Below are 46941 nucleotides of genomic sequence, written 5' to 3'. Positions count from 1 at the left end.
CCGTGCCCACAGCGCCGTGGACCCACCCCATCCCATGCCGAACTGGGTCGTGAAACATGGCCGCGCCTATGATACTCGGACCGCAGGGTCCCGGAAAAGTCGGTCAGCGCGGGGGTTTTTCTTTTGCTCCACAGCACCGCGGGAGTAGCTCAGCTGGTAGAGCACTACCTTGCCAAGGTAGATGTCGCGAGTTCGAATCTCGTCTCCCGCTCCACCCCCACCCCACCCGCTCCGGTGGGGCTTTTTGCGTGGTCCAGTAGAATTTGGGGCTGCTTCCACCCTCCAGCATCAACCTTCAGGCAGAATGCCCGGATGTTCGAGTTCGAGGTTCAGCATCGAGATGGACGGGCAAGGGCGGCCACATTCAGCACACCACGCGCAACGGTGCAAACACCCATGTTCATGCCCGTGGGAACCCAGGGGACGGTCAAGGGCATCAGTCCACAGGAACTGCTTGATGTGGGCTCTCAAATGATTCTGGCAAATACCTACCACCTGATGCTCAGGCCCGGCGAGCGCTTGGTCGAGGCGCATGGAGGGTTGGCGGGTTTTACGGCCTATCCCGGCCCTTTCCTGACAGACTCGGGAGGCTTTCAGGTCATGAGCCTGGGGCATCTGCGCAAGATTACCGAGGAAGGGGTGACCTTCAAAAGCCATGTGGACGGGAGTCTTGTAAATCTGACACCGGAGCGCAGCATCGGCGTGCAGGAGGCATTGGGCGCGGACGTGATCATGGCCTTCGACGAGTGCCCCCCCTATCCGGCCGAGCGGGACTACATCCGCCGCAGTCTGGAGCGCACCGTGCGGTGGTTGGAGCGATGTCAGGCTGTGAAGAGTCGCGGTGATCAGGCGCTGTTTGCCATCGTGCAAGGTGGAGTTCACGAGGACCTTCGGGCCCTGAGCCTGGACCTGACGCTGCCGTTCGAAACACCGGGATTTGCCATCGGGGGTCTGGCCGTGGGGGAGCCCAAGGAAGAGATGTACCCGGCCGTCGCCTCGACGGCGGCGCAGCTGCCCGAGCACAAGCCTCGTTATCTGATGGGCGTCGGGCACCCCGAAGACCTCGTGGCCGCTATCGCCCTCGGTGTCGATATGTTCGACTGTGTATATCCCACGCGCACAGGACGGTTTGGGTACGCCCTGACGGATGACGGCCGCCTGAACATGAATTCCAGCGCGCCACGAACCCAGCTCCAACCCCTCGATGCCGACTGCGACTGCTACGCCTGCCTCCACTTCACGCGCGCTTACCTGGCCCACCTTGTCCGGGCCGAGGAACTGCTCGCTCCCCGAATGCTCTCGCTGCACAATGTCCGCTACCTCCACCGCCTCGTGACGCGCGCGCGAACGGCCATCGTCCGGGGTCAATTCCAGCAGTGGGCGACTGGTTGGGCAAGGCGCTATTTCAGGGAGGCCGTGCCCCTATGGTTCCAACAAGCCCTGGACACGTCTGCTCAGGCTTTGAATCCAGTGCATCACCGCTGACTTCCAGGCCGTTGAACGCTGGTCAGCCACGATGTGATGCCTCGTCCACTGATGACAGGTAGATCAGGCTACATGCCAGACCCGAAACCCCATGATTTCGTCTCGTGCCGGCAGCTCCTTTTTGACAGCGGCACTCTTCATCGTCTCGTCAGATAGGTCTTCATCAAGCCCAGAGGGACGAATTCACCCTGCTCTCAGGGTTGACCCTCTGTTCTTCACGCTTGTATCATCCGTCTGATCTGACTTTCCGAAGCCACAGGCGGCGGAGGGCAGATTGCGCGAAAGGGTGCGGAAGGCGAACTGCTCCGGGAGAGGAAACTCGGCAACTCGCCCCACCATCTGCTCCAGTGCCCGATGTGCCTCGGACGCGCGATGCTTTGGGGGTTGTATGAAAAAGAGTTTGTTCGTTCTCACGGCCGCGCTGTCGTTCGGCTTCGCCGCAGCGCAAACGGCCACCCCGGCTGCACCGGCCACGGCGACTCCGGCCGCGGCTCCCGCCGCGTCGCAGGTGCCGACGCTCTCCGACGTGCCCGCCGGCCACTGGGCGAAAGACGCCATCGACCGCCTGGTGAGCCAGGGAATCATCCTGGGCTACCCGGACGGCACCTACCGCGGCACGCAGAACCTGACCCGTTACGAGGCGGCCGTGATCATCGCCCGTCTCCTCGATCAGGTTCGCCAGGGGCAGGTCAACCCCGGTACCCTCGACCAGGGCACCCTGACCTCGCTCCAGAACGCCATTCAGGAGCTGGCCGCCGATTTGACGGCGCTCGGCGTGCGCGTGAGCGACCTCGAAGAGAACGCGGTGAACCGCGAGGACTTCGCCCGCCTGGAGGCGCGCGTGGAGCAGCTCGCCACCGCCAGCGGTGACGCGAACGCCATCGCGCAGCTTCAGTCGCAGATCGCCGACCTGACGGCGCGCGCCGACGACTACGACGCCCTGCGCGCCGACATCGACGACAACGCCAGCAGCATCGCGGCGCTGAACGACCTCACCGTGCTGCTCAACCAGGACATCCTGAACCTTCAGGACCGGGTGAGCGCCGTCGAGAGCGCCCAGGCCGACTTCGTGCAGCGCGCGGACTTCGACAACCTTGCGGGCCGCGTGGGCACCATCGACACCCGCGTGACCACCCTGGAGAACGCGCCGCGCTTTACTGTCTTCGGCACGATCAGCGCGGTGTACGGGCGGATCAACCTGACCAGCGGCACCACCAACTTCGACGTGGACCGCCTCACCCGCCAGACCTTCGCGGACGGCGTGTTCAGCACGGGCGTCAACTGCCCTGCTGTCAGATACGCTGGCCCTGACAATGTCTTAAATACGGCTGATGACATTGTGGGTGGGATCTACGCCGCTTCTGGCAACGCGGTGAGCTGCGTCGATACCAACAACAACTCGTACGTGGGCGACAGCGAGATCAGCTTTGGCGTGCGGGCCAGCAACCTCACGACGGCCAACGGCGCGATCACCGTCAACAACGCGCAGATCGTGTTGGCCGTTGACAACGATGTGCCTTTCCCCGGTGCCGGGGCCGCTAACATCGGCACCCCCGTGACCGTAGGCAGCGCCAGCGCCGACGGCACCATCGCCGGGCAGAAGTTCGACGTGCGCTACGAGTCGTACAACAGCAAATTCAAGTTCAACGACTACCTCTTTGCCAACGACAACGACACCGAGGAGGCCATCCAGCGCCGCGGCTTCGTGATCAACGTGACGGGCAACCCGGCGGACACGGCGCTCCAGCCCAAGGCGACTGTGGTGGTGGGTAATGCGCGTGTCAACCCCGACAAGTTGAACTCCGCATCGACGGCAGATGGTGTGCCAGCTCGTCAGGACCCCATCTTGGTTGGCAACTACTACGGCGTGCGCTTCAGCGTGAACCCGGCGAACTTCGGCACGGTGGGTCTGTCCTTCGCCCAGAACGACGGCAATCGCAGCGCGCTGGGCGTGGACTACAACCTGGGCTTTGGCGCTCGGAACGCGGAGGGCAACGCCCCGTTCAACGTGACCGGCGCGTACGTCGCCAGCATTCCCCAGACGGCTCCTTCGCTTGTGGGCGGTGGCGATGTCGGTGGGACCCTGGCGGCCCGTAATCAGGCGTTTTTCACCAATGCCACGGCTGACTTCGGCGTCGCCAAGATCGCGGGTAACTTCCGCGCCATCGACCCGGCGTTCGCCAACGGCGTTGCGGGCATGTCCGGTAACGACTCCAGCTATTACTACGGCGAAGGCGCTAACGGCTACAAGTCGAGCATGCCTTACACCGCCGGTCAGGGTGACTCCTCTACGCCGCTCGGCCAGGTTGGCTTCGGCGTGGGTGCTGGCACCAACCTGGGTCCGGTGGCGCTCGGCGCGTTCGTTGACTCCTACGTGCCCTACTTCGTGGACGTGAGCACCGACCGCAACACCAGCTTCGGTGTGAGCGCCGGGGCGCGTCTGGGTGCCCTGAGCCTGGTCGGTTTCTACAACCGGGCGACCCTGAACGACGCGGTGATTCATGCGGATCTGAACTACCGTGGTCCCGACGGCAACGGCTTCCTGTACAACAGCAGCACCCCTTACATGGACGTGGCGGACGTGCCGTTCGCGTTCTCCAGCACGTTCGGTGCGCGTCTCCAGCACAACGGCGCGGCTCCCAACGCGCTGATCCGGGGCCTGAGCTTCACCGGTGCGTACGCCCGCTTCTACGGCGACGACATCAACGACTTCCAGGTGTACGGCAACTACACCGGCACGCTCTTCGGGGTGCGGGTTGAGCCGTTCGCGCGCTACCACCTGTTCACCACGCCGAACGACGCGGCCGTGGACTTCAACGGTACGGCGGCCACGACGGATGACGCCCGCACCTACAACACCGTCAAGTACGGTGTGAAGCTCAGCACCCAGCCGCTGACCGCCGTGCCCCTCCAGCCCAGCCTGTTCGTGAACTTCGCCAACCGCATCAGCAACGTGGGCCGTCAGGTTCAGGTGGCGAACGGGACGACGACGGAGCTGTTTGGACAGGCCGGCGTCACCTTCAACCGCTTCCTGGCCCCTAACCTGAGCGCGAGCCTCGGCTACGCCTACTACCAGGGCTTCGGTGTGGGCAGCACGCTCACCGCCAGCAGCGCGAGCGCGGCGACGGCGACCTACAGCGCGACGTCGGACCGCTTCTACCGCAGCCCCCTCGGCGGCGCGAGCGATCCCTACACTGGCGGCAACTTCGGCGCCAACAGTGGCCGTGCGCAGGGCCTCTTTGCTCAGGTGAGCTGGAACGGCCTGTCCGCGAACTACGGCGTGTTCTACCACGACGACTTCCGCCCGACCACGACCGGCACGAACGCGTACACCAACACCGGCCGGAGCATCGCGCAGGGCTTCAAGGTCGCCTACACCTTCCGTTTCTAAACCACTCCGTTCGCGAGGAGGCCCTTCGGGGCCTCTTCTTTTTGCCCACGCCTTTGCCCTGGGCCTTACAATTTCGCCATGCTGGCTGTTTTTGGACACACCAACCCGGACACCGACGCGATCACCTCGGCCCTCGTGTACGCCCGATTGCTCAGCCGTCAGGGGGGAGAGGCGAGGGCCTACCGGCTGGGGGAGCTGAACTTCGAGACGCCTTTCGTGCTGCGGGGGGCGGGGGTGGAGGCGCCCGAACTCCTGCCCGAGCTGGAGGCGGGCGCGGAGGTGGCCCTCGTCGACCACAACGAGAGCGCCCAGTCGGTGCCCAACCTCTCCGAGCTGAGGGTGACGCGGGTGGTGGACCACCACAAGCTGGGCGACCTGACGACCGCGCAACCGCCTTACCTGCGCTTCGAGCCGGTCGGCAGCACGGCGACCATTCTGCTCAAGCTTCACCGTGAGGCCGGGCTGACGGTGGAACGGACCGACGCGCGGCTGATGCTCAGCGCGATCCTGAGTGACACGCTGCACTTCCGCAGCCCCACGACCACGCCGGACGACCGCGCGGCGGTGGAGTTCCTGGCGCCGGTCGCGCAGATCGGGGATGTGGAAGCCTACGCGCTCGCCATGTTCGCCGCCAAGAGCGACCTGGGGGACACGCCCGCCGACACCCTGCTGCGGATGGACTACAAGCTCTTTCCCTTCGGTGACCCGGCGCAGCCCCAGACCCTGCAACAGTGGGGCATCGGCGTGATCGAGACCACCAACCCCGCCTATGTCCTGGGTCGCAGCGCCGAACTCCTCGGCGCGATGGACCGGGCCCGCGCGGAGGACGGTCTCAACGGCGTGCTCCTCTCGGTCGTGGACATCCTCAACGAGACGAACAAGACCCTGGTGCTGTCGGCGACCGAGGAGAAGGTGCTGCGCGAGGCGTTCGGGGTGGAGCCCCGGGAGGGCCTCGCCGATCTGGGCCGGCGCATCAGCCGCAAGAAGCAGATCGTGCCGACGCTCGAAGCCTACTTCACACCGAGTGCCTGACCAGGGAGGGGAGACTCCCCCCGGCGCCCTATCCTGCCCGCATGACCCCCACGGCTGACCTGGAGTGGCTCTTCGCGCGGCAACGCTTCGGCGTTCATCCGGGCCTCTCCCGGGTGCGCGCCCTGCTCGCCCGCCTGGGTGACCCTCAGGAAAACTTCCGCGCCGTGCTCGTCGGCGGCACGAACGGCAAGGGGAGTACCGCCGCGACCCTGGCCTCCATCCTGACGGCGGCGGGAGAGCGGGCGGGTCTTTTCACCAGCCCGCACCTGACGCGCTTTTCCGAACGGTTCGTGGTCGCGGGCCGCGAGTGCTCGCCGGAAGCGGTGCGGGAAGCCCTCGGGCGTGTCCGGCCCCAGGCCGAGGCGGAGGGGGCCTCCTTCTTCGAGATCGTGACGGCCCTGGGCTGCCTGCTCTTCGCCGAGGCTGGAGGAAGGGTGGCCGTGATGGAGGTGGGCCTCGGCGGGCGGCTCGACGCCACCAATGTCCTCGACCCGGTTCTGAGCGTGGTCACAGGGGTTGCCCTCGACCACACCGCCATCCTGGGCGACACGCGGGAGGCCATCGCGGGCGAGAAGGCGGGCATCCTCCGCGCCGGGCGCCCCGCCGTGACGGGGGTGGACGCCGACCTCCTGCCCCTGCTGGAGACGCGGGGGGCCGACCTGTGGGCCCTCGGGCGGGAGGTGGCGCTGGAGACAGCTCCACTCGGCTGGGACGGCTGGGACGTGCGCCTGAGGCTGCCGGGGACGGCCCTGTCCTTCCACACCCCACTGCTCGGCGAACACGGGGCACGCAACGCCTCGCTCGCCGCCGCCGCCGCCCACCGCCTCGGGGTGGGGGAGGGGGCGATCCGGGCGGGCACGGCGGGGGTGCGCTGGCCGGGCCGCCTGGAGGCGTTGCCGTGGCGGGGGGGGCGGGTGCTCCTCGACGGGGCGCACAACCCGGACGGGGCTCGGGCGCTCGTGGCGGCCCTGCGGGGGCTGGGGCTGGATCGTCTTCCCGTCGTCTTCGGCTCGGCGGCGGACAAGGACGTGGCAGGGGTGGCGGCGGCCCTGCGTGAGGTGGCGTCCGAGGTGATCCTGACCCGCGCCGTCCTCAGCCCGCGCGCCGCCGATCCCGCCGACCTCGCCCCACACTTCGAGGGACTGAATGTTCACCTGACGGATTCGCCGGAGGCCGCGCTCGACCTCCTCCCGCCCGGTGGGCTCGCGGCACTGTGCGGGAGCCTGTACCTGATCGGCGAGGTGCGCCCGCTGCTCCTCGGTGAGGCGGGAGAGGAGTGGGAACGCTGGCAGTGAGCTGAGCCCCCCGCCAAATGACGTAGCGCCGCCGCCGGGCGCTAGGCTGCGGGCATGAGCATGGACGAACTGAAGCGTCGTCTCGGGCAGGTCAGCGACCTGGAGGCCGCCGCCGGGCTGATGTCGTGGGACCAGGAGACGCAGATGCCCCCCGAGGGAGCCCGGGTGCGGGGCCTCCAGATGGCGACCCTGGAGGGGCTGGCGCACGAACTCTTCACCTCCCCGCGCACCGCCGAGTTGCTGGACGCCGTGGGCACCCCCGCCGACGAGACGGACGCCGCCGTCGTGCGGGTGACCCGCCGCGACCTCGACAAGGCGGTCCGGCTGCCCACCGGGTTTGTCGAGGAGGCGGCCCGTGCCCGCAACGAGGCGCACCACGCCTGGCTCCACGCCCGCGAGCACAGCGAGTTTGCCACCTTCGCGCCCCACCTCGAAAAGATGCTCGACCTCGCCCGGCGCCAGGCCGATCTCCTGGGGTACGAGGACCACCCCTACGACGCCCTCCTCGACGAGTACGAGCCGGGGATGCGGGCCCGGCAGGTGCGGGAGGTTTTCGCCGACCTGCGCGACCGCACCCTCCCCCTGCTGCGGCGCATCACGGCGGCGGGGGACGCGGCGGACTACGGCGTGCTCACCCGCCCCTTTCCGTTCGGGGCGCAGAAGGCCTTCGCGTGGCGGGTGGCGGGCGAGGCGTTCGGGCTGGGGCCGGACTTCTCGCGGCAGGACGAGAGCGCCCACCCCTTCCAGACGAACTTCAGCCGCGAGGACGTGCGGATCACGACCCGGGTGGAGGAGTACTGGCCCGCCTGCCTGTTCGGCACCTGGCACGAGACCGGGCACGCGATGTACGAGCGGGGGGTGGCGCCGCGCTGGGAACGCACGCCCGTGTCGGCGGGGGCCAGCCTGGGCGTCCACGAGAGCCAGTCGCGGATGTTCGAGAATCTCCTCGCCCGCTCCCGTCCCTTCTGGGAACGCTACCTCTCGGCCCTCGCGGAGGTGGCACCCGAGGTCACGGCGGGCCTCGACGCGGGGACGCTCTACCGGGCCGTCAACCGCGTCCGGCCCAGCCTGATCCGGGTGGAGGCCGACGAGGTGACCTACAACTTCCACATCATGCTGCGCTTCGAACTCGAACTCGCCCTGCTGGGCGGCGAGCTGCGGGTGGCCGACCTGCCGGAGGCGTGGAACGCGAAGATGAGGGAGTACCTGGGCCTGACGCCGCCCGACGACGCGCAGGGGGTCTTGCAGGACATCCACTGGTCGGCGGGATTGATCGGCTACTTCCCGACCTACACCCTCGGCAACCTCCTCAGCGTGCAGCTCCTGGAGGCGGCGAGGCGGGACGCGGAGGTCGCAGCGGGGGTCGGGCGCGCCGAGTACGGTTCCCTCCTCGCGTGGCTCGCCCGGCACGTCCACGGGCACGGCCGCAGCCTCACGCCCGCCGAACTCACCGAACGGGCCACCGGGCGCCCCCTCACCGCCGATCCCTACGTCGCCTACCTGCACGCGAAGTACGAGGACATCTACGGGTTGAAGGCGGAGGGCTGAAGAGAAAAGGCAGAGGACCGGGGCAGCTTGACCCCGGCCCTCTGCCCTGCCCGTACCTACACCGCCTGCCTACGCTCCGCTTGGGTGACGAGGTAGGCGCGGGTCGCCCCCAGCCAAAGCTGGGCGAGCTCCTGGTGGGGGTGACCGCGCTCGCGCAGGGCGAGGTTCCCGACTGTGAGATGGCGCTCGACCCGGCGCACGGCCCCCAGCCCGCCCTCGTTCTCGGTCTCGATCAGGGTGTTGAGGACGGTGGTGGGGTGAACGTACCCGACCCGGATACTCTCGGCAATCATGTCCAGTGCGCGCATAGGCCGCCCTCCTCCTCGAATGCTCAGCCACAACCGGGCGTTGCGGCTGAGCTGCAAATTCATCCTTTGATTACGATAATAGCAGACTGTCTAAGGGGAGGCAAGAAGAAGAGGACCTGATTCTGTATTGACCGTACCGGGGGCCGGTGTTACACTCCGATCAAGGGTGGCCCATTCTGCCCACAGGCAACTGCCTTTGGCGGGTCGGCTCCGCCCCCAGGCGGCACACCTTCCCGTCCTGCCCGGCAGGAACCGGGGAGGCGAGGCGACGCCGCAGCCAAGGAGGTGAAAGATGAAACTGCACGAAAGACTCCGCGAACTGCGCAGCGAACGCGGGCTGCGGCTCAAGGACGTGGCCGAGACCGCCGGGATCAGCGTTCCGTACCTCAGCGACCTGGAGCGCGGGCGCACCAACCCCAGCCTGGAGACCCTCCAGACGCTGGCGGGGGCCTACACCATCACGGTGCACGACCTGCTCGAAGGCGTCGAGTTCTATGGCGACTCGACCGAGGGGGCGCTGCCCAAGGGGCTCGCCGACCTCGTGGCGGACCCCACGCTCGGCGGTCAGCTCACGCCCGACTGGGTTCGCACCCTGTCGCGTATCGAGCTGCGCGGCAAGCGTCCCCGCGACAAGCAGGACTGGTACGAGATCTACCTGCACCTCAAGCGCATCCTGAACTGAGCCCTTCAGGAGCGCGGAGTCGGAAGGGCCGGAGTGTGAATGCTCCGGCCCTGTCCCTTTTGTCCGCTACGCCCGCGCGCCTCTTCCCGCCTCCTGCCCCTGGCGGGTGAGGAGCAGGGTGCCCGCGCCCCACGCGCCGCCCACGAGCATTAGGGTGAGGGCCAGCGGCGGCACGCTCAGGGAGGCGGCGACGGTGCACAGCCCCAGCAGCGCGCCCACCGCGTCGGGGAGGGGCAGGCGCAGGCGGTAAGCGAGGGCGCGGCCCGCGTCGTAGGCGGTGACGCTCAGGCCGGTGGCGACGGTGAGCAGCGCGAAGGCGGTGGCGAGCAGCGCGGGCACGAGCAGCCCGACGAGCGCGAGCCCCAGCGCCGGGCCGATCAACACGGCGAGGGCGAGCACCCCGAGCGCGAGGGTCCGCAGCGGCGCGTGACGCTGGCGGCGGGCGAGCATGGGGGCGACCCCCGCCACGAACAGCAGCAGCAGCATGGCGCCCGTGAGCACCACGAAGACCCGGCTCCACGCCGCGCCCCCCAGCCAGCCCAGCAGGGGCCGGAAGGCGGTGGCGGTGGCGAGGCTCAGCCCGGGGGGCGGCGCCGTCTCCAGGGCGGTCGCGTCCCCCGGCGCGTGCCCCAGCAGGGCGTTCACCCGGCCCGACACCCGCGCGCCGGGCTCGCGCCGCACGTCGCCGAGGAGGGTGATCACCTCGCCGTCCACCCGGGCCCCGGGGGCGAGCGTCACGTGGCCGCCGACGGCGATGACGTTGCCGCTCACGGGACCGCGCACCGTCACGTCGTGCCCCACCGTCACGCCGCTGCGCCCGAAAGCCTCGTACAGGGGCGGCAGCGTCAGCACGGCGCACAGCACGAAGGCCCCCGCCCCGAACCGCTGCACGGCGGGCGTGGGCCGCCACGCGACGAGGACGCTCACGGCGAGCAGCAGGGCGAGCCCCACCCCCGCCAGCGGCGAGACCTGCGCCACCAGCGTCTGGAGGACCGTTGCCCCCGCCGCCAGATTCGGCCACGCGGTCGTGACCGCGAGCAGCGTCAGCCCCGCGAGCAGCCCCGACACCAGCAGCAGCGGCGCGGGGTTGTAAACGGGGGCCGGGGCGGCGTCCGGCACCGGGACCTGCGGCGCCGCCTCCCGGGCGATCCGCGAGGCCAGCGGCCCCGCCAACCCCACGGGCAGGGCCGGGGCAGGCCGGTCCAGCCGCGCCGCCCACGCGATCTCCGGGGCGACCCGTGGGGCCACGCCCGGCACCAGCGGGGGAGGGGCGAGGAGGGCCGCCATCCGCACCCGTTCCGCCACCTCCCCCGCCACGCTGCGGGCCGGACCGGGCGGGGGCGAGGCGGCCAGGCGCGCGTCCAGGGTCACCTCCGCCGCCACGAGCGCGGCCACCCGCCCGGGAAGACCGGGTGTGGCGGGGGCGTGCAGCCGCGCGCTCCACGAGATCTCCCCGGCGACCTCCGCCGCGCAAGGGTGCCGGGGCAGGGGACGTTCCAGGGCGCTCAGCGCGGCCGTCGTCCGGGCGAGACGGCGGCGGAGGTCCTCGACCTCCGGACGGTGACCGAGCTGAACGAGCCGCTCGCGCTCGGCGGGGGTGAGGTCTCCCTCCGCCTCGCAGTGCAGCAACTCCAACAGGTCGTGGTCCAGGGCCATACGATCCCTCTACGCGCGCTCGCCCGGCCGGGTTCCCGGCTCCTGCCTAGACGCCGGGCGCCCGGTAGTCGCCGCTCTTCCCGCCCGTCTTGGCGAGCAGGCGAATCCCCGTCACCTCGATGGCCTTGCTCGCCGCCTTGAGCATGTCGTAGACGTTGAGCGCCGCGACCGTGACGGCGGTGAGGGCCTCCATCTCCACCCCCGTGGGCGCGGTCGTGCGGACGGTGGCGACGACATGCACGCCCTGTTCCTCCAGCGTGACCTGCACGTCGGCGCCCGTGACGGGAATGGGGTGACACAGCAGCACGAGGTCGGCGGTGCGCTTGCTGCCCGCCAGCCCCGCCAGCCGGGCGACGGTCAGGGGGTCTCCCTTGGGGCCTGCGCCCGCCTCCAGCGCTGCCCGCGCCTCGGGGGGCAGGCGCACCCAGCCCTCGGCGGTCGCGGTGCGCGGGGTACTCGCCTTGCCGCTCACGTCCACCATGCGGGGCAGGCCGTCCCGGAAGTGGGTGAGTTCCGGCGCCTCTTGCCCGGCCACCCTCAGTCCTCCGGGAGCTTGAGGTCGCGCAGGGCGGCGAAGGGGTTCTGGGTGGCGTGCACCGACCCCTCCGGCGAGCCCAGCAGGTCGTCGATTTCCTCGACCGGGACCTGGGCCATGTGTTCGCAGGGCCCCTCGTTGAGGTCGTGGCCGCAGACCTGGCACAGGCCCTTGCAGTCGGGGGCGTGCAGGACGGTGAGGGGGGCTTGCAGCAGCGCCGTCTCCGCGAGGTAGGCGCTCAGGTCGAGGTCGGGGTCGCCGAAGACGAGGACCTCCTCGCCCGTCTCGGCCTCCTCCAGGTGCGGCTCGGCCACCGACGGGTCGTAGCGCAGCAGGGTGCCCAGCCGCAGGTCGAGGGGCACCTCCACGTCGCGCAGGCAGCGGGCGCACTCCATCACGAGGGTGGGGGCGAAGGTGCCCTGGAGGTACATCTCGTTTCCGCCGAGCGGGTTGACATCGACCCGGAAGGGCGCGGGCCGCACGAAGCGCAGGGTCTGGGTCTCGCTGCCCTGCTCGTAGCTGAGGTGACCCAGGCTCCCCGCCGCGTGAGCGTCCGAAGACGTCCGCAGCAGCGAACCCAGGTGAAGACGGGGCGTATCGGTCATCCCCCCATGATAGGCCCGCCGCCCCCCCGTCACCGCGTTCCCGGCACGCTCCGGCCGCGCCTCAGGCGGGGTGCGCCTCCAGCCACGCGAGCACATCCGCCGCGTTCCGGTCGGGCGGGAAGACGGGGGAAAAGACGTGCTCGACCCCCCCATCCCGCACGATCAGCGTCACCCGCCGCAGCAGGGTCATCCCGTCCGCCGTGAAGGTGGGGAGCCCCAGCGCCCGGGTGAAGTCCAGCCCCGCGTCCGAGAGCAGGGGGAAGGGGAGGTGCAGCCGCCCCGCCGCCTCCCGCTGGTACGCCGAATCCTGGGTGCTCAGCCCGAAGACGCGGGCCCCCGCCGCCCGCAGCTCGGCGTGGTGGTCGCGGAAGGCGCAGGACTGCGGCGTGCAGCCGCGCGCGCCCGGGATCACGTCCCAGCTCGTCGGCAGGGGTTCTCCGGGGCGCCCGGTGCGCGGGTAGGCGTAGAGCACGGTTCGCCCCGGCAGGGCGGACACGTCCACCACACTCCCGTCCGTCGCGGTCAGGGAGACGGGCGGCAGCCGCCTGCCCGGCAGGTGGTCGCAGGCGCCGTCGTCCACCGGGGCCACCAACCCTTCGGGAAGGCGCCTAAGGTCGGTCACGCCAGTTCGACCACGCTGGCGTCCGAGAGGGTGAGCTTGTGGGTGCTCGGCACCTTGCGCCCGCCGCGCACCTGGGCGCGCACGCCGATCAGGCAGTCCTGGAGGCGGGTGCTCAGGCACTCGATCCGCGCCTCGGCGTCGATGACGCTGTGCTCGACCTCGGCGTTGCGGATCACGCTGTCACGCCCGATGCTCGTGAAGGGGCCGATGTAGGCGTCCTCGATGATCACGCCCTCGCCGAGCATCACCGGCCCGACGATCTTGCTGCGGATCACCTGGGCCGAGGCGGGGACGACCACCCGGCCCGTGAGGCGCGAGTCGGTGACGGTGCCCTGCACGTCGAGTTCGATGCGCTCGAGTAGCAGCCGGTTGGCGTCGAGGAGGTCGAGGGGGCGGCCCGTGTCCTTCCACCAGCCCTCCACCCGCTGCCCGAGGACCGCCCCGCCCCGGTCGATCAGCCCCTGGATCGCGTCGGTGATCTCGTACTCGCCGCGCGCCGAGGGGGGCAGGTGTTCGAGAATCCCGAAGACCTCGGGCGTGAAGCAGTACAGCCCCGCCACCGCGAGGTTGCTCGGCGGATTCTTGGGCTTCTCCACGAGGCGGGTGATGCGCTCGCCGTCGAGCTCGGCCACCCCGAACGCGGTGGGGTCGGGCACCTCCACCAGGGCGATCAGGGCGGTGGGCCGCTCCCGGCGAAACCGGTCCACGAAGGGCCGCGCGCCGAACTCGAAGAGGTTGTCGCCCAGGTACACGCAGAAATCGTCCCCGCCCACCCACTCGCGCGCCATCATGACGGCGTGGCCCAGGCCGAGCTGCTCGTGCTGGTCGATCAGGGTGACCTCGATCCCCTCGACCTTGCGCAGGGCGTCCCCGATCTCCTCACGGGTGACTTCCGAGACGATCACGCCGATCTGGGTGATTCCGGCGTCGGCGAGCGTGCGGGTGGCGTGCCGGATGATGGGCTGGCCCGCGACACGCAGCACGGGCTTGGGACGGGTAAAGGTCAACGGGCGGAGCCGGGTGCCCAGGCCCGCAGCGGGGATGATCGCCTTCATATGCTGGGCAGTGTAGGCCCTCACCCCTTCACCGGGTCGTGAGGGAAGGCTCACCCCCGGCCCCCACCCCCTCACGGGCGGCCGCCCTTCACGGCTTGAGCGCCAAGCTGACCGGAGGCTGAGTACGGGGTGAGGGCGGCCCTGCTCGGCATTCCCCAAGGGTTGGCTCTCTTGCTATAACGTTCAGGTGATGGCCCCGCTGGGGCAGCTTCTTCAGGAGACGCGATGAGAAATTCTAGACGGGGTCTGGCGGCACGACGTGCAGGTCGCGGACCGATGCGAAATGTCGAGACGTCCCGGGCCGGGCCACAGGGCGGCCGGGAACAGGGTCTCTGGGTCTGGGGCGCCCGGGTATGACGGCGTTCGTCCCGGTCATTCTGGCGGGCGGCAGCGGCGAGCGGTTCTGGCCGCTCTCGCGCCGCAACCGCCCCAAACAATTCCTGACCCTCGACGAGACGGGGCGCAGCCTGCTTCAGGCGACGAGCGACCGCCTGTGCCGGGTGAGCGGGGAACCCGAGAGTGTGATGGTCGTGACGGGCGGCGACGACCGCACCCAGGTCCTCGACCACCTGCCAGACATGCCCGTCGAGAATCTGCTCGTGGAGCCCGTGGCGCGTGACACCGCTCCCGCCGTGCTCTACGCCGCGCTGCGGCTGGCGCAGGAGCACCCGCAGGCGGTGATGGGAGTCTTTCCGGCGGACCACCGCGTGACCGACGCCGAGGCCTTCGACCGGGTGATGCGCCGGGCCATCGAGGTCGCCGACGCGACTGGGCGGCTCGTCACCATCGGGATCACCCCCACCTACCCGGCCACGGGCTACGGCTACATCCAGGCGGGTGAGGAACTGCTGGGCGGCGACCTGCCCGCCTACGCGGTGAGCCGCTTCACGGAAAAACCCGACGCGGAGAGGGCCCAGGCCTTCCTCGCCGACGGCCGCTACACCTGGAACAGCGGCATGTTCCTCTGGCGGGTGGATTCGGTCCTCGCCGCCTTCGAGCGGCACCAGCCCGAGATGTACACGCGCCTGAGGGAGGCGGTGGGCCAGGGCCGCTCGCTCGCGGGCGTGCGTGCCGTTTTCCCGACGCTGGAGAAGATCAGCATCGACTACGCCATTCTGGAGAAGTCCGACCAGGTGGTCGTGATCCCGGCCGAGTTCGGCTGGGACGACCTGGGCGACTGGAATGCGCTGGAGCGGCTTCTCAAGACCGAGAACGCGAACGTGGCGGTCGGGCGGCATGTGGGCCTGGACACCGGGGGAGCCATCCTCTACACCACCCAGGGCGACGACCTGATCGCCACCATCGGGCTGGAGGACGTGGTGGTCGTGCGCACCGCCGAGGTGACGCTGGTCGTGCGCAAGGACCGCACCCAGGACATCAAGAAGGTCGTGCAGCAGCTCAAGGCGCACCCGGAACTGGAGCGCTTCGCGTGATCATGCAACGGGACCCGGAGGTCTACCCGGCGGGCCGCTCCGGACGCGAGGCGGAAAACGAGGTCGATCTCGGAACGCTGTGGCACGGCGTCCGGCGGCGCTTCCCCGCGATCCTGCTCACGGCGCTGGCGCTGGCACTCGCGGTGTACCTCTGGTCGCGGGCCCAGCCCGACGTGTACGAGGCCTCGTCCAGCCTGATCACCACCGGCAACGGTGACGTGGGTACCCTGCGCGACTCGCAGGTGACCGCCCCGCCCCTTCCGGAGGGGGCCCTTCAGGAGGCGTTGCAGGGCCCCATCGTGCTCGGCGAGGTGATCCGGCGGGTGCGGGCCGAGCTCCAACTGGCGCCCGCCGTGCGCAGCGAGATTGCGGGCGACTTGCAAGAGGAGCTGCAAAAGCGCGACGTGCGCACGGTCGAGCTGCTCAGCCGCCTCGATCCGGGCGGCAACGGCATCTACACCGTGACGGCCCAGGGGCCGAGCGCCCAGGCGGCCACCCTGCTCGCCGACATCACCGCGCAGGCGCTGCTGAACTGGGACCAGGGCCGGGCCCTGCGGGGCGTCCAGCGCGCCGAGGCGAGCCTGCGCGCCCAGCTCGCGGAGGTCGACCGTCAGCTCGCGGCGGGCACCCTGAGTGACCTGGAGCGCCAGACCCTGGTGGCGGCCCGCGCCAGCGCCCAGCGCAACCTCGCCCAGGCGACGATCCAGGCCGAGGGCGCGACCGGCTCGCTCGAACTCGTCGCACCCGCCGTGCCCCCGCTCGAACCCGTCGCCCCCAAGCCGCTGCGCAACGCCGTCCTGACCGGGCTGCTCGTGCTGCTGCTGGGGGCCGGGATCGCGGCGCTGCGCACCGTCCTCGACCGCACCGTCCGCAGCGAGGAGGACCTGCTGAACTTCGGGCTGCCCACGCTGGGCTCGATTCCCCGGCTGCGCCGCCGCGACGTGGTCTTCAGCGGCATCGTGCGGGCGGCGCGGCAGGCCGGGCTCTACGAGGCGGTGGGGTTCCTGCGGGTCAACCTCTTGGGCCGTCTGGGCAACCAGCCCGGCAGACGGGTGATGATCTCCTCCACCGTGCCCGGCGAGGGCAAGAGCAGCCTCACCGCCACCCTGGCGGACGGTCTGGCGGAGAGCGGCAAGCGGGTGTTGATCATCGACGCGGACCTGCGCCGGGGCACCCAGCAGGAGGTGTGGGACAAGTACGAGCGCGAGCACGTCTGGCACCAGCTCAGCGGGACGGGCGGGGCACGGACCTTTCAAGACGCCCTGCGCGCCCCCGAGAACGTTCAGGTGATGGAGGCGGAGCAGGGGGTCCACGTGCTGCCCGCCGGTCCGGGACTGCACGACAGCCTGACCCTGCTCAACCGCCCCGACCTCGGGAGTCTGCTGGGTCGCTGGGGTCAGCACTACGACCTCGTGCTCATCGACAGCCCGCCTCTGCTGGCCATCGCCGACGCGCTTGTCATCGGCAAGCACGCCGACGCGGTGCTGCTCGTCACCGAGGAGGGCAAGACGAGCCTCCAGGCGGTGCGGCAGGTGCTGCGGCGGGCGCAGGGCGCGGGGCTGGCGGTGATGGGCTTTATCATCAACAAGGTGGACGCCTCCAACCAGGAGGTCCGGACCTACGGCTACGGCTACGCTCCCCGCACCAAGGAAGCCCGTTGATCATGAGCGTTCAACGCTCCGCCCCCGCGCCGCTCGCCCGCGCCGGCCAGCGCGCCGCGCCGGCCTGGCTGCGAAGTCTGTTTCAATCGCTGGCGCTGATCCTGGGGGACGCGGCGAGCGTGCTGCTGGCCCACGCCCTGACCAATGCCCTGCTCAGCTTCACGGATCAAGGCCGGGTCAGCCTGAAAACCACGTTGATCTGGCTGGGGGTCTGGCTGCTGTGGCGAACCTACCAGGGACTGTATCCGGGGTATGGCCGTTCGCCCCAGACGGAACTGCGCCTGCATACCACCGGCACGCTGCAAATCGCGGTCGTGCAGGTCGCCGCCGCCTTCGCCCTGCCCCGTTTTGCGCCCAGCGCCATCGGCGTGGTGATGGAATGGGCCCTCGCGCTACCCCTGGCCCTGCTCGTGCGGTACGCGGTGCGCGGCCTGCTGGTCGGGGCGGGCCGGTATGGCCGGGCCGTCAGCGTGATCGGGGCCGGGCACACCGCCGCGCTGACCATTGCCCACCTTCAGACCCACCCCTCCTACGGCCTGAAGCCGGTCGCCGCGTATGACGACAATCCCGCGCTGCACGGCCGCCGGGTTCACGGGGTTCCGGTGATCGGACCGATTGACCTCGCGCTCGCCGAGCCCCGCACCGAGCAGGCGATCATCTCGATTCCCAGCGCCCGCGCCGAGACCCAGAAGCGGATCGTCAACAGCGTGTACAGCGCGTTTCCCATCACCTGGGTGATTCCCGACCTGTTCGGGGTGCCCAACCAGGCCCTCCAGCCGCACAACATCGGCAGCCTCGCCAGCGTGGAGATTCGCAACAACCTGCGCAGCCTCCAGGCGCGCGGCATCAAGCGGACCCTGGACCTCGTTGGCGCCGGGGTGGGGGGACTGTTGATCCTCCCCGCGCTGGTGCTGATCGCGCTCGCCATCCGGCTCGACAGCCCCGGCCCCATCGTCTACCGGGCCCGCCGTCTGGGCCGTGACGGGCGGTCCTTCGACTGCTTCAAGTTCCGCTCGATGCATCAGGACGCCGAGGCCCGGCTGGGGGAGATGCTCGACGCCGACGCGGACCTTCGCGCCGAATTCGAGGCGACCCACAAGCTCAAGGACGACCCGCGCGTGACCCGGGCGGGTGCTTTCCTGCGCAAGACCAGCCTCGACGAGCTCCCGCAGCTCGCCAACGTGCTGCTGGGGACCATGAGTCTGGTCGGACCGCGCCCCATCGTGCAGGCCGAGGTCTGCAAGTACGGGGATATCTACGCCGTGTACAAGCAGGTGCGGCCCGGCATGACCGGCTACTGGCAGGCCAACGGCCGCAGCGACACGAGCTACGAGGAACGGGTGGGGATGGACCACTTCTACATCACCAACTGGAGCCCGTGGCTGGATATGGTGATCCTGCTCCAGACGGTGCGGGTGGTCATTCGGGGGAAGGGTGCATATTGAGAGCCAAACCCAGAAGCGCTGACGTTGCTCGCAATGCCGGTGCCCTCTACATCGTCCAGATTGCCAATTATGTCATACCGCTTTTTCTCCTTCCCTTCCTGGCCAACACCCTGGGTGTCGTTGGTTATGGGCGGCTGGCGACCCTTCAGACGATTGCCACCTACGGGCTGGTCCTGACTGACTATGGGTTTCAACTGTCGGCGACGCGTAAGGTAGCGGCGATGTTGGAGCAGGGTCAGGAGGTGCAGGACGTGTACGTGAATGTGATGTCCTCCCGGATAATCCTGGCGCTCCTCGCCACCGTGGGGATGTGTCTGGCCGTGAGCTTTATTCCCTATCTGAAGCTGACGCCCTCGATAGCCCTGGCTCTCGGGATCCTGGTTCTGGGGAATGCTTTGACTCCGCTGTGGCTCTTTCAGGGCTACCAACGCATGACGCTGGTAAGTGTGGTGGTGCTGTCGGCGAGGGTGAGTGCGGCTGCCCTGACGTTGGCGCTGGTGCGCTCGGCTCAGGACGTAGGTGTGGCCCTCTGGGCGCAGACACTCGGGACCGCTTTGCCTGTTGGCCTCGCGCTGTGGAGGGCGGGGCAACTGACTCCCCGCCGAGGTGCCCGCCCTTCCCTGGCCGGTATGCGGACCGAATTGTCGGACGGCTGGCCTATTTTCCAGACCGCGATTTTCAGCACCCTCCTGACCAACTCGGGGATTCTGGTGCTCGGCGCCACGGCGGGAGCCCAAGTCGCCGGAGGTTATGCGGCAGTGGAGCGTGTAGGCAAAGGGGTCGCCAGCATGCTCACGCCTGTGACTCAGACTATCTACCCGCGTGTGAGCGCCAGCTTCACGGCCTCGTACCAAGAAGGCCTGTCTGTTCTCCGGCGGTTTGGTCTTCCTCTCCTGACATTATCAATCGTGTTGGCCGCCCTGATGATCGTAACGACAGAGCTGGGCGGTGTGGAGTGGTTATTTGGTGCCGATTACAGGCGATTTGCCAATGTTCTTTTCGTGCTCAGTCCCTGGGTGGTCTTTGGCGTGTTAAACAATCTGTTGGGAATCCAGTATCTCACCAATGTCGGGGAAGCGTCCTGGTACGCGACCGCCTTCACAATCAGCAGCCTGTTCGCCTTTGCGATGTTCTTGGTTCTGTCCCACCGTCTATCTTTCTGGGGCGTAGCCTGTGGATTGGTGATTGGCGAATTGACGCTTGCTGTCCTCCTGGGGTGGCGGGTTTGGTCTCATTGGAAACAAAGGCGACAGGTAGGTGTTCCAGGGATTTTATGATGAAAGTTTTATTTATAACCCGGCCCGACGCCCTTACGCGTCCTGGGGGAGACACTATTCAGTTGCAAAAGACGGCGGCTGCTCTGGAAGCGTTGGGCGTCCAGGTCCGGCTTGGTCAACCGACCGCCGAGAGTCTGAAGTGGTCGGATATCGTGCATGTCTTTAACGCCCAGACGCCCAGAAGTTCCCTGCCGGCTTTGCGTGCGGCCCGTCATGCCGGTAAGCCCACAGTTTTCTCCACGATATGGTGGGATTTGAGTCACGCACAACAGAGCAGCCTGCTCTCCAGCTTCTTCGGTGTTCCCAACCCACTCTGGGCGTTGAGTCATCCGTTTTTCCGGGTAGCTGTGAAGACCTTCCGCTCGGGGTGGTTGTCGGAGATACGAGACACCATCAGGGCGGCCGATCTCCTGTTGCCTAATTCGGAGGAAGAGATGAGGTGCCTGCGGCGGGACTTCGGCATTAACCTGCCTCCTCACCGTGTTGTGATGAATGCGGTGGACACCGGCATCTTCAGGCCGGAGCCCTCAGCCAGAAGAGCAGGGGTCATCTGCTGTGCGCGCATAGAGCCAACCAAAAACCAGCTTGCCCTGATACGCGCGGTGGCAAAGATGCCCGACGTGAAGTTGACCCTGATTGGCCGGGCAGGTCATCATCTAAGATATAACCAACGCGTGAGGGCCGAGGCGGCCAGACACAACGTCACTTTGATAGAAGATCATCTGCCACAGGAGGAGATGGTCAAGCTTATGCACGAGCATACAGTCCATGCCTTACCCTCTTTTCGGGAATCTCCCGGGCTGAGTAGCTTGGAAGCCCTGGCTTCCGGGCTCAAGATCGTCGTGTCATCCCGGGAATTCTGCCCGGTCGATACCTATTTCGGCAACTGGTTAGAGGAACATGTTTTCGTGTGCACGCCGTACAGCGTAGTGAGCTTGAGGGCAGCCTTAATAAAAGCCCTCTCCCAGAACCTTCCCGCTCCACCCTTCCCACCTTCTCTGACCTGGCCTGACGTAGGGCAAAAAACTTTGGAAGCGTATAATGAGTTATAAGAAGCCCTTCGCGCTGGTATTCAATCCCATCTGGATCATCAGCCTTCAGACTGTGCTCGCCCTTGTTCTGATCTGGGGGAAATCGTCATTCACCTTTGCATATGTTGTTTTCGTTTCGATTCCAGCAATCGTATATTTAGTCTATGCGCTCCTGTGGGAGCGCCTGGCTAGTAGGCTCAAGGTACCCGCTTCTACTGTCTTTGGTCCGTTGGTATGGAAAGCATCCGTTGTCTTGATAGTAATGGTCTCCCTGGGAAATATACTTCTTATAGGGCAACTTGTGGAGTTGTACGGCGGTTTGACCAACGCCATTGCAAATTTCGGCCGTACCCAATTTATCATCGATGTGCAGTATAATGCTCCCAGGACGGTCAGTTATCTCATCAGTTTAAATTACATTCTGCCTGTGGCTGTTGTGCCGTTAGTACTGCATAAAGGCATCCGCTCGTCACTTCTTATGCTGGCGCTACCTGTAATGCTTCTGTTCGCTGCCTCCAACCTATATGGAGCTCGGATCCTCTTCTTGGATACCCTTGTCTCCATTATGCTAACATCGGCCCTACTTTCGAGGTTGCGTGTCAGACTACTTATGGGTTTGCTTATCTCTGGTGTGCTCCTTATTGTTGGGGTGGCCGGGTTACAGGCGGCACGGTATGGAGATAACCTTGGGCGTGGCTTCGAGGAAATGGGAAAGTACTACTCTGTATCGCTCAGTCATGGCTCGACGATTGTCTCGCAGAATAGAACCGGTCAGCCCCTATATTGGACCTTGAGGTCCACGTTTGGTGTTCCTCTTCTTAGTGAGGCCTTTGGTACGCAGGCGGTCTATGAGGGTGTATTTGGTCATGTTCCTATCAAAAGCAGGGAGGATGATTTCGCGTATGCCGCACGCCTAGGCGTGGACCCGCGTTATAATACATTCAGCATTTACGGATATTCCTTCCTAGACCTTGGTGTATGGGGGTTATTTGTAATCCTATTTTCGTACCTATTCATACATTATTTGTACAGTCTTTACATTTCACTAAACCCCTGGGGAGTCCTATTGTACCCAGCGCTGTATGCACTACTGCTCGATCAACTCAGAACAAACAGCATCTTTTCAACGAGAGTGGTGTATTTTATCATTACAACCATCATACTTATATTTATCCATAAATTATCAACAGCTTACAGAAGCAGGGTCGGTAGGGGAGTTTTTTCACTTAGGAAGGCACAATGAGATCACAGATTGACAGACAGATAGTCCTTGCTACCTACAATGGTGAACGGTTTTTGGAACAGCAACTCGAAAGTATTTTGTCTCAGATGGGTGAACGTGATGAGCTGCTGGTGCACGATGACGGGTCCACGGATGGAACCCAGGAGCTGCTCAGAAGGATCGCGGGACGGGAGAGCATGGTCCGCCTATTGGTCCATCCTCCTGCTGGAGGACCCAAGGAGAACTTCGCGTTCCTGCTGGGCCAGACCTCGGCACGTTATGTCTACTGTGCGGACCAGGACGACGTGTGGATGCCGGGTAAACTCGACCGGTTCGAACAGGTTATCCAATTCTATGAAAGCGTCTATGGTGTGGATACTCCTCTGCTTGTTCACAGTGATTTGAGTCTTATAGATGAGGCAGGCAGTCCCATATCTGATTCACTCTGGTCCTACCAGGCAATAGATCCACGCTGGGGAGACCATTTTAACTTGATCGTGACCCAGAACGCTGTGACTGGCTGCGCAATGATGGTTAATCGGGCGCTCTTGAAGGTAGCTCTGCCGATCCCCTATCGAGCCGTGATGCATGATTGGTGGCTGGCGATGGTTGCTTGTGCGTTCGGTAAGGTCGTCTGGCTTCCCGAGGTGACGGTATTGTATAGGCAGCACCGTGACAATAATGTAGGGGCCAAACGTTTTGCAATCAATCCGGTAAAACAGTCTCAGTACAGAGAACAGATCAGGACTTCTTTGCTGGAGAGTACGGCACAGGCAGGTGCCTTCGCCCAGCGTTATGTCGACAGTTCCTGGGTAGAATTGGCGAGAATCTACTCCGAGTTGCCGAATTTATCTTACCCTTCACGCCGTTATTCTCTCGTCAGGCACAAGTTTTTCAAGTCCGGTCTTCTGAAAAATCTTGCCTGGGTGCTTTTTGTATGAGTAACGTTAGTCGAAGTAGACAGTCTATTATGGTCGTTGTGCCTACCCTTAATGCCACTCCTCATATACTTAATTTGACTTCTGCACTTTCTATACAGACCTATCTTCCGGAACGAGTTCTTTTTATCGACTCTGAGTCAAGCGACGGGAGTGCGGCGATGCTGGAAGGGATCGGTTACACTGTTGTGCGCATCCCCAAAGCGTTCTTCAATCATGGTGGGACCCGTAACCTCGGTGCTCGCCTTGCGGTCGGCTCCGATATTCTGGTTTTTCTGACCCAGGACGCCCATGCGGTTGACGAAAGATGGCTTGAGAAGTTGGTCGGCCCCATCGTGTCCGGGGAAGCGGTGGCGACCTTCGCCCGTCAGCTCCCCAGGCCGGAGGCGTCTTTGCTGGAGAAGTTCTCGCGTTATTTCAACTACCCAGATACCAGCCGGACTCGCGATGAGGCAGATATCACCCGTATGGGCATTAAGGCCTTCTTCTTTTCCAACGTCTGCTCAGCCGTTCGGGTGGACACCTTCTGGAGCGTGGGCGGTTTTCCGGAACACGTGATCATGAATGAGGACATGACACTGGCCGCTAGACTTCTACGGGCTGGACACCGTATCAGGTACGTCGCGGAGGCCGAAGTCATCCATTCACATGACTACACCCTCAAGCAGCAGTTCCGTCGCAACTTCGATGTGGGAGCTTTTCTGGCTGATGCCGGACCAGAGCTGGCGGGAGCTAGAGTGAGTGGTGAAGGACTCCGATTTGTATATGAGCAGGTTCGGTACGTCCTGAGACATGGGCGGGTTGAGCTGCTACCGCGGGTGGTTGCCGAAGCCGCAGCCAAGTTCACAGGCTTCCAGGTGGGTAAGCGTCACCGGATGCTTTCTCTGTCCATCAAGAAAAAGCTGAGTATGCACAGCTACCACTGGGACCAGCAGAAGACAAAGGAGAAGTTGTGAAGAACCTGCTCGTGACGGGAGGCTGCGGTTTTATTGGCAGCAACTTCGTGCGTTACTGGCTGGGCCAGCATCCGGAAAGCCGCGTCGTCGTGTACGACAAGCTAACCTACGCGGGCCGGAAGGAAAACCTGCATGACCTGTGGGACCACCCGAACCTCTCGCTGGTGGTGGGCGACATCGCAGACCTGGGCAGCGTGCGCGCCGCCTGCCGGGAGAACGCCACCGACCTGATCGTCAATTTCGCCGCCGAGACGCATGTGGATCAGAGCATTCTGGGGCCGCTCGTCTTCACAGACACGAACGTGCGCGGCACCCACGTCCTGCTGGAGGTGGCCCGCGAGCTGGGTCTCCGGCTGCACCACATCAGCACCGACGAGGTGTACGGCCACATCCCCGACGGCCACCAGAGCGTCGAGACCGATCCCCTCGCCCCTCGCAGCCCCTACGCGGCGAGCAAGGCGGCGGCAGATCAGCTCGTGCAGGCGTACCACATTACCTACGGCCTGCCCGTGACGATCACGCGCGGCGCGAACAACGTGGGGCCGTACCAGTACCCGGAGAAGGCGGTGCCGCTGTTCAGCACGAACGCCATCCTCGGCGAGCCGCTGCCCGTCTACGGCGACGGGCGGCAGATGCGCGACTACGCTCACGTGTACGACCACTGCACCGGGATCGAGACGGTCCTGCTCCACGGCGAAATCGGCGAGGTCTACAACGTCGGCACGGGCCGCGAGATGACCAACCTGGAGATGGTGGACATCGTGCTGGAGACGCTGGGCGCCAGTCGTGATCTTGTGCGCCACGTCACCGACCGCCCGGGGCACGACCGCCGCTACTCCATGAACGTGGACAGACTGAGGGCGCTGGGCTGGGCGCCGAGGTACGACCCCCGGCAGGCCGTGGCCGAGGCGGCACGCTGGTACGCCCAGAACCGCCCTTGGTGGGAAAAGGTCCGCAGCGGCGAGTTCCGCGAGTACTACGACCGGCAGTACGCCGAGCGTCTGGCGGGGAACACGGGCCGATGACGGGTGAACCTGTGGGCGGCGCCTCTTCTCGCCGGGGCATCATCCTGGCGGGGGGCAGCGGCACGCGGCTCTACCCGGCGACCCTGGCGGTCTCCAAACAACTCCTCCCCATCTACGACAAGCCGATGATCTATTACCCGCTCACCACCCTGATGCTGGGCGGCATCCGCGACATCCTCGTCATCTCAACGCCCGAGGACACGCCGCGCTTCCGGCAACTCCTGGGGGACGGATCGCAGTGGGGCCTGCGGCTGGAGTACGCCGTGCAGCCCGAGCCGGGGGGGCTGGCGCAGGCCTTCCTGATCGGCGAGGACTTCGTGGCGGGGCAGGGGAGTGCCCTGATCCTGGGGGACAACATCTTTTACGGCAACGAGCTCTCGGACCTGATGCAGGCGGCCAGCCGCAGGCCCCTGGGCGCGACCGTCTTCGCCTATCAGGTCAGGGACCCCGAACGCTACGGGGTGGTGGAGTTCGACGAGGCGGGCCGGGCGCTGTCCATCGAGGAGAAACCCGCCGTCCCGAAGTCGGACTTCGCGGTGACCGGGCTGTACTACTACGACCACAACGTGGTGGAGATCGTCAGGGGGCTGCGGCCCTCACCGCGCGGGGAACTGGAGATCACCGACGTGAACACGGCGTACCTGCGAGAAGGGCTGCTCGACGTGCAGGTGATGAGCCGGGGCTTCGCGTGGCTCGACACCGGCACCCACGAGAGTATGTTGGAGGCCAGCCACTTCATCCAGACCATCGAGCACCGCCAGGGCCTCAAGATCGCCTCGCCCGAGGAGGTCGCGTGGCGGCACGGCTGGATCAGCACCGAGGCCCTGTGCGAGCAGGGGCAGCGCCTCGCCAAGAACCAGTACGGGCGCTACCTCCTCAAGCTCGCCCGGGAAGGCAGGACGCACCCATGAAGATCGAGCTGGCCCCCGAATTCACAGACATCCTCAAGTTCGAGACCTACCCGCCCGCGCCCCAGATCGGGGGCGTCTGGACGCACGCCCTCCGCAAGAACCGGAGCGAGAACGGCGCCTTCATGGAGTACCTGCGGCTGGGGGAGGAAGGGGTGCAGGGCCTCCCCGGAGCCCTGGTGCCCCGCCAGATCAGCGTGTCGTGGGCGGCGCCGGGACGGGTGAACGCCTTTCATATTCACGTCAAAGAAGAGCAGAACGAGGTCTGGTGTGTGATCGGCGGGCAACTGACCGTCTGGCTGGTGGACTGCCGGGCCGGGAGCCCCACCCTCGGCGTGCGGCGCAAGCTGGTCCTCAGCGGCGAGCAGCCCACGCTGGTGCACATTCCCAGCGGCGTGGCGCACGGCTACCAGGCCGGAAACGACGGCGCCACCCTGCTCTACAGCATGGACGCCCAGTTCAACATCGAAGACCCCAACGAGGGCCGTCTCCCCTGGAATCACTTCGGGGAGGACCTGTGGGCCGAGGACCGGGGCTGATGAGAATTCTGCTGACGGGCGGAAGCGGGCGGTTGGGAACGGAACTGCGCACCCTCCTGCCGGACATCGTGGCCCCCACGAGCGCCGAGCTGGACGTGACGGACGCGGCGAGCGTCATGAGGGCCGTGGAGCGCGAGCGACCCGAGGTGATCGTCCACGCCGCCGCCTACACCAACGTGGGCGGGGCCGAGCGGGAGCGGGAGAGCTGCTGGCGGGTGAACGTGGTCGGCACCCGTCACGTGGCCGCCGCCGCCAACACGGTCGGGGCCAAGCTCGTCCACATCAGCACGGACTACGTGTTTCACGGCGAAACGGGAAACTACCGCGAGGACGACACGCCCGGCCCCGTGGTGAACTACTACTCGCTGACCAAGCTCGTTGCGGAGGAGGCGGCCCGCGCGGCGCGGCGGCACCTGATTCTGCGCACCAGCTTCCGCCCGCGCGAGTTCCAGTACCCGGTGGCCTTCAGCGACGTGTTCACGGGGCAGGACTACGTGGACGTGATCGCGCCGCAGGTCGCCTTGGCGGTCCGCCACGCCCCCGAGATCACCGACGAGGTGCTGCATATCGTCACCGAGCGTAAGAGCGTGTACGACCTCGCCAGGAGGAGGAAGCCTGACGTGCGGGAAGGCTCGCGGGCGCAGGCGGGCGTGACGCTGCCGGGGGACGTGAGTCTGAACACGGAACGGTGGGTGGCGTTGAGAGCGATGCTGAGTAGCCATGCCCACGGGTGAGCACAGGGCAGAAGACCTCAACACCAGTGTTCCGCAGGATTGGAGCCTGAGCGGGTTTTCAAGCCCACAACCTGAAGGCGACACCCACTACCGTCTCCCTCTCGCTACACAAACGGCCTTGACCTTTCCGACCTCGGAAATATTGTACGTTCAATACCGCTATCAAGTTCACGCGCCTGTCACCGAGGTGACAGGCCGAGTCTTCCTCAACGGTCGGTTGCTCGATACATACACCTTCCCGAAGGGGAGATATACGAACAGAGAGCTGGGCGCCTTCACCCACGCCGGTCGAAACGAGTTGACCATTGAATACCAGTGTGGCTCCACCATTTGTAAATATGGAACTGTCAAGCAATTCTGGACGCGGCTTACTCTGACTTCGCCTTTACGGAACGAGGCTCAGACTGACGTAGGGTTAGGTGTTGAACACTGGTGGCTGGATGCTCCGCAGAGTCTTCTGACCATTCAGGGCACTGGACCGCTGGTATCGGACGGCCTCAACTACTACCGTAACGTCGAGTCGAATAGTTTTTCCCTTGAATGGCCGAAGGATATAAAACCCGTAGACGCCTTTTTTGAGATCAACGCGAAAGAACCTTTCCGTGTGACGACCCGTGTGGACGATATGGTGGTGTCCATTAAAAGTGGAGACCAGCAAACAGGGGTCAGGCCCTCAGTTTCGTTGATGGCTTTTCCACAGGCGAGCCACATCAACGTGCAGGTCGATTGTCTTTCGGGAACACAGGGTTGTGGCTATCTGTATTTCACGCGAATCACTGTGATGCAGAAGCCTACGGCGATGGCCTCGTCTGGCTGGTTGCTGGCCGGAGGAATTCTGCTCCTTTTAATATCCGCGTTGTGGTGGGGGTTGAATCTGCCGCCCTTCGTCCGGAAGCGACCAGCGTGAGCCCCACCGCCGCCCACCACAGCTCCGCGAAGTGCGGGCTGGGCAGGGCAGCTACCACGTCCACCACGTTCATGGCCGTGAAGCCGAACAGCAGGGCGAGCGTCAGGGGATCACGGGTGAGCACGGCACACCACAGGGCGTAGCCCATGATGGTGATCAGCCCGAGTGTTCCGACGATTCCAGTCTCCAGCAGCCAGTGCAGCCAGACGTTATGGGCGATCAGCCACACGCTCGACCAGCGGCTGACCGACTCCGGACAGGAGATATCGTTGCGCTCCAGCGTGGGCGTGAGCTGGCACCCGTCTTTGAAGAGAAAGGTCAGGTACGGTCCTCCCTGGTAGGGGCCGACGCCGCCGACGGGACTGGTCTGCCAGCCCTGCACGGCCTCTCGCCAGACCTGCTCGCGCCCGCTGGTCTGGTCGTTGAGCAGCCGTTCCACAGGCTCCAGCGGGACCTTGAGGGTGCTCGTCAGGGCCGCCAGCGCGAGCACGAGAACGCCCGGCACCAGCACCCACCAGCGCCGTTGCCGTCCCGTCAGGCCCAGCGCCGCCAAGCTTCCCACCACCAGCGCCAGCAACGGCCCCCGGCTCCCGGCGGCGAGAAAGGTCACGACGGCGAGCGCGCCTGCGGGAACACGCCACCACAGCCGCCCTCCCCGCCAGAACACCGTGATCCACAGGGCCACGACCGCGACGAGCCCCAGCGACACGATGTAGTAGTAGGGGTGCCCCAGCCGCTCCTGCACTCCCGCGAAACCCTGGGTGGCGAGCGTATACCCCCAGGCCGTCACGAAGATGACGAGTTGGCCCCACAGCAGGGGCCGGAGATTGCGACTGTCGCGCAGGTACGCTCCCGCCGCGATCATGGCGAGGATCAGCAGGGTGCGCCCGGCGGCCAACCCCAGCGAGATCAGGGGCCGGGGGGTGAACAGGGCCGCGACGAGTTGAGTGCCCGCGAAGAAGAACAGCACCCACCGGGCGGCGAGCGGCAGGGTCCGCAGCCTGCCCAGGCAGCCCAGTGCGGCCAGGTACAGCGGTGGGAAGACCGGGACCAGCGCAATCAGCCAGCTCACCCACCCCGGCGGCGTGAAGGCGGGCTGCTCTGCCGGGGTCTGCGTCACGCGCGCTACTATAGCGGGGCCTCGACAGCAAAAACCCCCGCCGAGGCGGAGGCTTTTTCTGGTGACCCCAACGGGATTCGAACCCGTATCGCTACCTTGAAAGGGTAGTGTCCTAACCGTTAGACGATGGGGCCACACCCACAGCAGTTCGCTTGTCTCCGCGCGCCGCCGCCCTCTCAAGGGGTGCTTTTCAGCACGCCCGGAAGCATACCGGCCACCCCCCCGTTTCGTCAATGGTGACCGTCGCCGCGCTTGCTGGAGTCCGGGGAACGGAGTGCGCTGACCTACGCCCATCAAATTCGGAACCGACGGCTGGCGGGACATCATCGCCGAGGACTTCACCTACGGAAACGTGCGGGTCGTTGCCCGCGCCCACGCCCAGGCGCTGCGGGCCTCGGGGGGCTCCCTCGTCGTCGTTGGCTTCGACACGCGCTTTCAGGGACCCGGGTTCGCGCGCCTCGTCGCCGAGGTGATGGCGGGAGAGGGCCTGAACGTCCTTCTCGCCGCCGACTATCTGCCCACCCCGGCCCTGTCCTACGCGGTCGTCCACCACGGCGCGGCGGGCGGCGTGATGATCACCGCCTCGCACAACCCGCCCGCCTACAGCGGGTACAAGCTCAAGGGGAGCTATGGGGGCAGCGCCACCCCGGAGGTGGTCGCGGAGGTCGAGCGGGCGTTGGCACGTCCCGAGCCGTATGGCGGCCCGCCGGGCACCGTCCAGCCCCTCGACATCCGGGAGGCGTACTACGCCGCGCTCGACCGTCAGCTCGACCTCGGCACCCTGCGCGCGTACCGGGGCACCGTCGTCCACGACGCGATGGGGGGGGCCGGGTGCGGGTGGCTGACCGGCTACGCCCAGCACGCGGGCCTGGGTCTCGACCTGCGCGAGCTGCACGGCGAGCCCACCCCGCTGTTCTACGGGGTCAACCCCGAGCCCATTCCCCAGAACCTCGGAGAGCTGACGGGCCTCTTGAAAGGCGAGACGGGCACGGCCCTCGGCGTGGTCACCGACGGGGACGCCGACCGGGTGGGGGCGGTGACGGCGGGGGGGCGGTTTTTCAACAGCCACCAGATCTTCGCGGTGCTGCTGCGCCACCTCCACGGGCGCGGGCTGCGCGGGCGGGTGGTGAAGACGGTCTCGGGCAGCCGGGTGATCGAACTGCTCGCCCAGAGGCTGGGCCTGGAGCTGCTGGAGACGCCCGTGGGCTTCAAGTACATCACCGACGCGTTTCTGGAGGGGCAGGCGGACGAGAGCAAGGCGGTCCTGATGGGCGGCGAGGAGTCGGGCGGACTTTCCTCGCGCGGGCACATCCCCGAGCGCGACGGCCTGCTCAACAGCCTGCTCCTCGTCGAGGCGGTCGCGGCCACGGGCCGGAGTCTGGATGACCTCTTCGCCGGGATCGAGGCCGAGGTGGGGTTCCGGCATCACGACGACCGCGCCGACCTGCACCTCGGCGCCGGGTTCGACAAGGCCGCCCTGCTCGCCGAGGCGCGGGAGTACCAGGAGGTCGCCGGGCACCCCGTCGAGGGCCGCAAGACCGCCGACGGGGTGAAGCTCCTCCTGGCGGGCGGCGCCTCGGCCATGTTCCGCGCCTCGGGCACCGAACCCGTCGTGCGCGTGTACGTCGAGGCCCAGACGCCGGGGGACGTGCGAAACATCCTCGCCGAGGCGACGCGCCGGGTCCTCGCCCACGACCCGGCCCACCACGGCTGAGGGACCAAAAGGAGGGGGCGGGAAAGCCGCCCGGCCTCCCCACCCCCCTCTTTTGCTGACGGCTGATCGCTGAAAGCTGACCGCTCTCTACAGGTGCAGCGAGCGCTTGTCGGTCGCCAGCGCCGCCTCCTTGATCACTTCCGAGAGGGTGGGGTGGGCGTGGACGGTGCGGGCGAGGTCCTCCGCGCTGCCGCCGAACTCCATCAGGGTCACCGTCTCGCCGATGAGTTCGGAGACGTTCGGGCCGATCATGTGGACGCCCAGGATGCGGTCGGTGTCCGCGTCGGCGACGACCTTCACGAAGCCGCGCGGGTCGCCATGCCCCAGCGCCCGCCCGTTCGCGCTGAAGGGGAACTGGCCGGTCTTGACCTGAAGGCCCTTCTCCTTCGCCTGCTTTTCGGTCAGGCCCGCCCAGGCGATCTCGGGGCTGGTGTAGATCACCCAGGGGATCACGTCGTAGTTGACGTGCCCGGCCTGCCCGGCGAGGAGTTCGGCGACCGCCACGCCCTCCTCTTCGGCCTTGTGGGCGAGCATCGCGCCGCCGATCACGTCGCCGACCGCGTACACGCCGGGGAGGTTGGTGCGGTAGTGCCCGTCCACCTTCACGAAGCCGCGCTCGTCGAGTTCGAGCCCGGCGGCCTCGGCGCCCAGGCCCGCCGTGTGGGGCACCCGGCCGATGGAGACGATCAGCTTGTCGAAGCTGGCGGTGACGCTCTGGCCCTTCTCCTCGTAGGTCACGGTGACGCCCGAGTCGTTCTGCTGGACTTCCCCGATCTGCACCCCGAAGTGGAACTCCAGGCCCTGCTTCTGGAACTGCTTGAGGGCTTCCTTGCTGATCGCCTCGTCCGCGCCCATCAGGAAGCCGGGCAGGGCTTCGAGGACGGTGACCTGCGCGCCCAGGCGGCGCCACACGCTGCCCAGCTCGACGCCGATCACCCCCGCCCCGATGATGCCGAGTTTGCCCGGCACCTGCTCGAAGGCGAGCGCGCCGCTGTTCTCCACCACGTGCCCGCCGAAGGGGGCCAGCGGCAGTTCGCGGGGGCTGCTGCCCGTCGCCACGATGACGTTCTTCGCCTTGATCTCGGTGCCCGCGGCGTCCACAATCCAGCCGTCGTCCTCGCGGCGGACGAGGCGCCCGAGGCCGTGGATGCTCGTGACCTTGTTCTTGCGGAAGAGGTAGGCCACGCCGCCCGTGAGCTTGTCCACGACGGCTTCCTTGCGGCCCAGCATCTTGGCGAGGTCCACCCGCGCGCCGTCCACCTGAATGCCGTGCTCCCCGGCCTCGTGGGTGATCATCTCGAACCGTTCGCTGGAGTCGAGCATCGCCTTGCTGGGGATGCAGCCCACGTTGAGGCAGGTGCCGCCGAGCGAGCCCTTGCCCTCCCGCTCGAAGGCGTCCACGCAGGCGGTCCCCAGGCCGAGCTGCGCGGCGCGAATTGCGGCCACGTACCCCGCCGGGCCGCCGCCAATCACCACTACGTCGTAAGCGTCCATAACCGCCCCCGAGCGTACCACCGCCCTCTGCCCGGAATTGCGGCGCGTTCCCGGGAGGGTGACGGGAGGGGCGAGAACGCAACGCACGCAAGGGGGGAGCGTCGCGGCGGTTTGGGTGGGAGGGCGGCGAAGCGAGGGTGCGTCCCCTCTTGCACCGGGGAGAGCGGCTGTCGGACGTGAGGCGTGCTCCACCGACGAGAAGGGACGATTGGGTGGGGGCGCGTGGGTGAAAGGTCCATTCATCTTCACCCGGCCTCACCTTCAAGAGGGAGAAGATCAAGAGCTTGCGCGCTGTTTGCCCCCACTCGTTCAGGGGCCCTCTGGAGGGCGGAAAGTGGACGATCCTGCCCGAGGACTGCCCGACTCGCGCGGCGGGACCGTGGGTGAGCGACTGGAACGCGACGAGATCACACCTTGCGCCTTGGAGGACCCGGCCACCCCTGCCGCCCGTGAGGCCTTGCCGCGCCCCCTGCCCGCTCCCACCTCACCGCGCCGTCAACCGCAACAACGCCGCATACACCCGCGCCGTCACCGCCGCATCCTCCAGCGCGTCGTGCGCCCGGTACTCGAACCCGAAATGCCCGGCGAGCTGGTCGAGCGGCGTCCCCACCTTCCGCGGCAGCAGCCCCGCGTGAATCAGAAACTGCGCGCTGAGCTTGGTATCCACCCGCCCCCGCCGAAACACGCTCCCCAGGTCCGGCAGCAGCGTCCGCAGAAAGCCGGTGTCGAAGTGCAGGTTGTGCCCGCCCAGCATGACCCTCCCGACCTCCCCGGCGTAGCGCCTCACCGCCTGCGCGACCTCTTCTGGCGGCTGGGCGCCCGCGTGGTGCGCCTCCAGATCGATGCCGTTGACGGCCATCGCTTCCTCCTCCACGTCGTAGCGTTCGTGACGCACGCGCAGGTGCAGGGGCCGGGTGACCTCTCCCTGCGGGGTCAGCGTGACCAGCCCGACCGTGAGCAGGGGGTGGCGCAGGGGATCACGCCCACCCGTCTCGGTGTCCACGAAGATGATCGGCTGGGTCAGGGCCGCGAGGGGTGCGGGAGAGGCGGGAGCGGTCATGCCCCAGCCTTCCACGCCAATGGTGTTCCGGAGGGCGTGCTTTTCACCTTCTCGCCCTAATCTGGGGCCTGATGAAACGGACGCTCCTGCTCGCCCTGCTGCCCCTCACCCTCGCCGCCTGCGGTGGCGGGAACATCGAGGGCCTCCAGACCTTCGAGTACCAGGGCGGCGACCACCGCGCCGGTTCGCTCGTCTACACCGAGAACCCCCCGGCGGGCGGCGCGCACAACGCCATCTGGCAAAACTGCGGCGTGTACGACCAGCCCCTTTACAACGAGTACGCCGTCCACAGCCTCGAACACGGCGCCGTCTGGATCACCTACCGCCCCGACCTCGGCGCCGAGGGGGTCGCGGCCCTGAAAACGCTGGTGGATGGCCGCCCCTACACCCTCCTGAGCCCCTACGAGGGCCTGCCCGCCCCGGTCGTGGCGAGTGCCTGGAACGCCCAGCTTCAGGTGCAGAACCCCACCGACGAGCGGCTGGGGGCCTTCCTCGACAAGTACGAGCAGGGACCGACCGCTCCTGAACGTGGAGCGGCCTGCTCAGGCGGATACGGCAGCACGCGCTGAGGTCACGAGCGGGATGAGCGTCCCGCCGTCCCCTTATTCCTCTCCACTCGCCACCGCCCGCCTATCGTCACTGATCCAGTCGCTCCACGACCCGGCGTACAGGCGGTTTTGCGGCCCCAGGGGCACCCCGGCGAGTTCCCGGGCGAGCAGGTTGGGCGTCGCGCTCACTCCACTTCCGCAGTAGGCGATGGTGGGGGCGTCGCCAGCCTCCAGCCGCGCGGCTTGGGCCTCCCCGCCCCACCACCGCCCGCCCTCGTTCAACGCCCCGGCCCACTCGCGGTTCACCGCTCCGGGGATGTGTCCGGCCTTGCGGTCGAGGGTCTCCACCTCTCCCCGGTAACGGGCGGGCGCGCGCGAGTCGATCAGGAGGGTTCCCTCCCCCCGGCTCGCCACGTCCTCGGCAGTAGCGACCATCTCCCACTGCACCTCCGGCGTGAACGTGGCAGGTGTCGGTGTCGGTTCTTCCGTACTGGGCTCCCCACCTGCCGCCAGGTAGGCGGGCCAGCCGCCGTCGAGCACGTAGACCTCCCGGTGTCCCAGCCAGCGCAGCAACCACCACGCCCGTGCCGCGTAGAAGCCCTGCCCAGTGCTCGGGTCGTCGTAGGCCACCACCAAGCTGTCATTCCCAACGCCCACGCTGCCCAGCCACGCCGCCAGCACGCCTGGGTCGGGAAGGGGATGCCGCCCGCCCGAGCCGTCCGGCTGCACGGGCCCGCTCAGGTCCGTTTCCAGGTCGGCGTACACGGCGCCGGGAACGTGCCCGGAAAGGTAGGCGATGCGCCCCACCAGGGGGTCGGTCAGGGCGTAGCGACAGTCGAGCACCCGGAGCTGCGGGTCATGCAGGTGTTCAAGCAGCCAGGCGGCAGACTTGAGGGGCGTCTCGGGAGGAGTCATGCCCGCAGGCTACACCCCCGGGGAGGGGCAATAAAAAAGCCGCCTTCTCGGGCGGTGATGGGGAAAAGATAGCGTCTTATACATGGGAAGTCAACCTATGCGCTTGGGTTCCCTGATCTCCTGAAGAAAAGGGGCGGCGACGCGATGGAAGCGGGCCGCCCCTGCCGTGATTTCCCCTACCGCGCGACCTCCACCGCCCGGCTCTCACGGACCACGGTGACCTGCACCTGGCCGGGGTACTCCATGTCCTGCTCGACCCGACCGGCGATCTCGCGGGCGAGGAGGGTGGCCTGGGCGTCGCTGACCTTCTCCGGCTGGACGATCACGCGCACCTCGCGCCCGGCCTGGATGGCGTAGGCCTGCTGGACGCCGGGGAAGGCAACCGCGATCTGTTCCAGTTGCTCCAGCCGCCGCACGTAGGCTTCGAGTTCCTCTCGACGCGCGCCGGGCCGGGCCGCGCTGATCGCGTCGGCAGCGGCGACGAGCACACTGTAAAGCGTCTCGCCGTTTTCCGGGTCGTGGTGGTGGGCGATGGCGTCGATGACCTCGGCGGGCTCGCCGAAGCGCTTGGCGAGGTTGATCCCGATTTCCACGTGGGTGCCCTCGATCTCGCGGTCGATGCTCTTGCCCACGTCGTGCATCAGGCCCGTCCGGCGCGCGAGGGCGGCGTCGAGGCCCAGCTCGTCAGCCATGATGCCCGTCAGGTGCGCGACCTGCACCGAGTGCTTGAGGACGTTCTGGCCGTAGCTCGTGCGGAAGTACATCCGCCCGAGAAGCTGCACCAACCCCGGCTTGAGGCCCACCACCCCCGCCTCGATGGCCGCCTCCTCGCCCTGGGCGTGGATGAAGGTCTTCATCTCGTCTTGCGCCTTGTGCACCATCTCCTCGATGCGGGTGGGGTGGATCCGACCGTCGGCGACGAGGGCCTCCAGGACGTGCCGGGCGACCTCGCGCCGGATCGGGTTGAAGCTCGACAGGATGACGGCCTCGGGCGTGTCGTCGATGATCAGGTCCACCCCGGTCAGCGCCTCGAAAGCGCGGATGTTGCGGCCCTCGCGCCCGATCAGGCGGCCCTTCATCGCGTCGTTGGGGATGGGGACGACCGACACGCTGAGCTGAGCGCTCGTCTCGGAGGCGCTGCGCTGGATGGCCTGGGCGATCACCTCGCGGGCGGTGCGTCTCGCGTCGGCGGTGGCGCGCTCGCTCATCGCCTTCACGCGGATGGCCTTCTCCTCCTCCAGCTCGGCGTCGAGCTTTCCGAGAATCTGCTCACGGGCGGCCTGCGGCGAGAGGTTCGCGACCTCGTAGAGCCGCAGTTCGACCTGCCGGTCGCGCTCGGCGAGGCCCGCCTCCTGATCGGAGAGGGCCTTGAGTTTGGCCTCCAGACGCTCCTCCAGGGCGTCGAGCTTGTCGCCGCGGGCGTCGAGCTGTTCGGCGCGGCGGTTGAGGCGCTCGATCTCGCGTTTGAGTTCGTCGCGCTCGCGGCGGGTTTCCTGCCGGTCGGCGGTCAGGGATTCGCGCTCGCGGGCGGCGTCCTGCTTGGCCTGGGTACGCTCGTCCTCAAACCCACGGCGCAGGGCGGCGATCTGATCGCGCTGCGCTTCGAGTTGGAGGGCGATCTGACGTTCGCGCTCGTCGGCTTCCTGAAGGCGGCGGGTGGCGTCGTGGCGGGCTTGCTCGGCCTGACGCCGGACCCCCTCGGCCTGCTCGCGCAGTCCCCGGGCGTCCTGTTCGGCCTGGGCCTGAATGCGCTCGGCCTCGGCCTGGGCCTCGCGCTGGAGGCGGTCGTCCACCTCCGAGCGCCGCTGGCGCCCACGTGCCTGCCCGGCGAAGAGCCCGACCAGCCCGACCAGGAGCGCCAGGATGACAGACATGACGGTCATGGTGGCCTCGTCTCCTTTCGGTGAGAGAGGGGCGCCTCCACAAACCTCGCGGAGCGCGCCCGGTGAAGTGTTGAGAGAAAAATGGAAGAAGGTGTGTTGTTTGGGCGCTGGGCCTTTCACCCGCACGCCTGAGCGCAGTCTATCCCCAAGCACCCCGGGGAACGGTTCGGCGAGCCCCCCCTCAGCGCGAGGTCGGCAGCCCGCTTTGCTCCTCCCGGCTTACCCCCACCAGCCCCAGCCGCAGGAGGTGGGGCCGCCCGGTGCCCGCCCCCTCGTGGTCCAGCGTCCGGGGCCGCAGCCGCATCAGCAGCCGGATCAGTTCGGCCTGCACCTCCCGCGCCTCCTCGTCCGTGAGGGTGACGACCGTCTCGGCGTGCAGGAAGAGGCCCTCCGGACCCTGGTAGCGCACGCCCGCCTCCACGAGGTCCGCCCCCTCGTAGCCCGTGTCCACTTCCACGTGCCCCTCCGGCGCGAGGTACAGCCGCACCCCCCACTCGCGCCCGCCGCCCTGTTCGTGGTGCGCCCGCCCGAACTCGCGCGCCTGGGCCGAGCGGTACAGCGCCTCGTAACGCGCGGCGAAGCCTCCTCCTAACTCGGTCAACTCCACCGCCCCCGTCGCCGAGAAGGGGACGAAGAAAGCCGGGGCCACGGCGCGGTAGACCTTGACGGGCCGCCCGGCGCGTTTCTCCTCCCGCACGACCTCCAGCAGCCCCACCGCGCAGAGGGCCCGCACGTCCCGGTGGACGATGCGCAAATCGAGCCTCAGCTCTCGTGCCGTCCCCGCCACCGTCCCCTCCCGGCTCAGGAACGCTCCCAGAACCCGCCGCACCCTCCCGTGGGTCAGGAGCCTCACGGCGGTGGGGTCGGTGACGTGCAGGACGCTACTCACATCCATACCTTACGCCGCGAGGAGGGGGCGCGGCACGCTGAGCCCATGACCGACGCGCCCCCGCTGGCCCTCACCGGACGCCTCTTTGACGGCGAGACCCTCTGGCCCCACGCGACCGTGCTGATGCGCGAAGGACGGGTGCTCGACGTGGGCGCGGACTTGGCCGTCCCCGACGGAACGCGGGTACTCGACGCCGGGCCGGACGGCACGATCCTCCCCGGTCTAGTGGACCTGCACGTCCACGCCCGGCCCCACTACGCCCGCTGGTTTCCGGCGGCGGGCGTGACCACCGTGCGAGACGCGGGGGGCAGCCTGGATGTCCTGACCGAACTGCGGGCGCTGGCAGCGGCGGGGGAGGGGCCGCGCGTGTTCGGGGCGGGCACGATTCTGGACGGCCCAGAGAGCATCTTCCAGCACTTCGGCGAGGGCGTGCTGGGGGAGGTCGGGGACCGGCGGGCGGGTGCCTGGACCGTTCGGGACACCCGGGAGGCGGCGGCAGCGGTGGACGCCCTCGCGGCGGCGGGCGTGGACACGGTGAAACTGTACGAGCAGCTTTCCCCGGAGGCCTACGGCGCGGCGGTGAGGCGGGCACGCGAACACGGCCTGCCGGTGATGACCGACCTGGGCACCCGCTGGACCCGGGGGCTGAGCGCGGCCCGGGTGGACGCCCTGGAGGCCCTCGGCCTGGGGGTCCGGACAGTGGAGCACGCCAGCGGTTTCGCGCTCGCCTTTCGGCGGCTGGGCTTCGACCCGGAGACGCAGTTCCCGGACGAGGCCACGCTCGACCGTTTCGCGCGGGCGTTGGTGGAGGCGGGGGCGGTGCTGGTGCCCACCCTGAGCGTCCACGAGGGGTTGCGGCAGGCGCGGCGGGCGGACCTGGAGGCGTTGCCGAACGGGGACCATGCTGGGGAGGTCGCCGACAGCCTGCGCGCGATGTGGGACGGCCTCCACGCCGCGACGGCGCAAAGCCGTCCCGCCGCCGACTGGGACACCCGGCTGGCCGCCACCCTGACCCGGCGTGTTCTCGACCTGGGCGGTCAGGTCGGCGCGGGCACCGACACCCCAGCGGGCGTGGACAACCTACCCGGCGGAGGTCTGCACGCCGAACTCGTCCACCTCGTCACCCTGGCGGGCCTGAGCCCGACCGAGGCCCTGCGCGCGGCGACGGGCACGGCGGGCCGCGTGCTGGCCGGGCAGGAAGGTCCCACGGTGGGCGTCCTGCGTCCCGGAGCGCACGCCGACGCGCTCATCGTCGAGGGCGATCCGACCCGTGACCTCACCGCCACGCGCCGCCTCCGGGTCGTCGTCCGGGCGGGGCGGATGTGGGTCTAGCGTCCCGGCCCGTTCCTAGCGCAGGTACTCGCGGAAGTAATTCAGCATGTCCCGGCGCGCGTCCCGGCTGGCAAAGGTGTCCGCGATTCGGCTCTCCCGCAGCAGGAAGCCGTGCGGCTCGCCCTGGTACACGCTGAGCTTGAAGGTCTTGTTCGCCGCGTCAAGCCGCTCCGCATAGGCGTAGATGCTGGCGATGGGGCTGGGTTGGTCACGCGTGCCGTGGATGATCAGCATGGGTGCGGTCAGTTGCCCGATGAGCGCGTTCGGTGCCTGCGGTTTGGCCGCCGTCCCCCCCTGGTCGGGAAAGCCGTACCACGCCACGCCCGCCTTGAAGGCCTTGATCTGCGGGAGCAGCAGCATGGTGTAGCGCCCACCCGCGCAGAAGCCGGTCAGGCCGACCGCGCCTGAGTTCACGTCCTGCCGGGCGCCCAGGTACTTCAGCCCGTCCTCCACCAGGGTCTTCACCGTCGCGTCGCTGGGTTCCTGCTCGAAGGTCTGCCAGCCCAGCGCGAGCGTCACGAAGCCCGCCGCCGCCAGCTCGTCCACGAGGTCACGGTAGCCCTGCTCCAGCCCCCGGAAGGAGTGCAGCAAGATCACGGCGGGCTTGCGCGTGGCGGAAGCGGGGGCGGCGAGGTAGCTCCGGTACGCCCGCCCCCCGCTCGTCACGTTCACGTCCTGCCCCCGGACGGCGGCGTTTCCCCCCGCCTGTCCCAGCGCGAGGGACGAGAGAGCCAGCACCGGCAGCGTCAGCATGTGCTTGAGCATAGTGGAGACCTCCGCGCCTACCGTAACAGGGTGGGGGGATAGGGGCGGTGAGAGACTTCAGCGCCCCCATCCCAGCGCCGCCCGCCACCCCTCCCGCGTCACCCGGGCCAGCACCCGGAACGAGCCGTCCGGGCTGGGTCTGAGGACCGCCGCCTCCCCCTCCGCCAGCATCCAGCCCGTCGTCAGGCGCAGGTTCTGCTCGTGGGTCACGATGACGGTGGTTGTGCCCGCGCGGGGCGGCGCCCTCAACACCTCGCGGAGTTTGCCGATGACCCGCTGCCGGTCCGCCTCCGTCCCGGTGCGGAAGTACGGGTTGTTGAGGGCCGGGGTGGGCGTGACCCGCCCGGCCAGGAGGACGGCACTTTCCTGGTTGCGGCAATACTCGCCGCTGAGGACGGTGCCGACGGGGATGCGGAGGTCACGCAGCAGCCGTCCCACCTCACGCGCATTCGTGCGCCCCGCTTCGCTGAGGTTGCGCTGGGTCGTGCAATCACGCAGGTTGACCGTCGCCGCGTCTGTCCCCTCTGTGTCGAAGTGCCGGAAGTACAGCACCAGCCCTCCAGTTCGCAACCCCGCGAGGAGGGCGGGGCTGACCGTTTCCGGGACCGTCTGCGCGAACGCGGCGGCGGAGAGCAACAGGGGCAGGGCGGCGAGCAGGCGGCGCATGGCTCAGGGTAGGAGACGGGCTTGTTCGGTACTGTGCCCACGCGAGACCAACAGGGAAGACCCCGGCCGGAGCCGGGGCCTCTTTGCACCTGCGCTTACTTCTGCCCGTGGACGACGAGTTTCAGCGGAATCGTGACTTCGGGGTGGGCGCGGTAGGAGATGTCGTACTCGCCCACTTCCTTGACGGTCTTCGGCATCTCGATCCGGCGGCGGTCCACGTCGAAGCCGAGGCGGTCGAGCGCGCCCGCCACGTCGGCGTGGGTCACGGCGCCGTAGATCTTGCCCTCACCCGCGCGGACGCTGAGCTCCACCGCCACGCCGTTGAGGCGGCTGGCGAGGTCCTCGGCCTGGGCCTTGTCCTTCGCCTGCTGCTTCTGGCGGGCGCGGACCTGGGCCTCCAGGGTCTTCATGTTCGCCGCGTTGGCGGGGGACGCCATCCCGCGGGGAATCAGAAAGTTGCGGGCGTAGCCGGGCTTGACGGTCACCACATCGCCGGTCTTGCCCAGGCGACCGGGCTCAAGAAGGATCACTTGCATATCAGGGTCCTCCTTACTTCCGGACCAGCTTCTCGGTGTAGGGCAGCAGCGCGAGCTGGCGGGCGATCTTGATCGTCTGCGAGATGCGGCGCTGGTGCTTGGCCGAGAGACCCGTGCGGCGGCGGGGGAGGATCTTGCCGGTGTCGCTGACGAACCGGCGAAGCATCTTCACGTCCTTGTAGTCGGTGATCTCCAGTTCCCCAATCGAGAACGGGTCGACCTTGGGCTTACGGGGGCGCTTGGGCCCCTTGGGACGGGGCTTGCGCTCCGTGTTGCTGCTCTGCGTCATGTGGGTTCCTCAATGCCTGCCACGCTCTGAGGGGCTCAGAACGGCAGGTCTTCTTCTTCCGGCGGGAAATCGTCGAGACCTTGGTCAATATCCAAGCCCCCCGAACGGGTCCCCGTGTTCGCCGCCCGGCTCGGCTGCGCGCGGTTTGCACTCGCGGCGGCAGGTTGGGGGCGCGCCGTGCTGCCCGCGGTCTGTGGGCGGGGCGCGGCGGGGGTGGCTGCGGGACTGCCGGTCACGCCCGCGCCTCGGGAAAGGGCTTCGACTCGCGTCGCCTCTACTTTGGTGCTGTTGCGCTTGTTGCCGTCGCGGTCGGTCCACGCCTCGTTCACGAGCCTTCCCTGAATCAGGACGGGATCGCCCTTCTTCAGGTCCTTCATGCTCTCGGCGAGGTCACGCCACAGCGTCACGTCGATCCAGTGCGTCTTTTCCTGCTTCTGCCCCTGGCGGTCGTTCCAGGTCTCGTTCACGGCCAGGCCGATGCCGAGCACGGCGTCTCCGGCCGGGGTGTAACGCAGTTCGGGATCGCGGGTCACGTTCCCGATGACGACCACTTCGTTCATGCCGCTCGCCATCCGCACGCCGCCACCCGCGTCCTGCACGAGTTCGGGGGCGTAGCCGAGCTGCTCGATCCGCAGGGCCTTCACCTTGACGGCGCTGCGTTTGCCGCCCTCCGGGGCGTCCCAGGAGGAGTAGTCCAGCGAACCTTCCACCATCAGGGCGTCGCCGCCCTTGAGGCCCTTCTCGGCCTGCCACTCGGCGGGCTTGCCGAGGATGGAGACGCGGTGGTACCAGGGCAGCTTGCGTTCGCGCCCGTCACTGCCGATCACGTGGTCTTCCCCGGCGACGGTCGCCTCGAAGACGGCCACGCCGCTGGGCGTGTAGCGGAGCTCGGGATCGCGGGCAAGTGCGCCGATCAGGTAAACGTGGTTCATGCCTCGGGCCATAACGGGGTCTCCTTTGGAGCTGGCGAGATAACTTGAGCTTCTTCGTGGCTGGCGGTTGGCCCTCGCGGGTTGATCCCAAGATAGCAATCCCGCACTTTTACGTCAACAGCGTAACGGGGGAGGGAGGGAGGGGGACCCTCAGGCCTTCTTGGTGCGCTGTTCGGGGCGGTCGCGGACCACCAGGATGCGGCGCACATTGTCGCGCAGGCGCAGGCTGGTGGCGATGTCGCGCTCGGGGTTGCCGCCCGCGCGGATCGTGTACATCAGGTAATAGCCCTCGCGGTCCTTGCCCACGGCGTACGCGAGGCGGCGGTTGCCGACATCGTCCAGGTTGGTGATCTCTGCTCCGGCGTTCCGCACCGCGTTCTCGATGTACTCGCGCTCCGTCTGGAGCTGTTCCGCGCTGAGGTTGGGGTTGAGGATCAGGTTCAGGTCGTACTGGTTCATGGTCACCTCTCTTTCTCCCGCTCACGGCACAGTGCTCACCACATGGGCAGGCCTCGCCGGGCGGCGCAACTGGCAACTTTAGCAGAGTGCGGGGGGAGTTGCCAGAGCCACCCGGCCCATGTCGCCGCTCCCCCTGCGCCGGTACGCTGGGGCATGGGCAACGAACCGCAGAACTGGGCCGAGGGCATCCTCGACATCCTCAAGGAGGCGGTGGAGGGGGGAACGCCCGGCCAGGGCACCGCCTTTCTCGACGGAACGAAGGCCGACGGCAGCGGCAACCACGGCCTGCTCGCCACGCTGGAGGCCCTGAGCGCCGGGCAGGCGAGCCGGGAGGTCCACGGCTCGACCATCGCCGGACATGCCCGCCACACCGCCTTCCACATGGAGGTGATCGTGCGCTGGGAGCGGGACGGCGACCGGGGGCCGTTCGACTGGAAGGGGAGCTTTCAGCCCGGGCAGGTGAGCGAGGAGGAGTGGGCGGCGCTGCGAGGCCGCGTGCGGGGCGCCTATCACGAAGTGGTCGCCTTCGCCCGCACCCAAGCCGCGAAGGAGGCCGATGGAGACGCGACCGGCGGGCTCGCGGGTGCCGTCGCCCACGTCGCCTATCACCTCGGCAGCATCCGGCAGATGGCGAAGGCGGTGGAGGACGGGGCGTGACCGTTGTTCGTGCCTATGCCGATGCGGACGCGCCCGCCTGGGTCGCCCTCTCCAACCTTGTCCTCGGACGCTCCGTCACCGTCCAATCCTTCCAGGCCGAAGAGGCCCGGCGTGACCCGGCGCAGTTCAGCCGCCGCTGGGTGGTGGAGGATGGGGGAGAGCTGCGGGGCGGGGCGCACCTCTACTTCTTCTACTTCTTCCCCTTCGACCCACCGGGCCACCTGCACCTGAGTATCTTCGTCCATCCGGAGGCGCGGGGGCGGGGCATAGGACGTGAGGTGTGGAGGGAGCTCGAAGCGGCGGCGCAGGGGGCGAGTGCCGGGGGGCTGGTCGCCGACGTGCTCGACACCGACCCGGCCAGCCTCGCCTGGGCCGAGCGGCGGGGTTTTCACCGACACGCCCACCGCTTCGCCTTCGAACTCGACCTGACGACCTTCGATGAGACGCCGCACCTTCACGCCCTCACCCGCGCTCAGGAGCAGCGCGTCACCTTCACCGACCTGGCGGGGGCGGATGAGGCGACGGTGGAGCGCTACCTCCGCTTCGTCGCCGACCGCCTCACCGAGACGCCCGACCTCGCCGGGCACCCGCGCTGGCCGCTCTCGCGGGTGCGCGAGCTGCTGCGCCTCGACCATGACCCGCGTCCCGACTGGCTCATCCTGGCGGTGGGCCCCGGGGGCGAGTGGCTAGGCACGACGGCGATGATCCGAATACGCGATTTCGTCTACAACGAGCTCACGGCCACACACCCGCAGGCGCGCGGGCGGGGACTGGCGCTGCCCCTCAAGCTGCACGCCATCCGCCGGGCGAGGAAGGCTGGATTTCCCCTGATGCGGACGAACAACCACAGCACGAACGCGCCCATGCTGCGGGTGAACGCGCGGCTGGGCTTCGGGACGCGGCCCGGGCGGTACGAGTTGCACCGTTCAGGTTGAGGGTCGCTTACTTGCGGCGCCGGAATGGGTTCCAGCGGCCTCCGTCCGCCCCGTCCACCTGTTCGGTGGTGGTGACGGCCACCGGAGCGTGCCTGCCCACCTGGCGGCCCGGGGGAGGGGCCGTGACGTCGGCCGCCGGGGTCCCCTCGCCCTCCGGTTCCTCCCCGAGGGCCGTGAGGAGGGCGCGGTGGATCAGAGGGGCGGTCGGGCGGTCCACGGGGCGTTTGGCGAGCGCGAGTTCGCCGAGGCGGGCGACGGTGGGCGGAAGCTCCGGGCGCAGAGACAGGAGCGGCGGCGCGAAGCGGTTGAGGTGCGCGGCCATCAGCTCCTCGTAGGTCTCGCCCGCAAAAGGTCGCCGCCCGCCCAGCAGCTCGTAGGCGAGGACGCCGAAGCTGTAGATGTCGCTCGCCGCGCCGCCGCTCTCCCCCTGGTACACCTCCGGCGCCATGTAGTAGGGACTGCCGCTCGGCCTGCCCCCCTGGGCCGTGAAGTAGGCACTCCCCAGGTCACCGAGCGCGGCCCGGCCCCCCTCGAAGTACACGTTCTGCCCCTTCACGTCCTGGTGAACGGTCCCCAGCCCGTGCAGGTACGCGAGGGCCGAGGCGACGTCCGCGAGCACCCGCAACGCCACGTCCAAGGGAAGGGAGCACGGGGCCAGCCGTTTGAGCACGTCGCACAGCGAGCCTTCCGGGTAATACCGCACCGCCAGGAAGGCCCGCGGGCCGAAGGGCGTGCCCGCGAGGCCCCGCACGACGTGGGGGTGCCGGAACTGGAGGGTCAGCCGGACCTCGTTGCCAAAACGCTCGGCGGCTTCCCGGGCGCTGAGGGTGCGCTCGTGCGGCACCTTGAGGGCCACCTCCCGCCCCCCATCGTCCCGCGCGAGGTACACGAGCGAGGTGTCCCCGCGTCCCAGGGGTCGCAGAAACGTATAGCCGGGAATGGGAAGGTCGGAGGTCATTGGCAAGGGCCTTCCCCGCAGTCTAGGAACGAAGTGTCACGCAACTCTGTCGGAGCTTCGCCGGGGACTCCACGGCACCATGCCCGGAACCGAGGGAGGCCGCCCCGCCTCCGGCTCCCTCCTCGCAACCTCGACGAGCGGCCTACTCGTCGTCCCCGCCCTCCTCCACGGCACGTTTCCCGGCCATCCACTCCAGGCCCGCCCACATCAAGTCGTCGAGGTCGCCGTCGAGCACGTCGTCGGGGTTGTGCTTCATGAGGCCCGTGCGGTGGTCCTTGACGTACTGCTTGTCGAGGACGTACGAGCGGATCTGCGAGCCCCACTCGATCTTTTTCTGCTCACCGCGCGCCTTGGCCTCCTCCTCCTCGCGCCTGCGCATCTCGATGTCGTAGAGACGCTGCTTGAGGATTTGCAGGGCAATCTCGTGGTTTTTGATCTGGGAGCGCGTCTGCTGCGACGCCACGGCGATGCCGGTCGGCAGGTGGGTCAGGCGCACCGCCGAGTCGGTGGTGTTCACACCCTGCCCGCCCGCGCCCTGGGAGCGGAACACGTCCCGGCGCAGGTCGGAGTCGGGGATATGAATGTCGATCTGCTCCTCCGGCACCTCCGGCACCACGTCCACCGAGGCGAAAGAGGTGTGGCGGCGATTGTTGGCGTCGAAGGGCGAGACGCGCACGAGGCGGTGGACCCCGTGCTCGGGCGCCATCATGCCAAAGGCCTTTTCTCCGCGAATGATGAATTCGGCGCTCATCACCCCGGCCTGCTCGCCGTCCTGCTGATCGATGAGTTCGACCTTGTAGCCGTGCCGCTCGGCCCAGCGCATGTACATCCGCGTGAGCATCCCCGCCCAGTCCTGCGACTCGGTGCCCCCCGCCCCGCTTTTGACCCGCACGATGGCGGGCACCTCGGCGTGCTTCATCGTAAAGAGCGTCTCGCGGTAGAGGTCGTCCACCCGCGCCTGGATGCTCTGCTGCTCCTCGGCGAGCAGCTCGCGTTCCTCGTCGCTGGCGATGTCCAGCATCTCGGCCAGCCCGTCTGCATCGGACTGAAGGCCACGGTAGCCGTCGACCACCCGGCGCAAGGTCCCGGCCTCCTGCGTCACCTGTCTCGCGCGGCCCGTGTTGTTCCAGAGGGCGGGGTCGCTGAGTTCCCGGTCGAGTTCGTTCAGCCTGCGCGTCTTGCCGGGAATGTCAAAGGTACTCCCGGAGCGACGCCAGTTTTTCCAAGAGTTCCTGCATGGGGCGTGCCTCCCTTCCGCGCGGTTCCCGTTGGTCGGGGCGCGGGGTCATTGCCGCCCCGAAGTATAGGGGAGCCCGATCTCGCCACTTCTCCGTTCATGGTGGGTGGGGGCCGGGAGGGGAGTTGACAAAGCGGAGGCGGCCCGGTATCTTTTCTGAGCCTCAAGCGAGGCGAGCAGCATGACAGGTGAAGAGATGCGAGAGCAGGGCCACCCGACAGGGTGGTACACGCGGTTTCTCCCCCGAGGAACTCCAGACGTG

Annotated in this window: 44 protein-coding genes, 2 tRNA genes and 1 rRNA gene; 26 read left to right on the top strand and 21 right to left on the bottom strand. The window is 67.6% G+C overall.

The features are described from left to right. The 7 genes from rrf to IC605_RS23280 form a co-directional block, all read left to right on the top strand. A 5S ribosomal RNA gene (gene rrf, locus IC605_RS23310) occupies positions 1-115 on the top strand; the annotation flags it as partial. A gap of 23 nt (positions 116-138) precedes the next feature. Beyond that, positions 139-214: transfer RNA gene (locus IC605_RS23305), tRNA-Gly, on the top strand. Between the two features lie 98 nt (positions 215-312). Beyond that, entirely contained in the window at positions 313-1485 is a 1173-nt protein-coding gene (gene tgt, locus IC605_RS23300; protein WP_216329492.1) for a tRNA guanosine(34) transglycosylase Tgt, read from the top strand. 526 nt (positions 1486-2011) lie between these two features. Beyond that, positions 2012-4876: an S-layer homology domain-containing protein gene (locus tag IC605_RS23295; protein ID WP_343216705.1), complete on the top strand. Its 2865-nt coding sequence runs from the start codon at positions 2012-2014 to the stop codon at positions 4874-4876. A 78-nt stretch (positions 4877-4954) separates the two neighbouring features. Next, positions 4955-5908, top strand: coding sequence for a manganese-dependent inorganic pyrophosphatase (locus IC605_RS23290; protein WP_216329488.1), 954 nt, complete (start codon positions 4955-4957; stop codon positions 5906-5908). Between the two features lie 41 nt (positions 5909-5949). Further along, the gene (locus tag IC605_RS23285) at positions 5950-7203 is read left to right on the top strand and encodes a bifunctional folylpolyglutamate synthase/dihydrofolate synthase (RefSeq protein ID WP_216329486.1); all 1254 of its coding nucleotides are present in this window, start codon (positions 5950-5952) and stop codon (positions 7201-7203) included. A gap of 54 nt (positions 7204-7257) precedes the next feature. Next, positions 7258-8751 (top strand): carboxypeptidase M32, encoded by a 1494-nt coding sequence (locus tag IC605_RS23280; protein ID WP_216329484.1) that lies wholly within the window; start codon positions 7258-7260, stop codon positions 8749-8751. Between the two features lie 56 nt (positions 8752-8807). On the opposite strand, the gene IC605_RS23275 is transcribed toward IC605_RS23280, so the two are convergent. Continuing rightward, positions 8808-9059, bottom strand: coding sequence for a hypothetical protein (locus tag IC605_RS23275; RefSeq protein ID WP_216329482.1), 252 nt, complete (start codon positions 9057-9059; stop codon positions 8808-8810). A 292-nt stretch (positions 9060-9351) separates the two neighbouring features. Here IC605_RS23275 and IC605_RS23270 point away from each other — a divergent pair, with 292 nt between their 5' ends. After that, entirely contained in the window at positions 9352-9741 is a 390-nt protein-coding gene (locus IC605_RS23270) for a helix-turn-helix domain-containing protein (protein WP_216329480.1), read from the top strand. A 66-nt stretch (positions 9742-9807) separates the two neighbouring features. Here IC605_RS23270 and IC605_RS23265 read toward each other — a convergent pair whose 3' ends face one another. The 5 genes from IC605_RS23265 to IC605_RS23245 all read right to left on the bottom strand — a co-directional run bounded on the left by IC605_RS23265 (position 9808) and on the right by IC605_RS23245 (position 14214). After that, positions 9808-11397: a polymer-forming cytoskeletal protein gene (locus tag IC605_RS23265; RefSeq protein ID WP_216329478.1), complete on the bottom strand. Its 1590-nt coding sequence runs from the start codon at positions 11395-11397 to the stop codon at positions 9808-9810. Positions 11398-11443: 46 nt separating this feature from the next. Continuing rightward, positions 11444-11932: a cyclic pyranopterin monophosphate synthase MoaC gene (gene moaC / locus IC605_RS23260; protein ID WP_216329476.1), complete on the bottom strand. Its 489-nt coding sequence runs from the start codon at positions 11930-11932 to the stop codon at positions 11444-11446. A gap of 2 nt (positions 11933-11934) precedes the next feature. Continuing rightward, positions 11935-12537 carry a DUF177 domain-containing protein gene (locus IC605_RS23255; protein WP_216329474.1) on the bottom strand — a complete coding sequence of 201 codons (603 nt, stop codon included), beginning with the start codon at positions 12535-12537 and terminating at the stop codon, positions 11935-11937. Between the two features lie 61 nt (positions 12538-12598). Then, positions 12599-13159, bottom strand: a complete 561-nt coding sequence (locus IC605_RS23250; RefSeq protein WP_343216704.1) for a peroxiredoxin — start codon at positions 13157-13159, stop codon at positions 12599-12601. Further along, positions 13156-14214, bottom strand: a complete 1059-nt coding sequence (locus IC605_RS23245) for a glucose-1-phosphate thymidylyltransferase (protein WP_216329473.1) — start codon at positions 14212-14214, stop codon at positions 13156-13158. The genes IC605_RS23250 and IC605_RS23245 overlap by 4 nt, the downstream gene beginning before the upstream one ends. Positions 14215-14567: 353 nt before the next feature. Between IC605_RS23245 and IC605_RS23240 the strand changes: the two genes are divergently transcribed. The 13 genes from IC605_RS23240 (at position 14568) to IC605_RS23180 (ending at position 28290) form a co-directional block, all read left to right on the top strand. Then, positions 14568-15647, top strand: a complete 1080-nt coding sequence (locus IC605_RS23240; RefSeq protein ID WP_216329471.1) for a mannose-1-phosphate guanylyltransferase — start codon at positions 14568-14570, stop codon at positions 15645-15647. A gap of 2 nt (positions 15648-15649) precedes the next feature. Then, complete coding sequence (locus tag IC605_RS23235; protein WP_216329496.1) at positions 15650-17308, top strand: tyrosine-protein kinase domain-containing protein; 1659 nt, start codon at positions 15650-15652, stop codon at positions 17306-17308. Positions 17309-17310: 2 nt separating this feature from the next. Continuing rightward, the gene (gene wbaP, locus IC605_RS23230; protein WP_216329468.1) at positions 17311-18753 is read left to right on the top strand and encodes an undecaprenyl-phosphate galactose phosphotransferase WbaP; all 1443 of its coding nucleotides are present in this window, start codon (positions 17311-17313) and stop codon (positions 18751-18753) included. Continuing rightward, a complete protein-coding gene (locus IC605_RS23225; protein WP_216329466.1) occupies positions 18750-20030 on the top strand; it encodes an oligosaccharide flippase family protein in 1281 nt (426 codons plus the stop codon). The genes wbaP and IC605_RS23225 overlap by 4 nt, the downstream gene beginning before the upstream one ends. Before the next feature lie 62 nt (positions 20031-20092). Continuing rightward, positions 20093-21082, top strand: a complete 990-nt coding sequence (locus IC605_RS23220; protein ID WP_216329465.1) for a glycosyltransferase family 4 protein — start codon at positions 20093-20095, stop codon at positions 21080-21082. Beyond that, positions 21072-22304, top strand: a complete 1233-nt coding sequence (locus IC605_RS23215; RefSeq protein ID WP_216329462.1) for a hypothetical protein — start codon at positions 21072-21074, stop codon at positions 22302-22304. Before IC605_RS23220 ends, IC605_RS23215 begins: the two co-directional genes overlap by 11 nt. Further along, positions 22301-23224, top strand: coding sequence for a glycosyltransferase family 2 protein (locus tag IC605_RS23210; RefSeq protein ID WP_281416519.1), 924 nt, complete (start codon positions 22301-22303; stop codon positions 23222-23224). The genes IC605_RS23215 and IC605_RS23210 overlap by 4 nt, the downstream gene beginning before the upstream one ends. A 29-nt stretch (positions 23225-23253) precedes the next feature. Next, on the top strand, positions 23254-24177 hold the full coding sequence (locus IC605_RS23205; RefSeq protein WP_216329458.1) for a glycosyltransferase family 2 protein: 924 nt from the start codon (positions 23254-23256) through the stop codon (positions 24175-24177). Continuing rightward, complete coding sequence (gene rfbB / locus IC605_RS23200; protein WP_216329456.1) at positions 24174-25202, top strand: dTDP-glucose 4,6-dehydratase; 1029 nt, start codon at positions 24174-24176, stop codon at positions 25200-25202. The genes IC605_RS23205 and rfbB overlap by 4 nt, the downstream gene beginning before the upstream one ends. Next, positions 25199-26113 carry a glucose-1-phosphate thymidylyltransferase RfbA gene (rfbA, locus tag IC605_RS23195; protein ID WP_216329454.1) on the top strand — a complete coding sequence of 305 codons (915 nt, stop codon included), beginning with the start codon at positions 25199-25201 and terminating at the stop codon, positions 26111-26113. Before rfbB ends, rfbA begins: the two co-directional genes overlap by 4 nt. Beyond that, positions 26110-26649, top strand: coding sequence for a dTDP-4-dehydrorhamnose 3,5-epimerase family protein (locus IC605_RS23190; RefSeq protein WP_216329452.1), 540 nt, complete (start codon positions 26110-26112; stop codon positions 26647-26649). The genes rfbA and IC605_RS23190 overlap by 4 nt, the downstream gene beginning before the upstream one ends. Continuing rightward, positions 26649-27383: an SDR family oxidoreductase gene (locus tag IC605_RS23185; protein ID WP_216329450.1), complete on the top strand. Its 735-nt coding sequence runs from the start codon at positions 26649-26651 to the stop codon at positions 27381-27383. Before IC605_RS23190 ends, IC605_RS23185 begins: the two co-directional genes overlap by 1 nt. Before the next feature lie 118 nt (positions 27384-27501). After that, positions 27502-28290 carry a hypothetical protein gene (locus IC605_RS23180; protein WP_216329448.1) on the top strand — a complete coding sequence of 263 codons (789 nt, stop codon included), beginning with the start codon at positions 27502-27504 and terminating at the stop codon, positions 28288-28290. On the opposite strand, the gene IC605_RS23175 is transcribed toward IC605_RS23180, so the two are convergent. Then, positions 28175-29410 (bottom strand): O-antigen ligase family protein, encoded by a 1236-nt coding sequence (locus tag IC605_RS23175; protein WP_216329445.1) that lies wholly within the window; start codon positions 29408-29410, stop codon positions 28175-28177. The genes IC605_RS23180 and IC605_RS23175 overlap by 116 nt on opposite strands. Positions 29411-29469: 59 nt before the next feature. After that, positions 29470-29544: transfer RNA gene (locus tag IC605_RS23170), tRNA-Glu, on the bottom strand. Positions 29545-29702: 158 nt separating this feature from the next. Between IC605_RS23170 and IC605_RS23165 the strand changes: the two genes are divergently transcribed. Then, a complete protein-coding gene (locus IC605_RS23165; RefSeq protein WP_216329494.1) occupies positions 29703-31124 on the top strand; it encodes a phosphoglucomutase/phosphomannomutase family protein in 1422 nt (473 codons plus the stop codon). A gap of 87 nt (positions 31125-31211) precedes the next feature. Here the strand turns inward: IC605_RS23165 and lpdA are convergent, their stop codons facing one another. Both lpdA and IC605_RS23155 read right to left on the bottom strand, forming a co-directional pair. Next, positions 31212-32618 (bottom strand): dihydrolipoyl dehydrogenase, encoded by a 1407-nt coding sequence (gene lpdA / locus IC605_RS23160; protein ID WP_216329443.1) that lies wholly within the window; start codon positions 32616-32618, stop codon positions 31212-31214. 484 nt (positions 32619-33102) lie between these two features. Then, positions 33103-33678, bottom strand: a complete 576-nt coding sequence (locus IC605_RS23155) for a 3'-5' exonuclease (protein WP_216329440.1) — start codon at positions 33676-33678, stop codon at positions 33103-33105. A gap of 71 nt (positions 33679-33749) precedes the next feature. Here IC605_RS23155 and IC605_RS23150 point away from each other — a divergent pair, with 71 nt between their 5' ends. Further along, positions 33750-34247 (top strand): thioredoxin-like domain-containing protein, encoded by a 498-nt coding sequence (locus tag IC605_RS23150; RefSeq protein WP_216329438.1) that lies wholly within the window; start codon positions 33750-33752, stop codon positions 34245-34247. 33 nt (positions 34248-34280) lie between these two features. Here IC605_RS23150 and IC605_RS23145 read toward each other — a convergent pair whose 3' ends face one another. From IC605_RS23145 to IC605_RS23135, 3 genes are all read right to left on the bottom strand, one after another. Beyond that, the gene (locus tag IC605_RS23145; RefSeq protein WP_216329436.1) at positions 34281-35141 is read right to left on the bottom strand and encodes a sulfurtransferase; all 861 of its coding nucleotides are present in this window, start codon (positions 35139-35141) and stop codon (positions 34281-34283) included. 176 nt (positions 35142-35317) lie between these two features. Continuing rightward, complete coding sequence (rny, locus tag IC605_RS23140) at positions 35318-37024, bottom strand: ribonuclease Y (RefSeq protein ID WP_216329434.1); 1707 nt, start codon at positions 37022-37024, stop codon at positions 35318-35320. A gap of 181 nt (positions 37025-37205) precedes the next feature. Next, entirely contained in the window at positions 37206-37913 is a 708-nt protein-coding gene (locus IC605_RS23135) for a hypothetical protein (protein ID WP_343216703.1), read from the bottom strand. A gap of 45 nt (positions 37914-37958) precedes the next feature. On the opposite strand from IC605_RS23135, the gene IC605_RS23130 reads away from it, so the two are divergent. Further along, positions 37959-39245, top strand: coding sequence for an amidohydrolase family protein (locus IC605_RS23130; RefSeq protein WP_216329430.1), 1287 nt, complete (start codon positions 37959-37961; stop codon positions 39243-39245). Between the two features lie 15 nt (positions 39246-39260). Here the strand turns inward: IC605_RS23130 and IC605_RS23125 are convergent, their stop codons facing one another. The 6 genes from IC605_RS23125 to rpsF form a co-directional block, all read right to left on the bottom strand. Next, positions 39261-39998, bottom strand: a complete 738-nt coding sequence (locus IC605_RS23125; protein WP_216329428.1) for a dienelactone hydrolase family protein — start codon at positions 39996-39998, stop codon at positions 39261-39263. 69 nt (positions 39999-40067) lie between these two features. Then, positions 40068-40676, bottom strand: a complete 609-nt coding sequence (locus IC605_RS23120) for a histidine phosphatase family protein (protein ID WP_216329426.1) — start codon at positions 40674-40676, stop codon at positions 40068-40070. A 95-nt stretch (positions 40677-40771) separates the two neighbouring features. Continuing rightward, positions 40772-41212, bottom strand: coding sequence for a 50S ribosomal protein L9 (rplI, locus tag IC605_RS23115; RefSeq protein WP_216329424.1), 441 nt, complete (start codon positions 41210-41212; stop codon positions 40772-40774). Between the two features lie 13 nt (positions 41213-41225). Next, positions 41226-41501: a 30S ribosomal protein S18 gene (rpsR, locus tag IC605_RS23110; protein WP_102128261.1), complete on the bottom strand. Its 276-nt coding sequence runs from the start codon at positions 41499-41501 to the stop codon at positions 41226-41228. Positions 41502-41536: 35 nt separating this feature from the next. Further along, a complete protein-coding gene (locus tag IC605_RS23105; protein WP_216329423.1) occupies positions 41537-42445 on the bottom strand; it encodes a single-stranded DNA-binding protein in 909 nt (302 codons plus the stop codon). Positions 42446-42583: 138 nt separating this feature from the next. Then, the gene (gene rpsF / locus IC605_RS23100; RefSeq protein ID WP_216329421.1) at positions 42584-42892 is read right to left on the bottom strand and encodes a 30S ribosomal protein S6; all 309 of its coding nucleotides are present in this window, start codon (positions 42890-42892) and stop codon (positions 42584-42586) included. 153 nt (positions 42893-43045) lie between these two features. Between rpsF and IC605_RS23095 the strand changes: the two genes are divergently transcribed. Continuing rightward, positions 43046-43549, top strand: coding sequence for a DinB family protein (locus tag IC605_RS23095; RefSeq protein WP_216329419.1), 504 nt, complete (start codon positions 43046-43048; stop codon positions 43547-43549). Next, the gene (locus IC605_RS25485) at positions 43546-44484 is read left to right on the top strand and encodes a GNAT family N-acetyltransferase (RefSeq protein WP_216329418.1); all 939 of its coding nucleotides are present in this window, start codon (positions 43546-43548) and stop codon (positions 44482-44484) included. The genes IC605_RS23095 and IC605_RS25485 overlap by 4 nt, the downstream gene beginning before the upstream one ends. Before the next feature lie 7 nt (positions 44485-44491). On the opposite strand, the gene IC605_RS23085 is transcribed toward IC605_RS25485, so the two are convergent. Then, a complete protein-coding gene (locus IC605_RS23085; RefSeq protein ID WP_216329416.1) occupies positions 44492-45442 on the bottom strand; it encodes a serine/threonine-protein kinase in 951 nt (316 codons plus the stop codon). A 142-nt stretch (positions 45443-45584) separates the two neighbouring features. Further along, positions 45585-46680 (bottom strand): peptide chain release factor 2 gene (gene prfB / locus IC605_RS23080; RefSeq protein ID WP_216329414.1). Its coding sequence is split into 2 segments (ribosomal slippage): positions 45585-46634 and positions 46636-46680, totalling 1095 coding nucleotides; the frame shifts between segments, so codons are not numbered across the junction. Between the last annotated feature and the right edge of the window lie 261 nt (positions 46681-46941).

The sequence above is a fragment of the Deinococcus aestuarii genome (genome assembly GCF_018863415.1).
Taxonomy (GTDB): Bacteria; Deinococcota; Deinococci; order Deinococcales; family Deinococcaceae; genus Deinococcus; species Deinococcus aestuarii.
The sequence above is the reverse complement of the archived record's forward strand: the minus strand, read 5'-3'. Positions and strand labels throughout refer to the sequence as shown.

Excerpts from the sequence above, each read along its gene's own strand:
- lpdA (WP_216329443.1), bottom strand. The coding sequence starts at position 32,618 with ATGGACGCTTACGACGTAGTGGTGATTGGCGGCGGCCCGGCGGGGTAC.
- tgt (WP_216329492.1), top strand. The coding sequence starts at position 313 with ATGTTCGAGTTCGAGGTTCAGCATCGAGATGGACGGGCAAGGGCGGCC.
- IC605_RS23120 (WP_216329426.1), bottom strand. The coding sequence starts at position 40,676 with ATGCGCCGCCTGCTCGCCGCCCTGCCCCTGTTGCTCTCCGCCGCCGCG.
- IC605_RS23290 (WP_216329488.1), top strand. The coding sequence starts at position 4,955 with ATGCTGGCTGTTTTTGGACACACCAACCCGGACACCGACGCGATCACC.
- rplI (WP_216329424.1), bottom strand. The coding sequence starts at position 41,212 with ATGCAAGTGATCCTTCTTGAGCCCGGTCGCCTGGGCAAGACCGGCGAT.
- IC605_RS23215 (WP_216329462.1), top strand. The coding sequence starts at position 21,072 with ATGAGTTATAAGAAGCCCTTCGCGCTGGTATTCAATCCCATCTGGATC.
- rpsF (WP_216329421.1), bottom strand. The coding sequence starts at position 42,892 with ATGAACCAGTACGACCTGAACCTGATCCTCAACCCCAACCTCAGCGCG.
- rpsR (WP_102128261.1), bottom strand. The coding sequence starts at position 41,501 with ATGACGCAGAGCAGCAACACGGAGCGCAAGCCCCGTCCCAAGGGGCCC.
- rny (WP_216329434.1), bottom strand. The coding sequence starts at position 37,024 with ATGACCGTCATGTCTGTCATCCTGGCGCTCCTGGTCGGGCTGGTCGGG.
- IC605_RS23205 (WP_216329458.1), top strand. The coding sequence starts at position 23,254 with ATGGTCGTTGTGCCTACCCTTAATGCCACTCCTCATATACTTAATTTG.
- IC605_RS23150 (WP_216329438.1), top strand. The coding sequence starts at position 33,750 with ATGAAACGGACGCTCCTGCTCGCCCTGCTGCCCCTCACCCTCGCCGCC.
- IC605_RS23240 (WP_216329471.1), top strand. The coding sequence starts at position 14,568 with ATGACGGCGTTCGTCCCGGTCATTCTGGCGGGCGGCAGCGGCGAGCGG.
- IC605_RS23105 (WP_216329423.1), bottom strand. The coding sequence starts at position 42,445 with ATGGCCCGAGGCATGAACCACGTTTACCTGATCGGCGCACTTGCCCGC.
- IC605_RS23210 (WP_281416519.1), top strand. The coding sequence starts at position 22,301 with ATGAGATCACAGATTGACAGACAGATAGTCCTTGCTACCTACAATGGT.
- IC605_RS23145 (WP_216329436.1), bottom strand. The coding sequence starts at position 35,141 with ATGACTCCTCCCGAGACGCCCCTCAAGTCTGCCGCCTGGCTGCTTGAA.
- IC605_RS23255 (WP_216329474.1), bottom strand. The coding sequence starts at position 12,537 with ATGACCGATACGCCCCGTCTTCACCTGGGTTCGCTGCTGCGGACGTCT.
- IC605_RS23280 (WP_216329484.1), top strand. The coding sequence starts at position 7,258 with ATGAGCATGGACGAACTGAAGCGTCGTCTCGGGCAGGTCAGCGACCTG.
- IC605_RS23095 (WP_216329419.1), top strand. The coding sequence starts at position 43,046 with ATGGGCAACGAACCGCAGAACTGGGCCGAGGGCATCCTCGACATCCTC.
- IC605_RS23155 (WP_216329440.1), bottom strand. The coding sequence starts at position 33,678 with ATGACCGCTCCCGCCTCTCCCGCACCCCTCGCGGCCCTGACCCAGCCG.
- IC605_RS23285 (WP_216329486.1), top strand. The coding sequence starts at position 5,950 with ATGACCCCCACGGCTGACCTGGAGTGGCTCTTCGCGCGGCAACGCTTC.
- IC605_RS23125 (WP_216329428.1), bottom strand. The coding sequence starts at position 39,998 with ATGCTGACGCTGCCGGTGCTGGCTCTCTCGTCCCTCGCGCTGGGACAG.
- IC605_RS23270 (WP_216329480.1), top strand. The coding sequence starts at position 9,352 with ATGAAACTGCACGAAAGACTCCGCGAACTGCGCAGCGAACGCGGGCTG.
- IC605_RS23275 (WP_216329482.1), bottom strand. The coding sequence starts at position 9,059 with ATGCGCGCACTGGACATGATTGCCGAGAGTATCCGGGTCGGGTACGTT.
- IC605_RS23265 (WP_216329478.1), bottom strand. The coding sequence starts at position 11,397 with ATGGCCCTGGACCACGACCTGTTGGAGTTGCTGCACTGCGAGGCGGAG.
- IC605_RS23130 (WP_216329430.1), top strand. The coding sequence starts at position 37,959 with ATGACCGACGCGCCCCCGCTGGCCCTCACCGGACGCCTCTTTGACGGC.
- wbaP (WP_216329468.1), top strand. The coding sequence starts at position 17,311 with ATGAGCGTTCAACGCTCCGCCCCCGCGCCGCTCGCCCGCGCCGGCCAG.
- IC605_RS23185 (WP_216329450.1), top strand. The coding sequence starts at position 26,649 with ATGAGAATTCTGCTGACGGGCGGAAGCGGGCGGTTGGGAACGGAACTG.
- rfbA (WP_216329454.1), top strand. The coding sequence starts at position 25,199 with ATGACGGGTGAACCTGTGGGCGGCGCCTCTTCTCGCCGGGGCATCATC.
- IC605_RS23245 (WP_216329473.1), bottom strand. The coding sequence starts at position 14,214 with ATGAAGGCGATCATCCCCGCTGCGGGCCTGGGCACCCGGCTCCGCCCG.
- IC605_RS23235 (WP_216329496.1), top strand. The coding sequence starts at position 15,650 with ATGCAACGGGACCCGGAGGTCTACCCGGCGGGCCGCTCCGGACGCGAG.
- IC605_RS23190 (WP_216329452.1), top strand. The coding sequence starts at position 26,110 with ATGAAGATCGAGCTGGCCCCCGAATTCACAGACATCCTCAAGTTCGAG.
- IC605_RS23085 (WP_216329416.1), bottom strand. The coding sequence starts at position 45,442 with ATGACCTCCGACCTTCCCATTCCCGGCTATACGTTTCTGCGACCCCTG.